Genomic DNA, 57,671 nt, shown 5'->3' with positions numbered 1-57,671 from the left:
GGAGCAGCATTTCCTCGTACGGCATTAACCGTAAGCTCCTTCTTCGCAAAGAAGCCGCCATGAAGGGTGAAGATGGAGCCCACCCCGTAGAGCTCCGCGCTTTCATCCGTATAGAAGAACGCATTCAGCTCCTGGGCCGTATTCTGAAATGCATCAAAGCGGTTAATCAGAATCGAGCCTTTGGACAGCACAACACCCAGACCATCAATAGATGCATCTTCCACGAGTGCGGCATACGAACCTTCCCCGAGCCCGGTGCCTAATACGAATATCGTGGAGTTCAGCTGCACCTTACCCCTTATCTCCAATGATCCGGTAATCAGCATGTTCGCCGAGATTACGATGGGTTCATCGGTGTAGTTATCGATCTTTACATTCCCGTCCACGACATACCAGGAACCCGGCTGCGTTCGGATTCCTTTCAATTCCGCTCCGTCAACATCCAGGTCTCCTTTGAATACAAAGGAACGCTGCGGCTCCGTAAATCTGCGGATCAGCTCCCGATACTCTTCCCACAGACGTTTGCGTTCTTCCCATTCAGCCCGCCGCTGCTCCTGCTGAAGTCTCCATTCCTCCTGCTCTTCCGGGCTCAAATCCTCGGGAATGGCAGCATCGTCCAGAGCCTCCCCTTCTACATCAGGTACATCCGGTTTCACCGGCTGATCTGGAGCATCGTACTGGGCAGGGTAGCCCCGCAGGAATGCTCCCAAATTTCCGCCTTTCAGGCTGTTTCGAATAGAGTTCCGCAGGCTCCCTCCACTCTGGAAGTTCAGTGATTCCTCCACCTTATCGATGAAAGACTCCGTCACATTCACTTGAACAAATTTCTTCTGATTCTTGATTTTAATGCGGTTCAGTGGAATCATATTGTTCCAACTCCGCTGCTGTTCATCCAGCTTCCCCGCCGTTTCGGACTGTCCATTCTGGGTGTATATGACTCCATCCAATGACTGTACATGGGCTTCTCCCGTCAGCTCAAACGGCTCAGACCGCATTATCCTCTCCGATGCTTGATAACGGTATTCTGCCATATCCTGAATGTACAGCTTGTTACCAGCATAAATATTCCCTGTGATTTGAGGCGATCCATTCAAATAGACATTGCCTTCCGATCCGAGTGTATACTTCAGGAAATCCGGGAAGGTATCAAATACAATTTCCTGCTCCAGTTCACGCTGTACCCCGTTCACCTCCGCCTCAGCGGTCAGCATGACCTTGTAGTTGACCAGTTGTCCGTTCTCCATCACCCGATCATAGTCCACATCCAGAATCCGGCCATCTGCCTCTGACAAATTCGTGTTGACCGGGAGAAGCTCATCTGGATTGTTCTTCAAGGCAGCCAGATAGGCATCAATCCTGTTATCCAGCTCCTGACGGCCGAAGTCCCGACTCTCCATCACCTTCTCTTCCAGCTTGGCTGTCATCGTGGCCACGGTCTTCTCCAGGGTCTTCTCGGCCAGATGAAGGGTCTGAACATCGAACTTGCGTGTTTCAGCCCGCTGAGCTCCACCTACTGCTGCGCTGAGCACAGTGACCCCCAGCAGCGTAAATAATAGTGCGATGAACATCACCAGCACTAAAGCAGAGCCCTGCTCATGGGAGAATATGAATATACCTTGGTTATTCTGTTTCCGCCTGCCGGCTGCTGCTTTCAGCCGCTGGAGACGGCTGCTTATCCTATGCATAACTGACAACGGTCTGTTGTTCAGATCGGGCATACTCTTCATTTGCCTCCTAAAATCCGAATTTGCTTTCCAGCTCCATGCCATGATTCTCCTGCTGAGCGGTACGTGTCAGCTTCAGGCGGATATCGATCAGCCCGCTGGCACAAGGAGCACTGCTGCGGCAGGCTCGTCCATCCGCGGTTTGAGCCTGGATGAGCGAGCCCGTCAGATCGGCATCAATCTCATACGGACTCCCCGTTTCCAGATCAGCCGCCTCCAAAGAAGCCTGCCCCATGACCAGAGTACCGTTCACAATCTCAATTCGGCGCTTCTCGGCAGTGTCCCCTTCCCCTTTCTGCAGGATGATTCCACTGCTGCCTTCCACATTCATAATATAGTCCGGGGCGAAAGTATAGAGCTCTGTCATAACGGATGACATGGCTATATCTCCTTCTTCCCGAAGCGAATTCTCCAAGGTAATCCGGTTATACTGACGGAAGCCGAAAATCGTCACCGCGGAGATGAGTCCGGCAATCAGCGAGAATACAGCAAGCGCGGCAATCAGCTCGATCAGCGTAAACCCGTCCTGCCGATGAAGCTGGATTCGATTAACGAATTTTTTCATCCGATATATATCCCTCCACCACCGTTTCCACTGTCTTCCCCCGCGGGCCTCCTGGTCCGGTCACTTTTACGCTTAGGGGAATCAGATAATCAGCCATCTGCTTCTCGCCGCTGCCAGCTATAGCTTCAGCACCCCGCGTCTCCGTCTTCATGTTATCATGCAGCCCCTCTTGGTAAGCAATCTCCAGCTCGAACTGCACATTATTAATGACCGGATTCAGAACATCCGGCAGAACCTCAGCGTTCTTGAACAGGCTGCTGTAAGCACAAGCCCCTGCACTGCTGCAGCGGCGGCCCTGAATCGAAGGAGGCTGACCAGCCTCTCTCTTTTCAAACAGCTCCTTGATCTTGTCGTAGTCCTGCTTTTCCATATAAAAGAGCGCATTTCTCGCCAGATTGACCATCACCGTCTTGTTCTGATTGTATTTAGAGTAAGATAGAGCATTGGAGAAATAAGACGTTAGAACTAATGACACAATCGACAGTATAACAATAGCAGCCAATACCTCCAGTAAGGTGAAGCCCTGCTCTTTCAAAAAAGTCTTATTCACTGCACTCTTTCGCCCCTCCCAAGACTTCCTTACATATTTACACCAAAGATGATTTACTATGATCTATTATTCCTATCTATTATATTCCTTGATTTGGAAGGCGACAAGAAGAAAACACTTTAGCAAAGGAAGAATGCGCCTTTGTACATTCCGCAATCCTCCTTCAAGCTATAACTGAAATAAGATACTTTCTCCTGCTAAATACGGGCGGATATGACGACTTTATAGAAGGAGCATACGCTCTTTCATCCAGTCATAAGCCTGCTCGTGATGGATCTGGAAAGCATAATACCCTAACACCGCCGTCAGCATAAACCCTTCAAGCAGCCGCCCGTCTTTCTCAGGAAAGTCTCCACCATAATAGCCCTCTAAATAATGTCCTCTGAAATCTCCCGGGACACACAGTGCTCCCATGCCGATATCGAGGAGCTCATATCCTGAACCAAAAAAGCCATAATCAATAATGCTTAACGTTCCATCCTCTCGCAGCAGAATGTTGCTCGTGCCTATATCTCCGTGTACCCGCTCCGGGGAGTCTTCTCCCGGAAACCTTGTTTCGATGGCACTGTTAATGAAATGCACAGCCTCATCTACAGTCTCTAAATCTTCGTGTGTGAATAGTCCCTTAGATTCTCCCAGGCGGATCTTTCGAGCTACCTCCAAATGGTTTGATCTGCCCTGGTTGGGCCGCTCAGAGCGCGGAAAGCCGGCATACTGGCGGTAAATCTGATGAAGACCTGCCACTTGGCGGCCCAGCAGGCTGGCCAGAGCTGGATCCTTTAGGTCTTTACCGCGTACAGCCCTTCCCTCCAGCCATGTCAGAAGCGAGCAGGGAATCTCTCTATTATCGATAGAGATATAAGAGATCCATTCTCCTTCGCGGGTGCGTATCGGCTTCTGAACAGATTGGCCAGCCTGCCCTGAAAGATGGTTCAGCATCCGGAGTTCATGCAGCAGACCTTCAGGTTCATGTTGAAGTCCCTTCATGCTTGCCTCCACCGGCTGATGGATGCGGAAGAGATATCGCTGTCCTCCCTGCTCAATTCGGTATGTTCGGTTTTCGCTATGCCTGATAAAAGTAATCACAGGATCGCTGATTCCATACTGCAGCAGCACTTCTTGAATTTCTTGTTTCAATATCATGTTCTCCTTCCTCTTCTGGATGTGCTATGATCAGGAAATAATACCATATGAAAACCCTTTAAATACTCAAACAATGCTCTGTATCTAAGAAAGGAGATTCTTCTCATGGCTCTAATGCAGTGTCACTTTTACTCTGAAGTCCTGGGTCTCAGCACCACGATGACCGCCATTATACCGCAAAATACCACCACCCAGATCGGTATGGACAACCGTGCCGGCTCGCACCGCCATCCCACCCTTTACCTCCTTCACGGGTTATCGGATGACGATTCTATCTGGCTCCGCCGGACCTCCATCGAGCGTTATGTTGCTTCGATGGGCATCGCTGTCATCATGCCCCAGGTTCATCGCAGCTTCTATACGGATATGGAATACGGCGGTAAGTATTGGACATATATCAGCGAGGAGCTACCTGCACTGGCCCGTTCGTTCTTCCCGCTGTCAGACCGCCGCGAAGATAATTTTGTCGCCGGCCTGTCGATGGGCGGCTATGGCGCCTTCAAGCTCGGCCTTCGCAGACCGGATCTGTTCGCGGCCGCCGCCAGCCTGTCCGGAGCGCTGGACATCACCGGTCGCTTTGTGAGAGAGGACATTGAACGTGATAACCAGCTGATCTTCGGAGACCGTCCGATTAGCGGCAGCGATGATGACCTGCTGGCTCTGCTGAGCAAGCTGGATGCCGCTGAAGGCCCGAAGCCGAAGCTGTACCAGTGCTGCGGTACAGAAGATTTCTTGTATGAAGGAAATCAGAAGTTCCTTGCAGCCAGCCGTCAAACCTCGCTGGATCTGACGTATGAAGAGGGTCCCGGCGACCACAGCTGGGGGTATTGGGACGAGCGCATTCAGGATGTGCTGAACTGGCTGCCATTGCAGAAGTAGAGACGGTATGAGGCACCGCGGACAGGCGATTGTGGCGTTTAGTATGCGGATCATCGCAGTGCTTGGCACGCGAAACGGCTGGGCTGTGCGGCGTTGAGCGCACGACATGGCGGGTCGGGGTGTGCGAAATGGTAGGGCCTGACAGCGCTTCGGTGTACATAACGGCAGGATCCGCCGCGCCCCAGCAAGCAAAACGGCCTCCGATGAAGCATTGCGCTTCAATCGGAGGCCGTTTTTGTTTTGATGCGGTTAATCCTTGTTTACTCTTTTTCCGAACCAACATGACCTTGAATCCACTGTGCCGAGACAGACAGGGTTTCTTCTGCACGCCCAATGGCTGCCTGAACCTGTACGGAGGCGGTTCCACCATAGACGTTCCGTGCATCCACCACGGTCTCCGGTTTCAGCACCTCATAGATGCTGTCATCGAACAGCGGCGAGAACTGCTGGAACTCCTCCAGCTTCAGGTCGAGCAGGAACTTGCCATTTTGGATACAGTACAGGACCGTTTTACCGATGACTTCATGTGCCTGCCGGAAAGGCAAGCCTTTACCAACGAGGAAATCAGCAATGTCAGTCGCATTAGAGAAGTCGGTGTTGACCGCTTCCCGCATGCGCCCCTTGTTGACCTTCATGGTCGCGATCATCGGTGCGAACAGCTGCAGTGCGCCTTCCAACGTAGCGACAGTATCAAACATGCCTTCCTTGTCTTCCTGCATGTCCTTGTTGTAGGCCAGCGGCAGCGACTTCAGCACGGTCAGCAGTCCCATCAGATTACCGTAGACGCGTCCGGTTTTACCGCGAACCAGTTCTGGTACGTCCGGGTTTTTCTTTTGCGGCATAATGCTGCTGCCTGTACAGAAGGCATCATCGAGCTCCACGAAGTTAAACTCGGTGCTGCTCCACAGCACCAGCTCTTCGCTGAGACGGGAAAGGTGCATCATGATGATGGAGGCATCTGAGAGGAACTCCAGAATGAAATCACGGTCGCTGACTGCGTCGAGACTGTTCTCGTATACGCCGTCAAAACCCAGCTGTTCAGCTACAAAATGACGGTCGATCGGGAATGTCGTACCAGCTAATGCTCCAGCTCCCAGCGGCAGTACGTTGATGCGCTTGTAGCTGTCGATCAGGCGGTCGATGTCCCGCTGGAACATGGACACATAAGCCATCAGATGATGAGCAAACAGAATTGGCTGTGCCCGCTGCAGATGTGTGTACCCTGGAATAATGGTGTCCAGATTGTCCTTCGCCTGCCCGATCAGGGATGTCTGCAGCTCATGCAGCATGCCCGTCAAAGCGATGACCCGGTTGCGCAAATAAAGATGCATATCGGTCGCTACCTGGTCATTCCGGCTTCGTCCGGTATGCAGCTTGCCTCCAACCGCGCCGATTTCCTGAATGAGGTTTTTTTCAATATTCATATGGATGTCTTCATCGGAAACGGAGTACTCTACTTCACCTGCGCGGATTTTCTCCAGCACCCGGTTCAGCCCATCCTTGATGGTCTCTACATCTTCCTGCGGGACAATCCCGCATTTGTCCAGCATGGTGACATGCGCCAGGCTTCCCTGAATATCTTCTTCTGCCAGCTGCTGGTCAAACCCGATGGACGCCGTATACTGCTCCACCAGAGCATTCGTTTGCTTCGTAAAGCGTCCTCCCCATAACTTGCTCACAATGATGCCCCTTTCTGGTTTAAGGCAGAGGGCCGCCTCCCGCCGCAGTATTCTCCTCGCTCCTTTGCAGAGATTAGAGCCTGACTGCCTGGCTTGAAACGGCCTTCGCCTGGTTTGTTATATTTGGTCTTTTATTGTTAATGGACCTTTTATCGTGATTAACGTTTTGAGGCCAATTGTCCTTCTGCTTCGCTGTTTGCGTTCTGATTCACTCCAGTAGCTACTTTTAGACGCAGTGCATTCAGACGGATAAATCCGGTCGCATCGCCTTGATCATAGGCTTGTGTTGGATCAGCTTCCATCGTCGCAATATCCGGGTTATACAGGCTGACCGGACTCTTCACGCCAGCACCGATGATGTTGCCTTTGTACAGCTTGACGCGGACCGTACCGGTTACGTTTTTCTGGCTTTCGGTTACGAGTGCCTGAAGCGCTTCGCGCTCTGGTGCAAACCAGAAGCCGTTATACACGAGTGTGCTGTAGCGCGTAATCAAGCTGTCGCGCAGATTCATCACTTCGCGGTCCATCGTGATGGACTCTATTTTGCGGTGAGCGGTGAACAAAATGCTGCCGCCCGGCGTCTCATACACACCGCGGCTCTTCATGCCGACAAAACGGTTCTCGACCATGTCCACACGGCCGATGCCGTGCTTGCCGCCGAGTTCGTTCAGCTTCTCCATCACCTGAAGCGGGCTGAGGGTTTCGCCGTTCAACGCCACACAGTTTCCTTGTTCAAATTCCAGTTCCAGATATTCGGCCTCGTCTGGAGCATCCTCCGGAGAAACGCTCAGCAGGTACATATCCTTGCTCTCATCGGCACTGGCATCGAACCAAGGATCTTCGAGCACACCGCTCTCATAGCTGATATGCAGCAGGTTGCGGTCCATGGAGTAGGATTTTGCAGCAGAAGCCGTTACTGGAATGCCATGTTCTTCTGCATAAGCAATCATTTCGGCACGTCCCGGGAACTGGTTGCGGAACTCTTCAATCCGCCAAGGCGCGATCACTTGAATATCCGGTGCCAGTCCGGCAACGCCGAGTTCAAAACGAACCTGGTCGTTTCCTTTGCCTGTCGCGCCGTGAGCGATGGCCGTTGCGCCTTCTGCACGGGCGATATCCACCATGCGCTTTGCGATCAGCGGACGCGCAATACTGGTGCCCAGCAGGTACTGTCCTTCATATAATGCGCCGGACTGGAACATCGGATAGATAAAGTCTTGAGCAAATTCATCGCGCAGATCATCGATATACACTTTGGAGGCTCCGGTAGCGAGCGCTTTTTCCTCCAGGCCGTCGAGCTCTTCCTTTTGTCCGATATCTGCGGTGAACGCGATAATTTCTGCATCATAGGTTTCCTTCAGCCATTTCAGGATGACGGAAGTATCCAGACCGCCTGAGTAGGCGAGTACAATTTTTTCTTTAGCCATATGGTCTCTAGCTTCCTCTCTTGTCGGGTGGTTTGGTTTGTGTTGTGTTGGACACACCCGTTTATATACTCGATGTATGTTATAAATGCGATAATTATAGATGCCCTCGCACGCTAACGGACACTGAGTCCGTTAGCGTGCGTTTTGGGCTGCTTCTGCAGGTTTAACGGACACTCAGTCCGTTAGAGCAGCAATTTACTGCTGCAGGCGGGCCTTTTGGCCTTCTAACGGACTGGATGTCCGTTAGAGCACGTCCGAGAGCAACAAGGCGTGCACCTTTCGGGACGCCATCGCACGTCCGCGCACGTCATGGCGTGCACCTTTCAGGGCGCCAGCGCCAGGCGCCTCATGCCAACCGACTCCAGCTAACGCTGGCTGCTAGTCTGCCATCAGCGCAACCATCAGCGCATTCTGTGCGTGCAGGCGGTTCTCCGCCTGGTCAAAGATGACGGAGTTCGCGCCGTCAATAACACCCTCGCTCACTTCTTCGCCGCGGTGGGCCGGCAGACAGTGCAGGAACAGATAGTCCTTCTTCGCGGCCTGCACCAGCTCCTCGTTTACCTGGAAGTCTGCAAAAGCCTGCTCGCGCTGCTTCTGTTCTTCCTCAAAGCCCATGCTCGCCCACACATCTGTGTAGATAACGTCCGCGTCACGCGCTGCTTCTACAGGATCCTGCGTCACCGTAATCTCTGCACCGGTCTCCCGCGCGATCTCGCGGCTCAGCTGTACGATCCGCTCATCCGGCTCATAGCCCTCTGGACTCGCTACAGCTACATGCATGCCCATCTTGGCACCGCCAATGAGCAGCGAGTTCGCCATGTTGTTGCCGTCTCCGATAAAGGCCATCTTCAGGCCTTTCAGCTTGCCTTTATGCTCCAGAACGGTCTGGAGGTCCGCCAGCACCTGACACGGATGCGCCATGTCGCTCAGGCCATTGATCACCGGAATGGACGCATAACGCGCCAGATTGATGACATTGTCATGGCCGAACGTACGAATCATGATGCCGTCCAGATAACGGGACATGACCTGTGCCGTATCACTGATCGGCTCGCCGCGTCCGAGCTGGATGTCATTTTTGCTCAGGAAGAGCGCATGCCCCCCCAATTGAAACATCCCGGCTTCAAAAGAAACCCGCGTCCGTGTCGATGATTTTTCAAAAATCAATCCGATCGTCTTCCCTTTCAGCGGCTGATACAATTCACCGTTCTTCTTCTTGCGCTTGATCTCGATCGCCGAGTCCAGCAGGTACTGAATTTCTTCCGGTGTGTAGTCATCCAGCTCAATCATATCGCGTCCCTTGAACGTCATGGCCTGGATCTGTCCGTTAGCGCTCATAATAGCTGCATCCTCCTTCTCCCTCTATGCTTCATATATCCATTAACCCATTTACCCATTGTAGCACGGCAAGTCCATACGCAGGACCCCTTTTACAGAGGTTTTACTGCGGTATGCTCCTGAATCAGTTCAGCAATCAGGCTGACAGCCTGATCCATCTCTTCCTTCGTAACCAGTAGGTTTGGCAGCAGACGAATCACGTTCGGTCCCGCTGTGACGAACAACAGACCCCTGCGCTGTCCTTCCAGCACAATATCGCCGACAGCTTCTGCACATTCAATGCCGATCAGCAGTCCTTTGCCGCGGATGCCTTTGACAAAAGGATTTCCGCCCAGCTCTTCGTTCAGGCGCTTCACCAGATACTCCCCGCTCTCGGCGGCGCGCTCCGGCGCTTGCTCTTCCAGAATGGTCTCGATCGTCGCGTTCACGACGGCCATGGACAGCGGCGTTCCCCCAAACGTGGAACCGTGGCTTCCTGCAGAGAATGCTTCGCGCAAATACCCTTTGCCCAGCATTGCACCTACCGGAAAGCCGGAACCGAGACCTTTGGCAGATGTGAAGATATCCGGCTCAATGCCGTAATGCTCATACGCGAACAGCTTGCCCGTACGTCCCATGCCGGTCTGCACCTCATCCACGATGAGCAGCAGTCCATGCTGGCGGCAGAGCTCGCTGACTGCTTCCACAAATTCCGGCTCTACCGGATACACGCCGCCTTCAGCCTGGACCATCTCGATCATGATCGCTGCTGTAGTCGAAGTGATGGCGTTTTTCAGTGCTTCGAGGTCATGCAGCGGCACGGTTTTGAAGCCTGCCGGCAGTGGAAGGAAGCCCTCCTTCACCTTGTCCTGACCTGTCGCTGTCAATGTCGCCAGCGTTCTGCCATGAAAAGACTGTGTGAATGTAATAATCTCAAAACGTCCGCTGCCCAGCACCTTCTGGTGATAACGGCGGGCCAGCTTGATCGCTGCTTCATTCGCTTCGGCTCCGCTGTTGCAGAAAAAAACCGCATCTGCACATGTATGCTCGGTCAGCAGCGCTGCTGCTTTTTCCTGTCCCGGAATGTGAAACAGGTTGGAGACATGCCAGAGCTCATCCAGCTGGGCCTTCAGCTTCTCCTTCACCTTCACTGGCGCATGTCCGAGGTTGGTTACCGCGAGACCACACATGAAATCCAGGTATTTATTGCCTTTGTCATCCCACAGCCAGCTGCCTTCCCCTTTAACCAGACTGATCGGATACCGTGCATATGTCGGAAAAAGAGAACTCTCCTCACCTTGCTGTGCGCCCTGCGCTGCGCTGTTCTGCTGTTCCTGTCCAGTGCCCATTCCTGCCACACTCCTGTTCTTCTTAAATTAGTTCTTTACAATACGTGTGCCGATTTCTTCACCCGAAAGCACGCGGCTCAGGATGCCCGGCTCACTGCCGTCTACGATGACGACCTCACGGACCTTCCCCTGAATGCAGCCCACCGCTGCCTTTACTTTAGGAATCATACCGCCGTAAATATCGCCCGAAGATATCATGTCATCAATCTCCTGCACGGTGACGGAAGGCAGTACCTTCTTCCCGCTGCCGCTGTCCTTCATGATGCCCGGCACGTCGGTCACGACAATCATCCGGTCTACACCCAGATGCGATGCTGCCGCTCCTGCAGCCGTATCGGCATTAATGTTATATCGCTGTCCGGATGCATCGACGCCAATTGGTGCGATGACCGGCATATAACCCATATCCAGCACTCCGGCAATGATCGAAGATTTCACCTCTGTCACATCACCGACAAAACCGACCTCGGCGCTGTTGCTCACAGGTTGTGCCTGGATCAAACCGCCGTCTGAACCCGAGAGTCCCAAGGCCCGGCCGCCTGCAGCTTGAATGCGCCTGACAATCAGCTTGTTAATGCTGCCGGCGAGCACCATCTCCACGACATCCAGCACCTCTTCTGTCGTTTTGCGAAGGCCGTTCACAAACTCTGTCTGTATACCGAGCTTCTCAAGATTCTCCGAAATAGCGGGTCCGCCGCCATGTACGATAACAGGATGAGTCCCCTGCTCCTGCAGCAGCTTCAGATCCTCGAAGAACTGATCCGGCAGCGCAGCCAGCGTACTTCCGCCGCATTTCATCACAAAGCTGGTGGCCTTGCTCTCCTGGCGCTGACCGAGCTGCACCTCCATTTCACTTCTCATGTGGGTTCCTCCTTTATACAAACGCTATAGCTCTATATAGATTGTAGTTAATAGTTACCTTTCGCAGTAGCTGCGATGGCAAGTGTTCTTACGACCGCTGTTGTCTCCAAAATGCTTGAATTCATTATTCACAAGTGGCATTTCGGAGACAAAGCTTATGCTTCCGATGCTAGCTTTCCTTCGGAAAGCTTTTAGGCGGACGCGGGCGCTGCCGCTTCTTCAGAATCACTCGTCACCTCCGCTTTTGAAAGGTAGTATCTTAACTTCATTCTATCTATCATCTAGGTTTCTATTAAACGATTATATTAAACTATTAAGTCCGGTAGGCGGCGTTGATCCGCACATAGTCGTACGTAAGGTCGCAGCCCCAGGCTACGGCAGAGCCGCTGGCGATATGCAGATCCACATCAATGTGAATCGTATCGCCCTGCAGATATGCAAGAGCTGCCTCCTCGTCAAAAGGAAGCGGTCTGGACTGCTCCAGCACGGCAATCGGTCCGATCGCGATATCCACTGTTTCCGGATTCACGGGACGTCCTGCACGGCCGACGGCGGCGATAATCCGCCCCCAGTTGGCATCTGCACCGAACATCGCGGATTTCACGAGGCTGGAGCCGATAATCGTCTTCGCAATCGCCTGCGCGTCGCTATCGCATTCTGCACCGGTTACGGTTACCTCGATCAGGCGTTTGGCTCCCTCTCCGTCACGGGCAATGGCTTTCGCCAGCACACGGCATACATAGCTGAACCCTTCGGCAAAAGCGTCCCAATCCTTGTGCTCCGGAGTCAGTACCTGATGATCTGCTAGTCCGCTCGCCATAGCAAGCAGCATATCATTTGTACTGGTGTCACCATCGACGGTAATCATATTGAACGTCAGATCCGTCGCGCTTCGCAGCAGCTGCTGCAGCGCATCATGGGAAATGACCGCATCGGTCGTCATAAAGCCCAGCATGGTCGCCATATTGGGATGAATCATACCGGAACCTTTTGCAGCTCCAGCAATCGTAACCGGATTGCCATCTACCGTGACGGTGACGCAGGCTTCTTTTTTCACAAGATCTGTGGTCAGAATCGCCTGGTTAAACGCCTCCGCACTCTCCGGCTTCCCGCCGATCTGTCCCGGCAGATTTGCAATTCCGGAGTCTACGCGGTCCATCTTCAACAGCTCGCCAATGACGCCTGTGGAGGCCACCGCGATGTCCTCAGCCGACAAACCGAACTGTGCTGCCGTCAGGGAACGCATGGTGTATGCGTCCTCTTCCCCCTGCTTGCCTGTGCAGGCATTCGCATTGCCGCTGTTGACGACAACTGCCCGAAGCGTGCCATTCTGCAGGCTATCCCGGGTTACCTTCAGCGGGGCTGCCTGGATCGCGTTGGTCGTATATACCGCTGCTGCAACCGCCGGTACGTCACACAGGACGAGACCGAGATCATTGCGGTCGGTTTTTTTCAGTCCGCAGTGCAGACCTCCTGCCTGAAAACCTTTTGGAGATACAATGTTTCCATGTTCCACTATGGTGTACTTATTCTGTCCCATATGCGCGCGCCTCTCTTTACGGATACACAGGTGTAAACGCAAGTCCGAGGCTTTCCTCCCATCCCATCATCAAGTTCAGGTTCTGGATGGCCTGGCCTGCCGCACCCTTCACCACATTGTCAATTACCGACACGATTGTCACTCTTCCTGTCCGGGAATCCACGGCAAAACCGATATCGCAGAAGTTAGAACCGCTCACTTCCTTGGTTGCCGGCCAGATGCCCTTGTCTCTCACACGCACAAATTTGCGGCCTTCATAATACTCCCGATACAGCTTCACAAAATCTTCCTCAGTGTATGCGTCCAGAACCGGGGCGTACATTGTACTCATAATTCCGCGCGTCATCGGCACCAGGTGGGTTGTCAAGGTCACCGTGACCTCCTTGCCCGAGACGTCAGTCAGCACCTGCTCGATCTCCGGAACATGCTGATGTTTGTTGACTTTGTAAGCTTTAAAATTTTCATTAATCTCCGCATAATGCGTCATCAGACTGGTACCCCGCCCCGCGCCCGATACGCCGGATTTGGCATCAATGATGATGCCGGACGGATCTATCCATCCTGCTTTCAGGGCCGGAATCAGACCCAGCAGCGTGGCGGTCGGATAGCAGCCCGGGTTGGATATGAAATCCACATCCTTCACCTGTTCGCCGTAGATTTCGCATAACCCGTACACAGCCGAAGCAAGCACATCCGGATCAGGCGCATCATGCTTATACCATTCTTCATACACCTGACCGTCCTTGATCCGAAAATCGCCGGAGAGGTCAATTACCTTCAAGCCTGCCTCTAACAGCTGCGGCACCAGCTTGCTGCTTACACCCGATGGCGTAGCAGTAAACACCAGATCTGCGGCTTTTGCCATTTCGGAAGGATCCACGCCGTCGAGATTCCGATGGATCACATTCGTTAAATGCGGAAAGCCATCCGAGATCGGCACCCCGGAGCTGGACGAAGAGATTACCGACGTAATCTCCACATGCGGATGATGCTGAAGCAGCCGGATCAGCTCTACACCTCCGTATCCGGTTGAACCGACAATAGCGACTTTTACTGTATTTGGTTGCTGCCCTGTCATATACATACCCTCTTTCCCGTTTCGTACGCTTTTGTAATCACGATGTTGGTGCGTTCACGTTCATCACGTCTCATAAATATGTATTATTATACGACCGTATTCATATTAATACAACCGGTAAGTTGTGACCAGTTTTCGCTCCGCCCCTTCCAATTATCCCCTTGACGACGCTCTCACGCAATCATTAATTCTAGAATCCACGCATCAAAAAAAAGGCAAAGCACGGTGACCATCACCACGACTTTGCCTTTCTATTATGAATAATTCGTAATCTCCTTCGCTTTGGCTGCCGCCTCGTTCATATCCTGTGCGATAATCTCACTGTCATCCCTCAGCGTTTCAATGGAAGCACTCATCTCTTCCAGGCTGGCCGAAGCCTGCTCAATAATGGAAGCTAACTCACCGGTGGCACCCTCAATCTCGCTGGACTGTCCCATGACCTGCTCAGACAGTGACGCGAAGTGCAGCAGATTGTCATCCAGGCGGGTAAGCGTCATCGCTACCTTTTCAACATAACTGGATACTTCCTCGGTAGTGAAGACACTCTCTCCAATCTTTTGCTGGCAGTCCATCATGCTCTGATACGTCCAGTCGCTGCCCTGGTTGAGCGCCGACAGATTGGCTGTAATCTGCTCCGTGGTCTGTGCGGTCAATGTCGCCAGCTTGCGGATCTCTCCGGCCACGACACCAAAACCGTTCCCGGCATCCCCTGCTCTTGCCGCCTCAATGGACGCATTCAGGGCCAGCAGATTGGTCTGCTCGGTAATGCCTTTGATCACTTCGGTCATGTCGGTCGTTTCCTTCAATACGGTCGCGAGCCCTGTATAAGATTGACTTAATTGAGCCATCACTTCTTTCATGGCATGCATGTCGGTCAGCAGGCGGCTCATTTTGTCCCGGCCTTCGCCAGCTTCCACCCGGACTTCTTCGGATTCCACCTTCAGTTCATTCGATGCATCCCGCAAGGACTCCATGCCCTCCTTGGACTGTGAGGCATTGCTCGCAATGCTTGTGATCTGCTCCGACTGGGTTTGTCCGCCCTTGGCCAATTCGTCGACGGCTGCGGCCATCTCACGCTGGGACGTGATATGCTCCTGCACCCGGTCGTTCATGCTTTGGATTCGGTCTGTGATGAAGGAAACCCGTTCTTCCAGCAGCTTTTTTTCGCCGGATTTCGCCTCAGCATCCTGTGCTGCCTGGAGCTGAAGCTCCCGGACCTGCTGAAACTGCCGATCTGTCATTCGGATCAAGACATAGAACAATACCCCCATTAACAGGTACAGCAGAATAGCAAAACCGAACGCGTTTCTCAGCGTTTCATCGGTTGAGGAGGAGTTGTTCATAATGAGCACTAAAACCCCGTACACATAACCTACAAGAAACCACTTCAGATTCAGCTGCAGTGATGAGAACACCAACAGGAAAAATACAATCAGCAGGGCCTCTACAGACCCGCCAATCAACTCATTGCCAAGGATGGCGAAGGAATATACGCCGAGAATGGCTGCGAGCGGAAACCACATCGGTTTTTTAAGCCACACGTTAAGAATGATATATGAGCATGCCAATAGGGCAAATGATCCCCCGAATACGGACATCCCCTCTTTACTCCCTTCAATCATGGAGTATATAAATACGACGGCCAGTGTAATTCCCATGGTGATGAACATCAGGGTGTTTTTTCTGGAGGTGTCCTTTAACCTCATAAAGTCAAATGAATCCATGGCGGCTACCCTCTTTCTGAAATAATCTTACCCCCTATTTATCGTCAATTGAGCAAGAAATGAACAGAGATTTTTCAAAAAAAGAACACACAACAGGCGCAAAAAAAAGCAAAGCATGGTGGACTTCCCACGGCTTTGCCTTACTGTTATCGATCAAATAAACCTAATACATCATAATTGAAATATTCGACATTTCTCTTTTGCGAAGGATCTTTGAACAAGAGTTCTTTTTCAGCCAGAGCATTCAGTGTTCTTCTAGCTGTAGAAGGTGCAATCCGGGCATGTTCTGCCGCCTGCACTGCAGTGATGTTTGGATATCTAAATGTCATGAGATACACGATCTCTTCTGTATAACCATCACATTTTTCTTTCCCTGCTTTTGCGATTTGATCTGCTTGATCCAATAACACATTCAGTTTCTCAGCCATCCGCCCTGCGGCATCTAGGAAAAAGTTCAACCAGTTATGCCATTTCGGGTTACTCCCACGCGTTTCATTCAACAAATGATAGTATTTGGCTCGCTGCTTCTCCAATTCTTCACTCACAAAAAAAATCGGGCTGGACAATTGCTCAGACTGCATCATATACAGAGCAATCATGATTCTGCCTAGACGTCCATTCCCATCTAAAAATGGGTGTATCGATTCAAATTGTGCATGTAGAATTGCCACCTTTAGCAGCGGATGTGTGTTTTCATCTAAAATAAACTCTCCCTTAGGCAAGTGACCTACATCCAATTTCCCGCCATAAGGGTGTTTATTCAAATATGTCTCCCAATTCATCAGATAATCTTCAATTTCGCCTGCGTCTACCGGTATATATACTGCATCTTCAAAACGCTTTGTAGGTCCAATCCAATTCGGTACCTTTCTAAACTCACCGCGGTTACTGTTAGCTCCCCGTGCGCCTTCCATCAATACATGGTGCAGCTCCATGATCAGGCGAGTCGTTAACGGATAGCCATTATTAATTCTTTCCTGTCCTATAGCTAACGCATTTCGATAGTTTAAAACTTCGATATGTTCCTGCTTTTGTTCTGTTTTGTGTATGTCATTAACCATATCTGTAAAAGTAACCTGCGTACCCTCGATTCTTGTGGATTGCACAGATTCTTTTAATGCTAATGTATTTATCAAATCACTTCTGACAACAGAGTGTCTGAATTTCTCGTCCAGTCGGCTAATGGCCGATGAAATAACAGCCAGCTTCATGAATAATTCAGCTGCCTGCTCCATCTTAATACTAACCGGCAATTTTTTAACACCTTTTATGGGAGCCAAGTCCTCTCACCCCGTTACGATCATTTTTTTTATTTTTGAACTTAGTATATTCATTATACATCTTTTAGCACCAATATAATCAAATTTTTCACTTAATCATTTAGCATAATTCTAATTTCGACGTAAAGACAGCAGGATTCTCTCGAATCATAGCGGATCCGGTGGCTTCATTCTAAAGATGGCGATAGATGGTGCTTCACGGTCGAGCGGAAGTCCACATTGATAGCGAAACCGAAGATCGGTGTCCAGTCGATGATTTAGGCCAGTAAAGGTCTGAATACGTTCAAGAGAAGCAGCCAAAAGTGCACGCAGAATGCTCTCTCTGCAATGGCCGCCAACCCCTCGAGGTGAACGACTTCTCAGTTCTTTCGCGTACGTACGAAGATCCAAGGCACTAGAAAAGATAGGCAATTGGTCTTCTTTTTTATATTTAAATTTACATAATTGGAAATTTAGTATGTATTTTCGGCGACTAGTGAAGCCTATTAACATAAACACTTCTTTGAAAGCCTGCAAAATTATACATTAAATTAAACTTATGATAATTTGATAGGAGAGATTGGCTTGAAGTTTAAAAAATTGTTATTGACGCTTCTCACACTAGCATTGCTTATTGTGTTAGCACTTCCTTCCTCCTTAGTAACCGCCCAAGAGTCACATTTATATCCAGAAAGTACTCTAACAACTACAGAAGATGATGTTAGTTACGAACCTATTGCCGAAGAAGAAATTCTCGCTCCAGAAGGACAAAATGCAGCAGAGGTCAGTATCAGTCACGAACAAATTGCTCATTCACTAGGCATAAAGGCTGGGAACTATGACGAATTACAGTCAGATCCTAATGCCGAAAGGAAAACGTATTATTATATCGAATATACGACAGTTGATTCATCTGATAAGAGCACAAATTCCACAGCCTTAAGTGAGTCCACAGTAACAGTTGTTCCACCCGAACAGTTTTCCCAATTCATTGAAAACAAAGAAAGAGATTATGAATTATCAAAAAACAATACAACAGTCATCAATCCTCTTAGTAAGGGGGATTCTGGTGGAATAGCAGTATCAGTCACACTCCGATCAAATGCAAAGCCGACTATCGAGTCTACTGCTGAAGTTGTTGCTATTGTGGGTGACAAGCCTAAAATGATTCAATTTTTTACTACTTTTTATAAAGGAGACACCAGAAAGCATAGCGGAAGTTCTGTGAGCACTGCTTTTAAAAAAGAGTATCAGAAATCAAATGTTAGAGTAGGAGCTAGTGCTACGCACTTTCACACAGTTTCTAAAACTGGTTTCTATTATTCTACGGTAAAACTCAAAGTTTTCGATGGGTTCATTGTTGTATCACCTGTTGGCGAGAAGGACTTCTTGAGCAATATAATTCTACTCAATAAAAACGGCATCCCTTATCCTTTTTACTATTGATTTTAATGCAAAGCGTGTAATGCATGAACCCTCATCTGCTACACTACCTAAAGGATATAACCCAAATCTAAAATGGGGCGATAAAGAGAGAAACGATTTCAAGACTGCTTATAACAAGGCATATCCAAATAACAACATAAACTGGAGTGGAGAGTTCACAGCAGTCCATCACATAAAACCACGAAATCGATATGGCGATAACAGTTTTAGTAACTTGATGCCGTTACCTAAGTCGTTCCATAGACAAACTGTAAACCCTTGGTGGACAGCATATTAAATAACATGCAATAATTGGTAAATAATGAATCTGAAGGGTGAGTGAGTATGATTTTAGAAAAGACGATAAACTCTTTACGTGCACTATACGTGGACGGTACTCGTAAAATTCAAGGCGATGAGGGCTATTTATATAATAGCGAACTCATATTTTATGAACCATCCTCTGATATCGACATAGCTCGGCTACTGGATTCATACTCACCTTTGCCTGATGATTATTTAAGCTTCTTATCTATAACTAATGGATTTAGACCGTTTTCGAATGTTGAACTATCCGGTGAAATTGAAATATTTTCAATAAACGAGGTCTTCAATTCAAACGAGTCTCTGAGCGATCCAACCAAAGTTATAGTCGCATGTGTGTATGATGATTATTTTATAATCGATACAAATGCTGTAGCACAAGGCAATAAAGAATACATGTATCTTCTAGAAGGCATTAGCGATTTTGATGATGCGCGCTCTTTATATTGTGATTTCCAAACATGGCTCGATCGTTTTGTTATGGCTCAAGGAAATAAGTATTGGACCTGGCGAGTAGAAGATCGTAAATTTTAAAAGAAATAAAGTAATAAGCCTGTTCGTTCTGGACAGGCATTTTCATTTTTTCTGTATACTGCGTATCCACAGCCAAGTGGAGCTTGTAACCGAACCAAGTGACCTTGTTGCCAAAGGAGTCGAACTTCGCTTCCCAGTTGGCATTGCCCGTTTGCTCGCTCTTTCTTTCGGGCTTCTTTTCTTCGTAAGCACGGATCGCAGCGCTGTCGATCGCGACGTGACTGCCGTCGATGACGCCTTCTTGTCTACAGCGTTTTACCAAGTCGTCGAACAGCTGTTTAGCCAGGTTTTTCTTTGTCAGATCTGCAAAAACTCGGCTTAGTGTGGCGATAGATGGTGCTTCACGGTCGAGCGGAAGTCCACATTGATAGCGAAACCGAAGATCGGTGTCCAGTCGATGATGCAGGCCACTAAAGGTCTGAATACGTTCAAGAGGAGCAGCCAAAAGTGCACGCAGACAATCGATCTTTCGAATGAATTTTCATCAGATCTTCAAAGGAAAACAGACATTCTTGGAGAATATATAAAGTGGCTTCACTCCTTATGGTGTTTTCTTGTTTGGTCACTTGAAAACTTCTCCATTTTGGAGTGAAGTCCCTTTTTTATATCTGGAAATCCTTTTGTATCAAGGGCTCAGATTAATGCAAAATGCTAACTTAACAACGTATATTCAAGCAAATAAAAAAAGGACGAATAATCGCCCTTTACTTATGGTCCGCATTTAGATATTCTTCTGAAACCCCTCACCCAGCACCTCGTGTGCATTGCTGATGATGACAAAGGCATCCGGGTCCACGGCCTGAACGACCGTCTTCAATCTCGGGATCTCATTCTGGCCCACAACCACCATGAGCACGGTGCGATGGTGGCCCGTATAGCCGCCTTCTGCGGTCAGTTTGGTCAACCCGCGGTCCAGGTCCTGCAAAATGGCTTTCGTAATGGAGTCGGTATGCTCCGAGATAATATAAGCCACCTTCGTAAAGCTGAAGCCCATCTCCATGGCATCTATGACCTTACCGGTCACATACAGCCCGATCAGCGCATACAGCGCCTGCTCCAGCGACAGCACCCAGGCCGCAGACAGAATGACAATCCCGTCCAGCAGCACCACGCAAAAGGAAAAGCTGAGGCCGCTGTATTTCTGCAGCAGCTGGGCGAGGATCGTCAGTCCGCCGGTAGAGCCTCGTCCCCGGTACACCAATCCGAGACCGATTCCGACGCCGATGCCGCCATAGATCGAAGCCAGAAGCGGGTTAGCGGTAGGAGCTGCCCAGTCCTGGGTCACATACACGAACAGCGGTAAAATCACGCTCCCGAGCAGGGAACGCAGCCCATACTCACGTCCCAGCATCAGAAAACCCAAGGCAAACAGCGGGATGTTAATCGCCCACTGTGTGTAGGCCGGCTGAATGCCAAACATCGCTTCCGCCAGGATGGACAGACCCGCTACCCCGCCGGAAGCAATGCCGTTTGTCAGATAAAACAAATTGAACGACAGGGCCATCACAAATGACCCTGCCGTAATAAATAAAAGATCAGCCAAGCGGCGGAGCGGCCCATTCACCGGAATGATGGGCTCTCGGCGCCGCGGCCGTGGAGATTGTGTCATGAATAAGGCTCCTCTTACTCTACGTCCTGTTTAATCTGGCTGCGCAAATATCCGTCAATGAAGACATTCAGGTCACCGTCCATGACGGCACCCACATTGCCTGTCTCCACCTGGGTACGGTGATCCTTCACCATGCTGTACGGATGGAACACATAGGAGCGGATCTGGCTGCCCCAGGCAATATCAGACTGCTCGCCGCGGATCTCCGCTAGCTGCTGCTGCTGCTCTTCAATCTTACGCTCATAGAGCTTCGAGCGGAGCATCGTCATGGCCTGTTCGCGGTTCTTGATCTGGGAGCGCTCGTTCTGGCAGGTCACGACCACCCCTGTCGGCAAGTGCGTGATCCGAACCGCGGAGTCGGTAGTATTAATATGCTGACCGCCCGCGCCGCTGGCACGGTACGTGTCGATCTTGAGATCCTCGGTCCGAATGTCCACTTCCACATCATCGGTAATCTCCGGCACAACATCACAGGAGACAAAAGAGGTGTGGCGGCGGCCAGAGGAGTCAAACGGCGAGATGCGGACGAGACGGTGAACGCCTTTTTCCGCTTTCAGATAGCCGTAAGCGTTAAAGCCTTTAATGAGCAGTGTGACACTCTTGATGCCTGCTTCGTCTCCTGCCAGATAATCCAGCGTCTCGACCTTGAAGCCGCTCTTCTCGGCCCAGCGGGTATACATCCGCAGCAGCATTTGGCCCCAATCCTGGGACTCGGTGCCGCCGGCGCCGGGATGCAGCTCAAGTATGGCGTTCAGTTTATCATACGGCTGGTTCAGCAGCAGCTGCAGTTCGAACTCTTCCAGGCGGCCCGCCAAAGCCTTCACGGACTGACCCAGCTCAGCGGCGAGCTCTTCATCGCCTTCTTCATCAGCCAGTTCGATCATGACGACCACATCATCATATTCCTGCTGCAGCTTCTCATATTTATCCACAAACGATTTCACCGCATTCATCTCGGCGATGACGCTCTGGGCCTTTTCGTTATCGTCCCAGAAGTCAGGTGCGGCCATTTTTTCTTCAAAATTCTCGATCTGTTCGTGCTTCAGATCTAAGTCAAAGAGACCCCCTAAGGTTGGTAAGTTTCTTGCTGATCTCGCGAAGGTCCTGCTTGATGGTTGGATCGATCATGACATTCGTCCTTTCTGTGGTTAGCCCTTATTCTTCATTATACCCCGACTTGCAGGGAAAACGTTCCTATCACATCATAAACTCCCTCAAGCCGGAAACATGAAGCAACCCGGCAGATGGTTCATAGCCGTTTTGGGTGCTCCACGCTTAAGCTCAAGGGAGTTTAAAGGGCGGGAGGCTGACATGCCACCCGGTTATTAGGAATTATGCGTTCTGTCCGTGACAGTTCTTGTACTTCTTGCCGCTGCCGCATGGACAAGGCTCGTTCCGGCCTGCTTCGTCCTTCACTTGCACTGGACGCTTCTCCACAGGCTCGCTGCTGTTCGTAGAAACTTTGCTCTCTTCCACAACCGCTTGGCGCTCCTGATTGGATTGGATCTGTGCCTTCATCACATAAGTGGCCACTTCTTCCTGAATCGTGGCGATCATCGTGTGGAACATTTCAAAGCCTTCGAACTGATACTCACGCAGCGGATCTGTACCGCCGTATGCACGCAGGTGGATACCTTGACGAAGCTGATCCATCGCATCGATGTGGTCCATCCATTTGCTGTCTACAGCACGCAGTACGATAACCTTCTCGAACTCACGCACCAGCTCTGCGCCGATGGTTTCTTCGCGGTCGGTGTATTTCTTCATGACACGTTCAAAGAGGTACTCGGAAATTTCATTCACTTCCTTGCCCCACAGATCGTCACGGGTCACTGCACCTTCGTCCAGCAGCTTGCTGTTGACGTATTCTGCCACATCCTGCAGATCCCAGTTCTCCGGAATATCATCACCGCAGTGTGCTTCTACCACACGGTCGATGACCGGCTTGATCATGTCGAGCACGACCTGCTTGATATCCTCGGACTCCAGAATTTCACGGCGCTGCTTGTAGATGATCTCGCGCTGCTGGTTCATAACATCATCATACTGCAGTACGACTTTACGCAGGTCAAAGTTATTGCCTTCTACCCGCTTCTGGGCGGATTCCACCGCACGGGTAATCATTTTGCTCTCAATCGGCTGATCTTCCTCAAAACCGAGGCGTTCCATCATATTGAGTACATTGTCGGTACCAAAACGCTTCATCAGCTCGTCGCCCAGCGACAGATAGAACTGGGTCGAACCCGGGTCACCCTGACGTCCGGCACGGCCGCGAAGCTGGTTATCGATCCGGCGTGATTCATGGCGCTCTGTACCAATGATATGGAGACCGCCGACATCCTGCACACCATCGCCCAGCAGAATATCCGTACCGCGTCCTGCCATGTTGGTTGCAATGGTCACAGCACCCGCCTGACCGGCACGGGAAATAATCTCGGCTTCTTCCGCATGGTATTTCGCATTCAATACTTTATGGGATACACCTTTACGCTTCAGCAGCTCGGACAGGCGTTCGGAGTTCTCGATGGACACCGTCCCAACCAGAATCGGCTGGTTTTTCTGATGGCGTTCCACGATCTCTTCCACTACAGCCTTGAACTTACCTTCCACGCTCTTGTATACGACGTCCGGCTTGTCCTGACGCTGGTTCGGCCGGTTGGTAGGAACCTGAAGCACTTCAAGACCATAAATCTTCTTGAATTCCTCTTCCTCCGTCTTCGCCGTACCCGTCATGCCTGCCAGCTTGCGGTACATCCGGAAATAGTTCTGGAATGTAATTGTAGCGAGTGTCATGCTCTCGTTCTGGACCTCGATGCCTTCCTTGGCTTCAATCGCCTGGTGAAGACCATCGCTGTAACGGCGTCCTGCCATCAGGCGGCCGGTGAATTCATCTACAATGACGACTTCATCTTCGGTTACCACATAATCCACGTCACGGCGCATGATTACATTCGCTTTCAACGCTTGTACAATATGGTGATTCAATGTCACATGGCTGTGATCATACAGGTTATCGATGCCAAAGGCACGTTCCGTCTTGGCCACACCTTTTTCCGTAAGGGACACGGCTTTGACCTTGATATCCACTGTAAAATCTTCTTCTGCTTCCAAACGCTTCACAAAACGGTCAGCCGCATAGTAAAGTTCGGTCGATTTCTGGGCCTGTCCTGAAATGATCAGCGGCGTCCGGGCTTCATCGACCAGAATGGAGTCCACTTCGTCAATGATACAAAAATGCAGCGGACGCTGTACCATCTGTTCCTTATACAGCACCATATTATCGCGCAGGTAGTCAAAACCGAACTCATTGTTTGTACCGTACGTAATATCGCAGGCATAAGCCTCCTGCTTCTGAGGATGCTCCATCCCGCTCAGGTTCACCCCGACTGTCATGCCGAGGTAATTATATATTTGCGCCATTTCTTCGCTGTCCCGGGTCGCCAGATAATCATTGACGGTTACCACATGGACACCTTTGCCTGTCAGCGCGTTTAAATAAACCGGAAGGGTACCGACCAATGTCTTGCCTTCCCCGGTTTTCATCTCTGCAATTCTTCCTTCATGGAGGGCCATACCTCCGACCAGCTGCACATCATAGTGGCGTTTACCCAGTGTACGTCTGGATGCTTCACGGACTGTGGCAAAAGCTTCAGGGAGCAGCTCGTCCAGCTCGGCACCCTTCTCCAGCCGTTCACGAAACTCGGCGGTTTTGGCTTTCAGCTGTTCGTCCGAGAGCGCCTGAAATTCAGGTTCCATTTTGTTAATTACATCGACCGTCTTCATGAGACGTTTGACATCACGCTCGTTGGTGTCGCCGAAGATCTTCTTGACAAGTCCTAGCATGGTTAACCCCTTTCGTGCAAACAAATAGAATAGAACCGATTTCATGTTCACGATCAAAGGGCTGCTGGATGAAATCGATTAGTGAATGCATAAATAAAAAATGACAATCCTGTCAGCCAGGGTCAAACCCCGTCCGCAGGATACACGTTAGTTAAATTGTAACAGTTTGTAAAGGATGCCGCAACACATAAGGTTAAAGGAGTATACGCCAAGTTACATTAAAGAGCCCCACTGCCATAAAGGCAAGTAGGGCTCATCATACATTATATTAGGTTGGTGAGCGTCATCTAATCCCGCTCGATTAAGCCGTACTTCCCGTCGTCACGCTTGTATACGACGTTCACTTCTTGTGACTCAATGTTGGTGAATACAAAGAAATCATGACCAATCATGTTCATCTGGAGGATCGCTTCCTCCACGTCCATCGGCTTCATCGTAAACCGCTTGGTACGTACTACTTCCAATTCATCGTCATCTGTCTCTTCTTCGTGATCCAGTGCAACAACACCGGCTGCCGATCCATTCTCCACGAACAGCGTCTTCAGACTGCCTTCCTGGCGGAACTTGCGGTTCAGCTTCGTCTTGTGCTTACGGATCTGGCGTTCCAACTTGTCCACAACAGCGTCAATGGAAGCATACATATCGTCGCTTCGATCTTCTGCCCGGAGCATAACGCCCGGCAGTGGAATCGTAACCTCCACTGTGTGCAATCCTCGGATAACATTAAGCGTTACATATCCTTCCGAGGTGGGGGGTGCATCGAAATACTTTTCGAGTCTGCTGAGCTTCTTGTCAACGTAGTCCTTCAACGCGTCGGTCACATCAATTTGTTGACCTCGAATACTGAATTGCATTGGGCACTCCTCCTTTGCCCCTCCATTATAACACTTTGTTAAGGGGATGTAAAAACCGTTGTATGTTGAACATTACCCAAAGAACAGAAAAAAGACTCTGGTTCTCACCAGAGTCTTTTCGCTACGAATCTTCAGTTGTTAACCATCAATACCGTGCTATGTAGGTCGGCTAAAGCCGGATGATTATAATCTGATTACGTTAGCTGCTTGCGGTCCGCGTGCGCCTTCAACAAAACCATCAAACCCGCTCCTAAGATCGCTCCTATAGTATCTACAATTACATCTTGCAGTAACGGAGTACGGTCTGGGGTCAGGCTCTGATGAAATTCGTCCGAACATGCATACAGAAAAGAGATCAGAACCGCGGAACTATATCCCCGCCACGGCCTTTTGGCATTGAACGCATAGACCAGCGCGAACCCGAGCAGGGCGTAAATGGATAAATGCGCTCCCTTTCGAATCAGAAACTCAAGTACCCCCGCATTTCCCAGTGCGCTCGCGCTTATCTCACTCCCTGCATACTGAAAGTGAATCCCGGACAAGCTCCTCGCCAAGGAGTCTGTTACGAAACTCCCCTTCAGACTGGGCCTCAGATCCTGTTCATGATAAGGCTGGGAGGAGAACAGAAATATGATGACCATTACCAGCACTGCAGGAAGCCATCTGAAGAGTTTTGGCATTATTCTACCTCTCTTGGTATGACATGAAATTAGAACTGTAAACGCAAACAGACGTAACCCGCAAGGAGCCAGCAGGCTGCAAACGCTAACGGATACCAGAAAGCGAGCTTTATCGGCTTCAGAGACTTGGCTTCAAACCAGCATGTTTGTAAGATCAAGCCCGAGGTCCATGCGATCCCCACAGACAGGAGGCTGTGCGTATAGCTGTAAACGACAAAAGCGCATGCCCCAAATACGAGATTGGTCACAAGAGTGATCAGCCATAAAGACTTATATTCTCCCCTGGCCTGTAAATACTCGTAGCTCAAATTGCTCTGAGCCGCCAGCAGCACCGAAATTAACATGAACAGATACAGCAGAAAGTCGGATCTTCCTTGCAGCAGCCCATGCAGCATATATTGGTTAACATAAGGAAATAAACATATAAATACAAGGAGAAGCACCGAGTAAAATCCCCAGCTGATCAGCGTGTATTTCCGGTAATTCGCCGTCTTTACCGAACCCCCTGCAAAGTATGGAAAGACGACCATCCCCAAGCCGTTGGAGAAGAACCAGATTTTCGAAAGCACATCATAAGTACTTCTGAATAATCCCAGCCCCGCTACACCGAACCAATGCGAAACCATCAACGCCATCATTCCGCTCAGATTAATCTGCAGCGCCTGGGTGACGGAAAGAAAAAAGGATTCCTTATAATAGCGAAATACCTGGCGAAGATTATCCCGGTTCACCTGCCCCAGATCAAAGATGCGGATATGACCCTCCCGAATCATCCTTCTGGACAAACGGATATCGAAAATTCTGCGCAGCGTCAGGAGAAGCAGGACGATAAATATATGCTGGGTAACAACAGCCCCGATGATGAGAAGCATGTAACGGATTAGTCCGGAGACTAGATTAAAGGCGCTGATTCTTTCAAATTTCTTGTTAGCTGCGGCGTATGCTATGTGTATTTTCGAAGGCATATACAAAACATATTCAATAGGCACCATTACACCAAGCAGAAGGGCGTACTTCCATGGCACTCCAAAACCCGCCTGGATGATCGGCACGATGAAAGGGATCGATAGAATGATCATCGCAACCGTGAAATAATAGAAGCAGCTGATTACCTTTTGGAGCTCTGCGTTATTGTTCTGAGACAGCAGCTTCGTGAAATGCTTTATAATGCCAAGCTCAAACAAAGTGTAGTAGGAAAACAGGGTCAGATAGATCCCGTAATATCCATATCCTTCAATCCCCATATGTGCAAGGAGCACGGGAACGGTAATAAACCCCAGAATTCCGAGCAGCATATTGCTGGCGTAAACGGAGAACAGCTTTTTGATCATGTTTACCTCTAAAATGGTCTAGTATTTCCAGAATGGGATATATGGCTTTGGTGTCAATCTGCCCAAGAACACATTTAGCACAAAATAGGCCAGGCAGATTGTCAAAATGGACAAATAAAGCAGTCCCTTTTTTCTTGGTTCGGTGCGGGCAATTAACAGCGGGATAATAATCAGATAGCTGACCATAAAGTATCCCCCGATTCTGTTCAGGATCAGCATGCTGGTTACACTTAACGTGCTGAACAAGAAACTGATCAGGCCCATATGAATCATCGCGCTGCTGACCACGGACATCCGATTCTCTTTATTTTTTATATACTCAATATAGTAGAAACAGCATAGCAGTATGAATAGTAGAGCGGGTAATAAAGCATTCAGCATATTGGCTTCCTGTACGCCATAGCTGCCTTCCATATATTCATCGGAATACACAAACTTCTGGATCCAGGGGAGCACTGCGCCAAAGCCTGCATTCAAAAATGCAATGCCGATCATATATTTCAAGATGGTCTGTCCGGAAATGTTAATGAGAACTAGAAAATACAGCGGGATCATCACGATAGCACTGGTATGAAAGGTCATCGCAATCAGAATGATGATCATATAACGTATCATTTTTCGGGATAGAAGAAACGGAATAGCGTATAAACAAATCGAAATCGCAATATACTGCCTCGTTATATTATGAGCGACAAAATACTGCCCCAGCGTCACAAACAGCAGCACACTTAAATAGGGATTTGCGGAGTATCTGTAGATGAATATAAAGAATGATAGGATAATCCAGGCGCTGCTGATTATAAAATACCATTGGGGATCCTCGGTGAACAGCGAGATGAGCTTTCGAAACAGCATATGTCCATATTCATCATAGCTCCAAAATATCTCTTTAAAGCTCATGCTGCTGGCCTTGATAAACCCCACATAATTCGCATAAAAATCACCGCCCGTTTCAAACCGAAAACCGGACAGCAGGGCAAGCATGGTGCCGGATATAAACAGGAACAGCCGCTGAATTGAAGATTCTTGCCTGGATAGCGTCTGCAAAATGGAGATCCAGATCAGCAGCAGGAAAACCAAGGCGATATATATCATTTACTTTCTTCCCATTTTGTAGGTTAGATAGCTCAAGACTAAGGCCGGCGGAAGAGCCAAAGCTGTCAGTATTCTAGAAGGGGCTTTCCTTATGGCCCCCTTCTCCCCGCTCAGCAGACAACCGATAATATAACGGATAGAGTACAGATACCTGTTCTTCAGTGTCCGTGAATGCTCGGCCCCCTGCCTGTTCAGAAGCATATATCCCTTGGGGTTGTTCTGAATCAATCTTCTGACATTTCTAGTATATCCATCCTCAAGATATCTGCATATATATATAATTTCATCTAATATATATAATGAGTAGTGCTGGTCGATTTGGAGATATACATAGCTTTCGCCGATAAACTTCTCGCCTTCAAATACATAAAAGGGAAACTCCTTCAAAATCTCGGTTCTGAACAGCAGTGCCGTATCCCCGCGAAAGCCATGTACATGATACAAATCGCTTAAACGGGAGGCTTGAATGTGCCGGGGCATGGCGGTGCCGATTGGTGTATGCCTGTCCGTTCCCCTCAGGGCTGCAATTCCGCTGATTTCCCGCTTGCTGCCGATCCGGTCCCATACACGGATCAGGGTATCGACCGCATCCTCGGTCAAATAATCGTCCGAATCAACACAGATGAACAGCTCTGTATCGCACAGCTGCACCCCCTTATTATGCGCCCGCTGCTTTCCACCATTCTCCTGTTTATAGTACTGAATTTCGATCAGGTTCTCCGCTATCCAGCCCTGCACTAGCTCTTCGGTATCATCTGTTGACCCGTCATCCACGATCAGCCACAGGAAGGAAGGGTGAATCTGCTTCTTCAAGCTCTCGTATAATGTTCCCAAAATATAAGCGCGGTTATAGCATGGAGTAAACACTGTGATTCTCTTCATTTTAAGGATCCGCCCCATCGGTTTCTTCATTGTGGACTGCCTGCTTTTGACAGATAAAAGTCCTCGAGCCATCGGGCCGTATCTGCGATGTCAAACCCGTTTCTTTTTATCTCGTTCCATGTGCTCTCTCGTTCATATCCGCCGGCATACTGTACAATTGCCTCTGCCCAGGCATCTGGCGGTTCATCCAGCGAAATGGCTTGTATGTTCTTCGTAATAAAAGCTTCAGCCGGGATCGAATCCGAGACAATGCACGGTAATCCGGCTGCCTGCGCTTCAATCGTGACAATGCCCAGGCCCTCATGCAGGGAAGGAAACACAAATACATCCATTGCCTGCATCAGCTCTGCGATATCTGCTCGTCCACCGGTAAACATAACACGTTCCGTGAGGCCAGCCTGTTCAACCTCCTGCTCGATCATGCCGCGCAGCTCGCCCTCACCGACAAGCATTAATACCGCATTTGACTGGCGGAGGCACATCGACTTAAAGATCTGAATGAGTCTCTTGTGATTCTTGGGGGCGGTAAACCGGCCAACATGACCGATGACAAATTTCCCTTCCACCTCTAACTGGCCGCGCATCTCATACCGCAGCTCCCGGGAATATTGGAACCGCTCGGCAAATATCGCATTATTCAGTACCTTGAATTGATCGGATGCTGCTGCTTTCACACCAAATCGGTCTACTCCGGCTGCCCTCGAGCATCCAAAGAAGTAATGAGCGGCAGATCGGGTCGGATAAGCCAACAGCGGAATAAGCAATCTTCTCATCCTGCCGCCGCCTTTCTTCATGCCATGACTGTGAGCGATTGTGAATCTTCCGCGGGCTTTGGCCAGCCTCAAGTAAATGGCTGCAGACCTTCCTATATGCCCGTGTACCACGGCATGTTCCGGATGATCTGCTAAAAAGCTTCTCCAGGCCCGGCAGTAGGAGAGATGATTAATCCCTTCATACATGGGCATCCGGTATAATCGGCCGCCCAGCTGCAGAATTTCCTCATCGTAGTCCCCCTGCTTATGGGTGTGTATCATAAAATCAAACTGGATTCGGCTCCGGTCCATCTGACGGTAAAGGTTCATCAGCATGGTTTCGGTTCCCGCACGATTCATCGTGCCAACGACATGCAATATGCGAAACGGCTGTTTCATGGTATGTATCTCCTTGTGCACGCTGCGGGAAATTGGCTTCCTGCAACAGCTTTCCTTACAAATTCTCCTTGTACCATTCGAGTGCTAGAGCGATGCCGGTATGAAAGTTAATGTCCGGATTGTATCCCAGCCGTTCTCTTGCCTTGGCGATATCCGCATTGCTGTGTCTAATATCAGCGGCCCGCTCCGGTCCGAAAACAGGCTCGATGTGTTTGTTCAGCGCACTGCACAGATCATCATAAATATCGATCAGGTACTCGCGTCCACCGAAAGCGATGTTATACACCTCGCCTGCGGCATCATGGGGAGCAAGGCAAGCCCTCAAATTGGCCTGTATGACATTGTCGATGTACGTAAAGTCCCGGCTCTGTTTTCCGTCTCCGTTAATGACCGGCCGCTCATCATTCAGCAGCTGCTTGATAAATTTGGGGATTACGGCAGCATAGGCACCGTTTGGATTTTGTCTTCTGCCGAACACGTTATAGTACCTTAAGCCATAGGTATCCAGCTGATAGAGCTGGGTATACAGCCGGCCGTATTCTTCTCCGACCTTCTTGGTCAGTGCATAAGGGGAGAGAACCCGACCTTCTCTGCCTTCTCTCTTGGGCAGGGTCGGCTCATCGCCATATACGGAAGAGCTTGAGGCGTATACAAATTTTTGAACTCCGCTGTGCCTGGCGGCTTCCATCATGTTCAGCGTACCCTTGATGTTAACCTCTTCGTACAGCCGAGGCATTTCGATGCTTCTCGGAACACTGCCCCAGGCAGCCTGATGAAGAACATAGTGTGCTCCTCGGCAGGCCGCGAGGCAGGTATCATAGTCGCGGATATCACCATGAATAAAGGTGTAGCCGGGATGGGCCGCCAGGAAATCGACGTTTTCCGGTTTGCCGTTCGACAGATCATCCAGACAGCGCACCTCATAGCCCAGGCCCAGGATGGCCTCGCACAGATTGGAGCCGATAAATCCGGCGCCGCCGGTAACGAGAAACACCGCATCCTTTTCAAATTTCCATTCACGGGAGCCGAACGCCCGCTGTCCCGTTCTACTCTTCTGTATGTTCTCCCCCATAGGTTACAGCCTCCAGTACGTATAACCCAGCATCTCGTATTCTTTGCGGTTCAGCATCCCCTTCAGATCAAGCAATACGGGATTAGCGCTGGTGTCATGTCTATAAAACGTGTTGATGATGTCCGGGGTTAAGCGCCGGAATTCATCATGAGCCACGGCGAGAATAACCGCGTCCATGCCCGATATCCCCTCCCAGGAAGCCAGCTCCAGACCATACTCCTTCCGGACTTCCGCCTCCTCAGCAGCCGGATCGGCGATCTGCGGCTGAATGCCATACTCGGCAAGCTCCTGGACGATGTCGATGACTCGGGTGTTGCGGGTGTCCGGGCAGTTTTCTTTAAATGTAAATCCGAGAATGCCGACTTTGGCTGTTTTTACCGGGACATCGGCCTGAATCAGCAGCTTGATCAGATTTTCAGCTACATACTTTCCCATCGAGTCGTTAATCCGTCTGCCTGACAATATGATCTGGGAATGATAGCCCAGCTGTTCGGCCTTGTAGGTCAAATAATAGGGATCCACTCCAATACAGTGCCCGCCGACAAGCCCCGGACGAAAACCAAGAAAGTTCCACTTCGTGCCTGCTGCCTCCAGCACCGCGTTGGTATCGATGCCCATCTTGTTAAAAATCATCGACAGCTCATTCATAAACGCGATATTGATGTCACGCTGCGAGTTCTCAATGACCTTGGCCGCTTCCGCGACCTTGATGGATTCGGCGCGGTAAACGCCGGCCTCTACGACAAGCTCGTACACCCGGGCGATCACATCCAGCGTCTCCTCATCCATGCCGGCGACCACTTTAACAATCGTCTCCAGTCGGTGCTCCTGGTCTCCGGGATTGATGCGTTCCGGGGAGTAGCCGACTTTAAAGCCGGTCCCGTACTGAAGCCCTGACGCCTCTTCCAGAATAGGGACACATAGATCCTCGGTGACCCCTGGATACACCGTGGATTCAAACACCACGATGGAGCCTTCAGCAAGATGTCTGCCCAGTGTACGGCTTGCCGCCATCAGCGGACCCAAATCCGGAGTACAATCCGGTTTAATGGGAGTGGGAACAGCTACAATATGGAACTCCGCCTCCCTCAGCCTGGTTTCATCAGAAGTAAATTCCACCGAGCATCCCGCGATTGCCTCATCGCCGACCTCCCGTGTAGGATCAATTCCGCTCTGGTAAAGGTCGATTTTGGCTTGATTCATGTCAAACCCAATGACCTGCACTTGTCTGGAGAATGAAACAGCAATCGGCATACCTACATATCCCAGCCCGATTAAAGAAATTTTCGCTTCCTTGTTAACTAATCTCTCGTACACGTTCATCCGAGTTGTCTGCATCAGGCCCATTCGAATTCCCCTTTACCGATTGATCTTGTCCAATTCCTCCAGATAAGCGCCGACAACCCGTTTACGGTCATATTCACTCAGCATCTTCGCTCTCCCTGCTGCTCCCATCGCCTGCTTCTTTTCATGAGGCAGATTAGCAAAATGAAGAATCGTCTCTGCCAGGCTGTCCGCATCCTTGACCTCAAAGCCCAGCCCGCTGATCCCTTCATCAAATGTCTCGACGCATCCGGCAACACGCGAAGCCAGCACCGGGCGTCCTGCCGCCGCAGATTCCAGCAGAACATTGGCCGTGCCCTCATGATAGGAGGGCAGGATCGCGACGTGGGATTTTCTGATAAAAGATTTAACATCCGTTTGAACGCCACGATATGTAATCAAGCCCCGATTCTCGTAATCCGCCAGCTTGTCCTCATAGTGCTCTTCGCACCCTCCCACAAGATCAAACCGGATATGAGGGTATCGGACCTTTACTTTGCCAGCAGCCTCAAGCAGCTCATCAATCCCTTTGGCCTTCATGATCCGGCCGATAAACAGGCAGTTCAGTGTTTCACCGGCAGGCGGATATTCTTCATAGGAATGCTCTGTAACATTCACCCCGGAACCGGGGATCAGACGAGCAGCTTCCTTTTTGATCAAGCGATGCCCGGTAAAGAACTGCTTATTCTGTACGTTCTGAAAGAACACACACCTTGCTTTTTTCAGCCCGAGCCTGTACAGAGTCTTGGTGATGTTCTGCATCATTCCCTTGTTTACCATCGCAGTGCCTAGTCCCGTTATATTCGCAATATAGGGAGTGCCTGTCCATCGGCAGGCCACACCACCGAAGGTGCTGGGCTTTATCGTGTAGGTAAGCGCAATATCCGGCCGGATCTTCCTCATTAGCCGAATGTAAAACATCAGCAGCCCCAGATCCCTGATTGGATGCGTGCCCCTTCGGTCAACAGAGGTCTCCACAAACCGGCAGCCCAGATCTTCAAGCTTCGAGGTATATTCATCTCTGGGCAAGGAGATGTAGACTTCGTGATTTTGCTGAATGAATTCCTGCAGGAGCTCTTTCCGGAATTTATACAATCCCATTCCATAGTTGGCCAGTATGAGAATTTTCATCTTCTATAATCTCCTTACCGGGACGCCCACGTAAGTTCCAGCCTCAGTTAAGTCCCTGATGACTGCGCTTCCTGCTCCCACCATACAGTTGGCGGCAATCGTAATATTATGGATCACGGCACTTCCGATCCCCATCCAGGTATGATCTCCAACCGAGACGTTACCTGCCAGACACACGCCCGGAGAGATATGGACATAGTCCCCGATCGTATTATCATGATCTATCGCTGCACGGGTATTAATAATGCAGCCTTTGCCTATGGCTGTAGAGCACTGAATCACAGCCCCTGCCATGACTACCGTTCCCCTGCCCAGCAACACTTCGCTTCCAATGATCGCAGACGGATGAATGATCGTTGCGAGACCCGCCCCACGGGATTCCAGCGACACTTGTATATTCCTTCTGATCCGGCCGCTGCCTACCGCAACTATATAATCTGAGCGGTCAATATAGGCGAAGGCCTGCTCTACGGTTCCAATGACTTCGTGTCCGGCTGTATTAGACAAGTCAGGACGATCATCGGCAAAGAAGACCCGGTCCCACAATCCCATTTGAACAGCCGCATCCGCTGTAACTCGACCATGACCACCGGCGCCAATAATGATGAGGCTTTTGCCCATGTCCTCAGCTTCCTCTCTTTTCGTCCCGCTCCTTCGTGCCAACGAAGACATCCATGGTGGAAGACTCCGGAGCATGAATCCCTTCTCGGCACACCGTTTTAACGATGGTGGCCCCGATAATACGCAGATCTTCCATGAAGGTGATGCGTTCCACGTAATCGATATCCAGCTTGAATTTTTGTTCCCAGCTGATGGCATTCCGTCCATTAATCTGTGCGAGCCCGGATAAACCGGGCCTAACTTCGTGGCGGCGCCGCTGAACTTCGTTATAGAGCGGTAAATACTGCACCAACAGTGGCCTTGGCCCTACCATCGACATATCCCCTTTAAGGATGTTGAACAGCTCAGGCAGTTCATCCAGGCTGGTGGATCTCAGCCATTGGCCAAACCGGGTCAATCTCAGCTCATCCGGGAGCGGATTCCCCTGCTCATCCCTCTGATCTCTCATTGTTCGGAACTTATACAGCATAAAGAGCTTCTCTTGAAGTCCCGGGCGCTGCTGCATGAAGATGACAGGCGATCCCAGCTTCACTTTCACCAGCAGAGCTGTTATGAGCAGAACCGGCGATAACATAATGATGGCGAGAAGGGAGGCTGTAATGTCTAACGGTCTTTTCATAAATTTAGAATAAAAGCCTTCGGTACGCATTCTCTGCCTCTACTCCCACAGCTTATTTATGATGGATACAATTCTGTGCAGATCCTCGATGTCCATATGGGTATCACTCGGCAGACATATGCCATTTAGAAACAATTGTTCCGAGACGCCCTCCCCGATGAAATCATAGGATTCGAATACAGGCTGCATATGCATCGGCTTCCAGAGGGGTCTGGCTTCAATATTGTTTCTTTCCAAGGCCAGCAAAATATCCAGCGGACGCACCGCGCCATGCAGGGTGATGCAGGACAGCCAGCAGTTCGGTTCATTCCACTCCCGGATTGGCATCATCTCCACCCCGTCCAGCCCGCCAAGCTCCCGGGTATAATATTGAAAAATCTCGCGTTTCTTCCGGATCCTCTGATCCAAAACCTTCAGCTGTCCCCTTCCGATACCTGCCAGGACATTACTCAGTCTGTAATTGTAACCCAGCTCGCTGTGCTGATAATGCCTTGCTTCATCCCGGCTCTGGGTGGCCCAGAACCTTACCTTGGCCGCTTGTTCTTCATCCCCGGTAACAAACATGCCTCCGCCTGAAGTGGTTATAATCTTGTTTCCGTTAAAAGAGTAAATCCCGTAATCGCCAATGGTCCCTGTATATTTCCCCTTATAGGTGGTGCCCAGCGATTCTGCCGCATCTTCGATCAGAGGAACATCATAGGTTCTGCAAATGTCTGAAATGCGGTCCAGATCGGCAGACAAGCCGTAAATATGAACCACCAGCACCGCCTTAGGCTTCAATCCAAGCTTGAGGTATTTCTCAAAAGCTCTTTCCAGCGCCGCAGAGCACAAATTCCACGTTTCAGCATCACTATCAATAAATACCGGGACGGCGTTCAGATAAAGGATCGGGTTCACCGTGGCGGAAAACGTAAGGGTAGAGCAGAATACCAGGTCTCCTTCCCGGACTCCAGCCGCCTTTAGAGCCATATGGATCGCTGCTGTTCCGGAGGAAAGCGCAGCTGCCGCCTTGGTGCCAACCTTATTCGCGAGTTCACATTCAAACTCGTCTACATTCCTGCCCAGGGGTGCGATCCAGTTGGTGTCAAAAGCCTCCCTGATATATTCCATCTCATATCCCTCATCGCTCATATGCGGTGAAGCGAGATAAATTTTGTCATCCATCCCGAAGCCTTCCTTCCTAACCTGTAGGTACTGCCTCATATTTCGGAACAAGGTGCTTGAGTGTTTCCTGAACCGAGGTGGTATCATCCTCTGTGATCTTCCGCAGCCTGGCGAGCTCCAGCTCCATCTGATGGATGCTGAGATCACCTGATCTGCCCACGAATATCCGGTTATGACAGGTGGCCGTCGTATGCTCCTCATCGGTCAGAAGCTCCTCATACATCTTCTCCCCATCGCGAATTCCCGTGAAAGCAATATCGATCTCACTGTATGGATCATATCCCGACAATCGGATTAAATCTTCTGCAAGCGTCACAATCTTGACCGGCTCCCCCATATCCAGCACGAAAATCTCTCCTCCCTTGAGAAATGAACCTGCCTGCAGTACCAGCTGCACAGCCTCAGGGATCGTCATGAAATAACGCACCATCTCCGGATGCGTAACAGTGACCGGGCCGCCTTCTAGGATCTGCTGCTTAAATACCGGAATCACACTGCCGCGGCTCCCCAGTACATTGCCAAAGCGCACGGCTGCAAATTTAGTCTGGCTGGAGGCGCTCAAGCTCTGGATGTACATTTCGGCAATCCGCTTGGTCGTTCCCATAACACTGGTCGGATTCACCGCCTTATCTGTCGAGATCAGAACAAAGCGGTCCACACCGTAACGGCTGGAGCAATCTGCCACGTTTTTGGTGCCAAATACATTGTTCTTCACGGCCTCGGCCGGATTCCGCTCCATGATCGGCACATGCTTGTGGGCAGCAGCGTGAAATACAACCTGGGGCCGGTGCACCCGAAAAATCTGGTCGATCCGCTTCTCGTCCTGGATATCAGCAATAATCAATTCACAGCTGAGTTCCGGATAATCCTTCTTCAGTTCTCTCCCGATCTGGTAGATACTGTTCTCTCCGTGTCCCAGGAGCAGCAGCTTCCCCGGATGATAGCCAGCCAGCTGCCGGGACAGCTCCGAACCGATCGATCCGCCAGCACCGGTGATCAGCACTGTTTGATGCTTTACATAATTCATAATCCCGGCCAGATCTGTCTGAACAGGTTCTCTGCCAAGCAAATCCTCCACACTGACTTCTCTCACGGTGCTCAGTGACACCTTGCCCGAAATCAGATCATCGATACGGGGTATCATTTTCAACGCTGCACCTGTATTTTTACAAATTCTAGCAATCTGGGAGATGTCATCCTTCGTAGCGGATGGAATCGCAATAATAATTTCTTTGATCTTATATCGCTCTACAATCTCGGGAATCCTGTCCCGGTTCCCCAGAACCGGCAGTCCATACACCTGCAGATTGGATTTACCGGAGTCATCATCGATAAAACCGACCGGTTTCATGGCACGCCTGGAGCTTTTCAGTTCCTTGACAATCATGACGCCGCACGCCCCCGCCCCCACGATCAGCACATGGGTGAACCCCTCCGGCGGGATTTCCTTCGTGACCTTCGGACTCATCAATCTCCAAACAAACCGGCTTCCGCAGACAAGCAGCAGAATATTCTCGATGGAGTGGACGAATACCGATAACGGAACAGGCTCGGAAAACAGCAGCCATGAGCATATATGGGATACTACCCCTCCTACCAAAACTCCCTTGCCAATGGCTAAAAGCTCATCGATACTAGCATATCGCCAGGCTCTATGATACAAGCGGAAATAGTACAGACAAAAACCGAGACAAATGGTATTTAACACACACAGACGGTACATTTGTAACTGGTACTCAATCGGAAAGTCATAGTAGAACCTAAACCAATAGGAACCTATAACACTAACCCATATAATGGCAGCGTCCTGCAGGATCAGCAGTGCAGAGTCTCTTCCAAATTTCACATTTGTCCGCCTCCACGGATGAGAACAACCCGGATATGTATGCTGCGAAAAGAGTTCTGGATATCAGCATGTTAGTTCCCATAATAATAGTAGTATTTCTCACTTGTTTTCCGCTTGACCTTATTGAGCACAACTCCGAGCAATCTGGCATTCACTCTCTGCAAATTTTCTTTAGCCTTGACCGCAATTTCCTTCCTGACCTTGCCGGCATGCATGACCAATAGCACTCCATCACTCTGGGAAGCCAGGAGCTGTGCATCCGTTACAGCCAGCAGCGGCGGAGTATCAATCAGGATGATATCGAACTGCGTTCGAAGCTGCTCCAGTAACTCTTTCATTTTCTCCGAACCTAAAAGTTCAGCCGGGTTAGGGGGTATGGGACCTGAAGTCATCACATATAAATGGGGAATCCCCGTTTCCTGTACGGCATCCTCCAAGTCGATCTGATGGGACAACAATGACGAAAGGCCTGCCGGACTGGATACTTGAAACATCCGATGAACCGCCGGCTTTCGGAGAACGGCATCGATCAACAGCACTCTCCGTTCATTTTGCGCGTAGACTACTGCCAAATTTCCCGCGACCGTAGATTTCCCTTCCTCCCGGCCTGCGGACGTAATCATAATAATCTGGGCGGGATTATCTACGACTGAATATTCAATATGAGTCCGCAGCGCACGATAAGCTTCCGAAACAGGGGAATGTGAGTTCATCAGTGTGACCAAATGGCGCTTCTCATTTCGAGTGCGTGACACCGTTACTCCCCCCTCTCTTTGGCAAAGGTAGATCATGCAAACGGTCTTCTTTATGAAGCAGGTCCTCTTGGCTGGTCTTTGTAATCATAGCCAGTGTAGGCAGACCGAGATAATCACTGACATCCTCTTCCGTCTTGATCGTATCGTCCAGGTATTCCAGCAGCAGGGAAAGACCGACTCCCAACATCAGCGACAGTACAAAGGCCATGCCGATATTCAGCTTAACATTAGGTTCGACAGAGCTCGGTGCCACAGGTGGATCCAGCTTTGCCATATTTAGAATAGTGACATTCTCAACCTTAAATATTTTTGAAATTTCTCTTCCGAACACCTCTGTAACCGCATTCACGATTTTGGCTGCTCTGACATAGGTGGTGTCGCGTACGATCACGGTCATAACCTGTGTGTTATTCACAGAGGTGACATTAATCATGCCTGAGAGCTGCTCCGCGTTCAGTTGAAACATCGGGTAACTGGCTACCACCTCATCCAGAATGGCAGGTGTCTTGATGACTTCCTTGTATGTATTGATCAGTTGAATGTTCGCATTGATTTGATTAATATCGATTTGATTAATGGTCACTTGGCTGGGCATCTGGTTCACGACAATTTTGGTAGAAGCTTCATACATCGGCTTTTTGATAAACATGCTGTACATGGCAGTAAGCGAACATATAAGGATAACCATAAGGGCAATCAGCCAGATTCTTTTCTGTATAATTCGAAAATAGTCCCTTAGATCTAATTCACGCGACAAAGATTATGCCTCCCAACATCTTCATTAGCCGTTTCCCTTCATATTCTTTAACAGCTTCTAACAACCTATATTAAAGTCTTAGATCAGCCTTTATCTACCTTATAGTCGTCACTTCCGCAAATCATCCCGCCTCGTAATATGTAGATTTTTGTAAATATATTGTAAGTATCATCCATTTAATAGTACCAGAAGTCTAGGACTCATAACAGGAAATAGACTCTTATTAATGTAAATATATTCTACAAATTATAGGACTTTATTATTAAAAAACCTAAATTACTATATAAACAAATCTTGGAGTATGATTTATACTCCAGTGTGAATTTCATAATTGCACACGGCAATATGCATGTAAGTGTGACCCGCAGTATATTCATGTAAATATAATGGTAGCAATACCATAGGGCAGCACAAATAAAGACCTTGGGTAATCCCAAGGTCTTTATTTGTGCTAAGCGATTCTTCAGTTGTTAACCATCAATACCGTGCTATGTAGGTCGGCTAGAGCCGGATGATTATAATCTGATTACGTTAGCTGCTTGCGGTCCGCGTGCGCCTTCAACGATTTCAAACTCAACGTCTTGTCCTTCTTCAAGGGTCTTGAAACCTTCGGACTGGATTGCGGAGAAATGTACGAATACGTCGCCGCCATCTTCTGTTTCGATGAAACCATAACCCTTCTCAGCGTTGAACCATTTAACTTTACCTTGCATGCACTAACATTCCCTTCATCATCAAATAAAGTGTGACAACACTGTCCACATTTCCGACTATATCACCCAGAGATATCCATTGTCAATCTGGACAAATGCAGGGAGAGCGTCAGAAATGAAAAGGCTGTCATTGGGTACTTACCCAGAAGGGGAGGGGGTGAAACAGGGGTGAAGAAGATTAACTGTAATTTGAAAAAATCGCCCAGCAGCTCTATTTTTTATAAAAAGCTGCCGGGCGATGATTTTAGTTCATATTATTCAATCTCGTTATCTACTACGTCTGTCTCAAAAATACTGGTCCACGTAAGTGGAGTCGAGCTTGTACCATCAGTAAATGTCTCGTTCAGCACTCCCGCTGTATTTACAATGGAGATGATCTGATTCCCGCGCAGAATTTCGACTTTGACACCTGTCGGTTTGTCATCAGCTGTAATCAACGGTTGCTTCCATACGGTCGTCCAGCTGCCAGATGGGTACACTTGATTTGGTGCAAACAGTGTCGAACCGTAACCGCCTACGCCATCAAATATATTCATGAACTTCCCTCTGATATCTTCTGCCATCGAAGCTTTCAGGGTGCTAGTCGCCAGTACCTCGCCATCCTTCATGAGGGATACCATAACTTTATCGTTGTCCTGGATTTTGACTTTCTCTTCCTCACTCAGGATCATCCGTACTTGAACACCTTTATATATGCTTTCTTCCTTAGTTACGGTATAGGTTACATAGTCAGCAATTTCTGGCTTCGGTGTCTGTTCTTCTATAATCCTGTCCCATGTAAACGCCGACTGACTTGTACCATCAGTGAATGTCTCGTTCAGCGCTCCCGTTGTATTTACAATGGAGATGACTTTCCCACCGCGCAGAATTTCGACTTTCGCACCTGTCGGTTTGTCCTCAGCTGTAATCAACGGTTTATTCCATGCGGTCGTCCAGCTGTCAGATGGGTACACTTGATTTGGTGCAAACAGCGTTGAGCCGTATCCGCCCTCGCCGGCAAACTCATTTTCAAACTTCTTTCTGATATCTGCTGCCGTCGAAGCATTCAGGGTGCTGGTCGCCAGCACTTCGTCATCTTTCAAGAGAGAAACGACAACTTTGTCGTCTTTCTGAATCTTGGCCTTTTCTTCATCGCTTAGAATCATCCGCACTTGGACACCCTTGTATATGCCTTCTTCCTTAGCTACGGCATATGTTACATAGTCAGCAATGACTGGTTTTAGGCTAAAGACTTCATCAATAATACTGTCCCATGTAAAAGAAGTCGAGCTTAAATCGTCGGTGAATGTATCGTTTAACGCTTCATCTCGGGTTACGCTAGAAATGGCTATTTCCCCGCGCAAAATTTCGACTTTGACACCTGTCGGTTTGTCATTAGCTGTAATCAATGACTTTGTCCATTCAGTCGTCCAGCTGCCAGATGGGTATACTTGATTTGGTGCAAACAGTGTTGAACCATATCCTCCCTCGCCGGCATACTCGTTTTCAAACTTCTCTCTGATACCATCTGCCTTTTCCGCATTCAATGTGCTGGTCGCCAGCACTTCGTCATCTTTCATGAGCGACACCACAACTTTGTCATTGTCCCGAAGTTTGTCCTTCTCCTCGTCACTCAAGATCATCCGTACTTGGACACCCTTGTATATGCCTTCTTCCTTAGTTACGGCATACGTCACATAATCTTTAATCATTGGTTTTGGTGTCTGTTCTTCTATGATGCTGCCCCACGTAAACGCCGACTGACTTGTACCATCTGTAAATGTCTCGTTCAGCGCTTCCGTTGTATTTACAATGGAGATGACTTTCCCACCGCGCAGAATTTCGACTTTCGCACCTGTCGGTTTGTCCTCAGCTGTAATCAACGGCTTATTCCATTCGGTCGTCCAGCTGCCAGATGGGTATACTTGATTTGGTGCAAACAGCGTCGAGCCATAACCGCCCACCTCGTCAAATGTATTCCCGAACTTCCCTTTAATTTCTTCTGCCGTTGATGCATTCAGGGTGCTGGTCGCCAACTCCTCTTGATCCTTCATCAACGTCACTCGTACTACATCGTTGTCCTGGATCTTCGCTTTCTCTTCATCACTCAGGATCATCCGTACTTGGACACCCTTATAGGTGGTTCCACTTTTCTCTACCTGATAGGTTACATAGTCATCAATTACTAGTTTTGGCGTCTGCTGTTCTTCCAAATCTGCTTTTAACTCTGCAATTTTAGCTACTGATTGACTTAGTTTCGATTTGTTTACACCACTAATCAGATTCTGTTGCGCAGTGGTCAACGCATCAAATGCACCCTTAGCATCATTAACTCTAGCTTCATCAGCTAGCGTCAGATTGTCTACAGCAGGCAGCGCAGCAATTTTATTTGTCACGCTATTGGCCGCTACTTGATCGGCGGATGGTGGAGTTGGTGTTTCACCGGACCCTCCTCCAGAGGATCCTCCGCTGCCGCCACCGGTTGATACAGGAGGTGCTGCAGGCGGAACCTTCACAGCGTCCTTTTGTGGGCCTTCAAGGTTGTTTGGAGCTTTGGCAAATTCGGAATCTTGTGCTCCATCATTCACCACTGCAGTGGAAATAGTACCAGTTCCCAGCAGCTTAGCTACGGCATCCAGCACAAGCTTAATTACATTCGAACCACTGGACAATGTAACCGAAGTGCCGCCAGCAGATTCTTGAACGTTCAGGGTGCTAATCGCACCGCGTTCCAGCTGTACCGAGATCGATGCGGCTGCAATGTCGACATCATCAAAGGTACCATTTAGCACAACTTGGGCGTTCACTGACAGCTCTTTGGCCAATTGAACATCTGTAAATCCGACACCGGTAGCATCGATCTCTTCAAGCTTCACCGCGGATTGTACGATGACATTGTCCGCTTGCGTAGATCCTTGAGCAACGATACGCACACTTCCGTCTTTCTTGTTTACAATGACATTCACGAGCACGGAGTCCACCAGGTGAATCGAGTTAGCGCCCCCGCCTTGCACATTAGTATCTCCGTGGACTTTTACATTTTGAATTGTGACATCGCCTTCACCGATTCCCTCAGCAAGGGTAAGACTGCCTTTGATTTCGACGTTCTTTAAGATCACGCCAGCTGTTGAGATAATCACGTTCCCTTCAATAACATCTTGGCCCTCTTCAGGACCGAAGGTTCCAGCAGTATCATATGTAACTGTTTTCAGTTCGTCATATTTAAACTTAGCAGTATCGATCAGCATGACTGCCTCTGCTCGTGTGAGCAATTTTTTAGGTGCAAATGTTCGATTCGGATACCCCTGCATTACGTTGTTCTCAATCACGGATGTAACGGCGGTTTTGCTCCAAGATGCAACTTGACCTGCATCAGAGAACTGACCTAATATACCGTTATCCACCGGGTTAACTCCCAGTATGTTCGCTACGATAACAGCAGCTTCTTGCCGTGTTACGGGAGAGTTAGGACGAATTGTATTATTTTCATATCCTTGAACGTATCCTGCTTGTACAGCAGCTGCAATATCTTTGTAAGCCCAGTTCTGTTTCGCAAGATCCTTATAGCTGATCTCCGCTTGTTCGCTGTATCCGAAGAGACGGTTAATCATTGCTACAAATTCTGCGCGTGTGACTGTTTGATTGGGTTTGAAGCTTCCGTCCTGATAACCGGTCAAATATTCAGCATCCAGCCATTTCTGGATTTTCTGTTCAGCCCAATGTCCTGAGATGTCTTTAGCATATTGTGCTTGAACACCTCCAATATTCCCCAGCATCATACTTAATCCCAACAGTCCTGCTACTGTACCATGAGTTTTCTTTCCCATGTTAGCCTCCTCGAGTGCTTCTCTAATTGTTATAGGAATCCAAGTCTACAAGTTCTTCGATAAAATGATATCTCTCGACAATAACTAGTCTTTCAGACCTGGTTCTACCGACTCATTCTACCATATATTGCTATGGTTAATCCAGGAAAAGTTTAATTGAATTTTGAAATTAAAATAAAAGCTATCACTCTTACATGTCGAGTGACAGCTTTATTCAATGTATCTATTCTATTTCTTACGATCCATAAGAATGCTGTCCGTAACCCCGTATCCCTCATAGGCACTGCGCTGAGCTTTAGCCTGGTTCCGTTGACGGATCCAGTCCTGGGCTTCCAAGCAGAGAGCATTCATGCGGGCTCGGATGGCAGCATCATGCTGGAGAATCTGCTGGACTTGACTTTGCTGCTCAGTATTTGGCGGGGTCTGAGCCGCTAACTCCCCAAGCTGTTTCACCAGCTGCTCTCTGTGCTCCACAAACACTTCCAATTCCTCATACGACATTGCAGCCAATCCGCTTATGACCCGCTCCGTCTCCTGCTTCAGCTCCGAGATGCACATATCCAGTTCATGGATCGTCATGCTACCGCTATCCATGGATGGCTTCACCAGAGCCGATCGAAGCTGTCTTCTGTGCTTGAGATCCTGCAATCTTGGAGGCTTCTACCCAGGTCTCCCGCAGTTCTACCAGATATCCCAGTGCTTCCTCTGCCTTAGCTTTGTCTTTCTTGATATTCGCTTCGATCAGCAGAAAATTAGTATATTCGTAGAGTACGTAGAGATTTTTGGATACATCATAGGATTGGTCCAGCGTGGACATCAACTCACTGATGATAGTCTGGGCTTTGCCAAAATGAAGATTGGATTTCGTGACATCGCTCGACTCCAAACCTTGCATAGCGGTTCGTATAAATCGAATGGCACCATCATATAGCATCACAACCAGATGCTCGGGTGCAGCAGTCTTTACAGAAGATTGACGGTATTTATCATAGGGTGAAGTTATCATTCAGGATCCCATCCTTCACTTATTTTTGGAAATAGTTCGCTAGGCTGGACGACTGGGATTCAAATCTGCTCATAGCGGTTTCCATCGCTGTGAATTGACGATAATATGCAGTTTCCATGCGTGTAAGGCGAGCAGACATATCAAAAATGCGTTTATCAAAATCCTTCAACTGCTTACCCATCATACTTTCAGGTCTGAATAAACTGTTTGCATCTGCTGAGAACTTACTAGTTCCTGCTTTTTCTACTAATTTATCCAAAGTTCTATTCATCTCTGCAGCAAGTTTGTCTAGAATTCCTGTAGTTGGCGCACTGGACGGTCCCTGGAATACATCTATGATCCGCTGCGGATTTTCTGCGATGGCGGATTTAAGTTTCGTTTCATCCAGCTTCAGCTTTCCGTTCTCAAAATATTGACCGGTTGTAATTCCGTAAGACGACAAATCTCCAAGAGCTGATGTAATTGTGAACCTCATGGATGTCAATGCACTGCGCAATATCTCGTCATTCTTATGAAGACCGCTCTTCGCTTTCCCTTCCCAAAGCTTGATATCACTTTCGCTCATTTCCTTGCGCTGCTCGTCCGTGAGCGGCTGAAAGTTACGATACTTCTCTTCTCCGACCTTGTTATTAAATAACTCTAGCATGGAATTATAGTCATCGATAAAGGCCTTGATCGTGTCTACAGCTTTTTGTGAATCGGTCTCGGTGGTAATAGTTGCAGGTTTATCCGATGTACGAATGATGTTCTCGGGACTCGTTCCTTCAGCGGGTGGATCCATGGTAAGGGCTAGGGCTGTGATTCTCATACCGTTCACTAATACCGTGTTGTCTTTAGTATCGTAATATTTTTCTTCTCCCGTACTTGTATTCTTTACAAAGATACCGCCCTGTTTGGCAGTCTGAATATCGTCACCGTTCAAACCAATCAGACTAAGAAATGACTGTGCTTTTCCTTCTGCAAGCTTTAGGTCAGTGCCGTACTCTTTCGCAGTTATGGTGAATTTGCCGCTCAATTCATCAAACACAGCCTTGACGTTAGCAGTCTTATCATTGTTAATTTTGCCGATTACGGTACTAATGGAATCATTCTTACTGAAAGTGATCTTGGTGTTGTTTATATTCATCTCGAACTCATCCGGCGCATCTGTCCCATAAAATGCACTTAGCGTGGTTGTGAGACTGGCCGGCTTGGCAGGAACTTCAGCCGTAGATCCATCTGCCGGAATTACGGCTGTCTGCAATGGGGCACTTTGCATTCTGGACTTCTCGGCCAGTCTGGCAACCGACACAGACATAGGCACTCCGTTAGCATCCACTGTAGCGTCCACTCTCACAGCCTCTGTATTGCCTGACAATACTGCCTTTTGTGTGTTCATCTCGGCGGAGGTTCCATATTTTAAAAGTTTATTGTTTCGAAAATCAATGATCTTGCTGTTCATTTCTCGGTAGCTATCACGAGTCCATTGGAGCAGTTGTTTCTGCTGGTTCAGCTTGTCCAGCGGTACACGCTTGGCTGTCATTAATGACCTGACCATGCTGTCAATGTCCATACCTGAAAAGCCTGTAATCCGCATGCATTTCCCTCCTTCAGTTATGCCTTTTCATCGATCAAGATTCCCGCGATCTCCATCATACTAGCGACTAGATCCAGTGTTCGCTCTGGCGGAACTTCCCGAATAACCTCGCCGGTATCTTTGTTTAACACCTTGACCATAATCTCATGGGTCTTCTCATGTATGCTGATATCTAGCGTCGTCTCGGGTCCTTGTAACGATTTGAGAGCCCGATCTATTGTTTTGATGAGGTGTTCTTCACCTACCGATAGTTTAACGCCTTGCTGCTGTTTGTCAGCGGCATCCTGTGCATTCTTAATCGTTGAAGCTAAATGTTGAGCAGTGCTCTCTCCAATCGAAGCCCCCTGAGACTGACCCGGTGATGATGACAATGTGCTGGAAGAAACCGAAAACTTGATCTCCATTCCTTCTACCTCCAACGGACATATTCAATGTATACCTATATATCGGCTGTCTTCTGTCTTTTGTTTAGGATCTGCATAAAGATAAATAGAAAAAGCCCCAGGCAAAATGCCCAGGACTTCTATTAGATAAGATAATATTAACGAAGCAGCTGAAGTACGCCTTGTGGCTGTTGGTTTGCTTGAGCCAGCATCGCTTGAGCAGCTTGAGCCAAGATGTTGTTCTTGGTTTGCTCCATCATTTCTTTCGCCATGTCCACATCACGGATACGGGACTCAGCAGCTGTCAGGTTCTCGGAAGCAGTACCCAGGTTGTTGATGGTATGCTCCAGACGGTTTTGTACAGCACCCAGTTTAGCACGTTCGCTGGAAACGAGGGACGTTGCTTTATCCAGAACATCGATTGCTTTGGAAGCATCTTCACGTGTCGAGATGTTCAGAGCAGCTTCTGCTTTAATGTCGTTAGTTCCGTTGGTTACACTGTTTTCTTTCGTGAAACCAGCTTGACCAGCATTACCCGTAATACCCAGTGCAGCAGAACGAACATCGTTGATGTTCAGGGACATGGATTGGCCAGTGTTAGCGCCGATTTGGAACTTAGTGGAGAAACCAGTTCCTTGAGCGCCAGCGCCTACTACTTGCTCAACGTTTTTCACAGCTGTCAAGTCAGCAGTTGCAAATCCAATTCCAGTTAGGGGCGTTCCTGTTCCATCAGTTAATTCAAGGTCTTTACCTGTTTCAGAAATAAACTGAATTTCATTATCAGCAGAAAGCGATGCTGTAACTTTTCCATCTAGTCCAGCTTTTTGAAGAGCAGCATTTAAATCTTTAACTAGATCAGCTCTCGCAGCATTTGCTACATTATCATCAGTGTTATCGATGTCATATGTCTTTGCATCCGGTCCTAAGTCAATTTTTACTGCACTCTCAGTTCCCACCTTAATTTCAAAAGTCGAGTTCGCAGCTAGTGTAACGTCAGATGAAAGATCATTCGCAGCTTGAAGACCAGCTCGTTCAATTGTGGCGGGAGTTCCAATCACTACACCGTCACCTGAACCAGTTGTGTTAAGGTTAGCAGCTGAGTCTACCGAGAACATATTAGCAACTGCATCTGCATCTGTACCTGTCCCAGCATCAATAGAAATTTTGCTGTTAGCTCCCTCAGACTTAGCTGTGATTTTTAAATCTCCTGCAGCATTTTTATCAATGTTTACTACATCAGATAATTTGACTCCACCCGATGTAACATTCTTAAGTTCATTGATAAAATCGTCTATATCGCCGGCACCACCAGAAGCTTTGTAATCACTAGCCCATTCTTGTTCAAACACAGACTGAAGGTTAAATGTTCTACCATCTACTGTGATTTTTGCATCAGCAGCGTCTGCGATATCCGCAACTGCAAATGCATTGTAATTGGTTGCAGTTGTTGCTACTTCAAACGATGCACTAGCAGCCTTTGTCATCTTACTACTTTCACTAGATCCAATACCACCATTCAGCAGCTTCTGAGTATTAAACTCAGTAGTGTTACCAATACGGTTGATCTCGGAAGTCAGCTGGTTCATTTCGTCTTGCAGAGCTTGACGATCGGAATCGGTGTTCGTTCCGTTAGCAGATTGGTTGGAGATTTCACGCATACGCTGCAGGATGCTGTGCGTTTCGTTCAGTGCACCTTCAGCGGTTTGGATCAAAGAGATACCATCTTGAGCGTTACGGGAAGCTTGGTCGAGACCACGGATCTGACCGCGCATTTTTTCGGAGATTGCCAGACCTGCAGCATCGTCACCAGCACGGTTGATGCGAAGACCGGAAGACAGCTTCTCAATATTCTTGTTTGTGTTTGCAGTGTTTGCAGACAGTTGGCGGTGAGTGTTCAGCGCCGCAATGTTATGATTGATAATCATTAGGTGTTTCCTCCCTGAAATAAGTTAATATCCACGTCCATGTGGTAAACGCTGAACCATTAAAGGTCGGCCGCCCTGCCGGATCAGCGTCTGATATATATATCGACCATTGGGAGGATTCATTTAATAGATGATGCGGATTTTTTCATATATTTTTTCAGGTTCTTGATTCCCAAGTGAAAAAATGAGCAACTGCAGCATAAATGGATTGAATTAATCCCCATAATGAAGGTATCAGATCAAGGAATGTAGCGATCGGATGGGCCACTAACCCAATCAAAGCACCTATAGGCAGCATAACTAGAGCTAGCAGCAAACCAACCAGTGCCGTTATCACGTCGTATACAACCAACATCCACTTCATCGCCTGTGTCATCATGGAACCTTTCAACTCATCTTCTGTCAGTGTAAAATCATACGAGATATTCTTATACAGCTTGACCGGCAGGTTAAATAAATACGATAGATTATATGCCACGCTTTCGGAACCATTTAAAATATCACCCGTCGGCTTGAAGAAATACTTCAAATACCGTTCCGCCATAAAGAATACATCGCGATTCAGGCCCTTCACCATGTCCTGCTCTATAACTTCGTGAAATTCTTCCTCGGTCGGCCCGAACGCCACGACAAGCATCTTCATCTTGTGCAATGACTCTGCATTATCCTTGGCTTCGCATCCTCCAAGCACAGCTATAATGAACAGCAAACCTAACATAAAAAGTATTCTTCTGAACATTCAGACCCGATCCCCCTGGTTCCAGCTAAAACTATATTCTAAGCATGAACACACTACTTCCCTCGAAGCCGCTCTATCAGCGCATTCAGATTGGATGGCGTTGAAGCTGCAGATTCACGGTTTGCCTCCTGAATGGCTGCATATACCTCCTGCCGAAAAATATCAACATGAGATGGTGCAGATATACCGACTTTGACGTTATCTCCATCTATACCTAGAATGGTTACTTCGATGTGATCCTGAATCACGATCGACTCCCCTTTTTTGCGGGAAAGTACAAGCATTTCACTCACTCCCCTCTACATCTATAGATTGCGACCAAAGCGGATGACGTGTCTGGTAAGGAGACTTGTGCAGTACAATCTGCTTACCCATGTGTTGATCTGGATTCATTACCAGGGGAGCAAGGAGATTGATACTGGATTGCTCCACCTGATCTTTGAGGGTAAGCACACAGCGAATAACCACATTGCCATCAATCTGAAGCTCATTCGCCTCTTCTTCCGGCAGCTCAAATTCGTAATTCGGATAGAACTGGAACGGATCTGCCAGCAAAAACGCAAGGTCTTTATTTTTCAGAGACTGCAAGTAAGAAAAAGGTTCATCTGCGAATGGGATTAGCACAAATTCCGTTTCCTGTTCAAATCCCGGCATTCCCTTATTAAACTGATATTTCTGCGACTCATCTACCTCTAAAGATCCCCATGCCATTGTTTGAATCATCATATCGTGTATCACTCCTTATTAAACCTATATTACAGACTAAAATAGCATAAAAGCTTTAGACGGCGTGCCACAGCTCATCTAAAGCTTTAATAATATTACATATAAGTATCCAGATCAGGCGGCGTATATTGAACAGCCGGATATTGCTTCATATAAATATCCAGCTTCCCGCGGGTATATTGAATCTCCGGCCTATGCGTCTCCACTTGCAGATTCACTTCGGCAGGCTGGAAGGAAATCTCCGGGGGCCGGGTCTGGATCGTAATATCTACATTATCCATGGATGCGGGTCCACGAAACTCCGGAAATGAATTCGCCTTGGTATCACTACCATATACTTCGGCAATGGTATTCCCCGGTTTGAAGAATTCAGCCATCCGGTTCCCCTGCTCCACTCGTCTGGCAATAGCCTGGAGGAATATCTGCTCAATTCCAGAGTAGATCATGCTGTTCATATCGATCATATTGCCGCCATGATAGGCAGCAAACGCTTTGGACTGATCGATCCTCATTTCCGGACGGAAGTAGCGTATACTCCATTGTGCAGGCTCCGTACGCTGGGAAATGTCAGCTTTGGGCTGACGGATGGAGAAGGTTCCGGGATCGGCGTCAATATGAATCCTCCCCGGAGTTTGACGAATCTGCAGTATAGGCTGAGCCAACATTCCCACCCTCTATCTCAGAAAATCAACAAGGGAAGACGAAATAATCTTGGCCCCTACAGAGAGCGAAGCATTATAGATATTCTCCTGAATTTTGGAAGTCATGATCAGCTTCTCGTAATCGGCATCTTCCGTCTTCGACTGCAGATCGGTCAGATTGAGCTCCAAATCACTTAGGCGGCCCTGCATCAGCTCCACCCGATTCGTCTTTGCCCCAATCTCGGAGCGTACTGACAATATCTTCTCCATGCGGGTATCAATATGATCCAGTTGAGCAGATACAGCATCTGTATTGCCATCTTTTAAGGCCTGAGATAAAGCATTAATAATCGTGAAGAGATTATCATGCTCATCTTTAGGTTCATTGCTGCCAAACACCTCGTTGCCGGATACATTGATCTTCAGCTTCACACTCTCTCCGACAATGTAATCGATGGACCCCGGGTCTGTGAGACGCGAGGCAGCTGCTGTAGTATCGTATGTCCCGTCCGACCCAACCTCAAACTCGTAAGGTTTCTCGTTATATTTCTGCCCGTTAAAAATATACTTCCCGTTGAGCTTGCTGTTGGCGATGTCCACCACTTGTTCTTTCAGCTGGGCAATCTCTTCGTTAATGCTGTCCAGAGCCGACTGCGGGTTGCTTCCTGTCGATGCTTGTACCGTTAACTCGCGAAGACGCTGCACCACACTCCCTGCTTGTCCGAGTACGGTATCATTAAAATCCAGCCATGATATCGAACTATCTACATTCTTCATGTACTGTTCATTCTCTGCTAACTCCGAACGATAACGAAGCGAATAGGTCATCCCTACAGGATCATCAGATGGTTTGTTCAGCTTGCGTCCTGTAGATAATTGAATCTGAGTCTCATTCATGGAACGTGCATTACGGTTCAAGTTCAGCAGCAGCTGGGAATTCATCATATTGGATGTAACTCTAAGCATGGGTTAACCTCCTTCCTTAACGGCCGACCGTACCGGTCGAGTTAATCAATTTATCCAGCAGTTGATCAAATGTGGTCATAAACCGGGCAGCAGCACTATAAGCATGCTGGAACTTGATCATGTTAGCCATCTCTTCATCGAGCGACACGCCGCTTACCGATTGGCGCCGACCTTCGACCTGTGTGACTAACACATGGGCATTATTGGTCTGCCGATTCGCTTCCTGAGCCTGCACACCCAATTGTCCTACGGTTGAACTATAGAAAGAGGCGATTGTACCTTTGGTTCCATCAGCAGCGGTAAACGGAGCTATATTCAAACCTGCAATCAGCAAGGCAAGTGTATTATTACCTTTAATCACCTGCTCATCATCTCCACTGCCTTGCGTACGCATGGAAGTCGCAATCTTGCTGGGGTCGGATGCAATGACGCCATTCAGACTGATGTTACCAGCCGTGATCGTCCCACCGTTATCCGAAGCCACGAAAAAAGGGAGTCCATTTCCTGCGGTCCCATCCATGGTATATCCCAATTGATGCAGACCATTAAGTCCTTTAACTGTAACTGAAGCATCCTTTGCCAGAACGGCTCCTGCAGGAACCTGTTGGCCTGCAACTACTGTGCTCAATGTGCCGTTAACAGATACTTCAACATCAGTATCGAACACTGAGCCATCCGGCACCCGTGATCCCGCCGGAAGTTTAACAGGAACGTCTCCATTCACAATCGTATTCGCCAAATTATCGAGCTGCCGCTGGTAATCGGTGACAATGTGATCTTTGGAAACAATCATTCCGTGTACTTCACCGCTGCTCAGGTCTCCTGAAGCAAATGCATTCTCCAGAAATGCAGAATCCACTGTCACTGAGACAGCTGGGCCCTCGATCAGAGCCTGACCCCCTACCGAAATATTATATCCGGCATCTCCCTGAGTGACAGTAATATTGAGGATTTTGGACAACTTGTCTGTAAGCAGATCCCGTTGATCACGAAGATCGTTAGCATGATCACCCATACCTTCGATTCTTGTGATTGAACGGTTGAGATCGGCAATAGATGTCAGATAGGTCTGTATCTCGGTACCCTTCACAGCAACGTTCTTACCCAGATCCGAATTCAGATTATCCAGCTGCTTACTCATATGATTCAGTGCATCCGTAAATGATTGGGCGGTCTGAACCACGATCTTGCGTGCGGTCGGATCTTCCGGATTTTTACTTAGGTCGGACCATGAAGTAAAGAACTTGTCCATGACCGTTCTTATCCCCGTATCGGACGGCTCTGTAAAGATAGCCTGCAGCTTATCCAGGGTATCCGCCTGAATATTCCAGCTGCCAAACGAACTATTCTCTCCCCGGAATTGATCATCTAAGAACATTTCACGGATTCGTTCAATGGATGTGAACTCAACACCAGTCCCCATCTGTCCCGGTGCTGTCGACTTCGTCAATCCGTAAGGTTCTAAAGGACGGGCGGCGGTCATCTTGACCGTCTGCCGAGAATACCCCTCTGTGTTCGCGTTCGCTATATTATGTCCGGTCGTTCCGAGCGCAGCTGTTTGTGTGAACAGGCTTCGTTTGGCCGTCTCTATGGAATGAAAAGTTGATCGCATCTAAATTCCCCCTGTTTATGCGCGTGTATCAAAAAGCCCTGTACGACCTGTATTACTGCTGCGCTCACCCGGATGCTGATAGGTGATATCCTGAGACGGTTTTCCTGTCAGTAAATCTAATGAGAGGTCGATAAAATCAAGGGATTGTTTGATTAACTGCTGGTTCAGGTCGTTCTTCTCCTTTAACCTCAACAGGGTACCAGACAATGTAGATTGAATGTTCAAAAGCCTCTCTCTTTCCTCCAGATCGAATACCAGCTTTGACAGTTCAGTTACATTTAGTTCAAGCTGTGACTTAATCCCTCTAGAATGAAGGAACAATTGCGTAACTTCTGCACGTTTATGCTCCAACTGCTCGACGAGTTTAACGGATTTGGATTCCTGATTCATAATCTGTACTACGGTATCAACCTGGTTCTCTTTAATGGCGTTCGTTTTACTGTCTGCAAGTGTCAGCATGTTACTATATACGGTGTTTAGCTGCTCTAAGACTTTAATCAATTGGTCTACTGCCATGTTCAGCCCGCCTATTTCTCAGTAAACTGCTTGAAGTGCGGAAGCAGTCTCTCTGCTAATTTCTCTGCGTCCACCGTATAGGTTCCGGCAGCAACTTGGGATTTAAGATCCTGAATTCTTTGGGCACGATCTGTGTCCTGAGTCTTCTCCTGCGCCTGCAGCATCTCCATCGCTTCGGTGGATATGGATACCTCATCCTTGCGCCGGGTCTTCTTGGCATCTTCCTGGCGATGAGATTCCACGTTTCTCTGATAGTGCTGAACGCCTGTTACTCGTCCACTCTCATTAATCTTCAATGCACTCACCCTCCTATTCATTACTATAAAATAAATCAGCCGATAACCTTATACTAAGATTATCGGCCGGGGTTGAATCATTCTTAATAGTACTATGGTATGGATTTCACATTACCGGAACTTGTCTAAAGCCCTATAAGCTCCATCTCCACTGCGTTCTTGCTTGTCAGTGCTTGTCGAATCCGTCACGACCTGTCTGATCTCCTTCGTTAGGCGGGATCTGCAAGATTCACACATATTGCTCTCCCGGATCAGAATCCCGCACACTTCACAAGGATAATTCATATTGGGAGCCTCTACCGTGGATATACGCCCCTCACGTACAAACCGTGTAATCTGCTGGATGGAAACTCCCGTGGCTTCCGATACTTCATGAATGGTCGCTCCGCGTTCCTTCCGAAGATATTCTACACAACGCTCATACTCCTGCTCAATCTCTTTTTGACAGTTAATACACATGTCTCTCAGGTTTAATGCATACAATTTACCGCAGCGAGGACAATTTCCAACGTTCATAGCAGCCTCCCGTAAACTAACTTTGAAGTGAACTGTTTCATTCATCCTCATATTACCATTAAGCTCTGTTCTAGTAAATTATGTACTTATCATTGATACTAGGATCTCGCCCAGGTCAGACCGTATACGTCTACCTGAACACATGCAGCTGTTGCAGCTTTTTGCAAAACCCGGCTGCATGCATTCAATGTACTGCCTGTCGTATATATATCATCGATCAACAGAATGGATATCGGCCTGGCGGACTCTCCTAAAGTGGTATATGTATGATTGAGCCATGACTGAAACTCCTGAACTTTGACACCAAATAGATCGTGCATGCTGGCAAGACGCTGCGCTCTGGTTTTATAGCTTTGTTTTTCCGAATCGTAATTTCTCTTCAACAAGTCTCTTACCGGTACATCCCGGGATGCCCCAACCTTGGACGCTATGGCTCTGGCCTGGTTAAACCCGCGTTCTACCAACCTCTGTTCACTAACAGGAACGAATGTAATGACATCCGGTTTCCACATGTGCTGCGGTTCTCTGCCTTGCTGAAAGGGGGTCTTCGCCACTGTATGCCTTTGAGCCAGCTTCTCTTTCATATACCAGCCCCTGGACGTGATCTCCTGCACAAGAGAATCATAGGCTTGCTGCAGCATACCGGATATTAACCCTTCGTATCTTTCGTCGCCCCTATACTTGTACTGGGACAGCCATTCTTTCATTAAAGAATTGTAATATACCGCACTTCGGTTCATTGTAAAATAAAACGGCTCCACATCACGGCGGCTGCAATCCGGGCAGCCTATTGATCTGCCGCATCGCAAACATCGAGGTTTAAGGATCCAGGGAATACTCTTGTAGCAGGCACTGCATATTCCATAATGCGAGGGCAGCAATATGGTTTTACGGGTACAGGTGATACACGCTTTGCCTGTTGGTGCGAGCAGGTGATGGATCTTCTCCAAGAGATGGTTAAGCGCTGTGGTTATCATGGTCTCACAATCACTGCCTTTCATGAAAAATATATATATCCAGTGTACTCAGAAAGAACTCCGTAAATAGCCGCCTTTCTGGGCAATGCGGTTCATCTGCTTAATCTGGCGTATGGCCAGGCGCTGCGAACGCGTCCAGTGCGGACTCCCGAAAACAACACTTCCAGCGGGGTCGTCCTTCGAGCGGCCAGCCCGGCCAGCCATCTGAATCAAAGCAGCCTCGTCAAACATCTCGCTGTCTGCATCCAGGATAAACACATCGCTCATGGGTACGGTCACACCCCGTTCCAGGATGGTGGTCGTGACGAGCAGACGAATATCCCGCTCACGAAAGGACATGACTTTATTCGCTCTGTCCGCATCCACAGAAGATGTCCCTTGGATCACAATATCCCGGGGCAGAGAGGCAGACAACAGCTGGACGAATGGCTCAATATGCCGAATGCGGGACACAAACAGAAAGACCTGTGCTCCTCTGGCAAGAGACCTCTGCAGCCTCCGAATCAAGGATGCCGGAAGTTGACCTTGAGCAAGACACTGCTGAACCGATGGTACTCGAAGACCAGATGGTACGGGCAGCGGATGTCCGTGAAACCTCGCCGGGACTTTGGCATGACGCAATCGGCCGGAGGCCGCTTCCCGCTGCAGCTTGTCCGGCGGTGTGGCAGACAAGTAGATGTACTTGCCGCCCGGCTTGCATGCCCCTTTTGCCGCAAAATCCAGCATGGGGTCGTTATGATAAGGAAAAGCATCAATCTCGTCAATCACGACCAGATCAAAAGCATGCCTGAATCGCAGCAGCTGATGTGTGGTCGCCAGCGTAATCCCGCCCCGCTTCCAGCGGTCCGGGCTGCCTCCGTACAGCGTGATGACCGACTGATCCGGGAAGGCGGCGGCGAGCCGTGGTGCAAGCTCCAGCACCACATCCCTTCGAGGTGCCGCCACCAGCACCCGCCCGCGGGCTTCCAGGACGGACTGCAGCAGCGGGAAGATCATTTCGGTCTTCCCGGCACCCGTCACCGCCCAGATCAGGAAGCGGGCGGCCGCGGAGCCTGGCACGGCCGGCTCCGCCAGAAACCGCAGCGCAGCGCCGGCGGCGGCGCCCTGCGCTGCGCTGAGCCCCCACCGGCCCAGGGCCGCGGTGGGGGAACCCCCGGCCGTG

General features: G+C 48.9%; 52 protein-coding genes and 2 pseudogenes (1 of these 54 running past the window's edge). 3 read left to right on the top strand and 51 right to left on the bottom strand.

The features are described 5' to 3' along the window. The 4 genes from HII30_RS12860 to HII30_RS12845 form a co-directional block, all read right to left on the bottom strand. On the bottom strand, nucleotides 1-1,727 hold the 5' portion of the coding sequence (locus tag HII30_RS12860) for a hypothetical protein (RefSeq protein WP_169505450.1). It extends 148 nt beyond the left edge of the window; 1,727 of the gene's 1,875 nt are visible here — the first part of the coding sequence; its start codon is at nucleotides 1,725-1,727; its stop codon lies off the left edge, out of view. Nucleotides 1,728-1,734: 7 nt separating this feature from the next. Then, nucleotides 1,735-2,289: a PulJ/GspJ family protein gene (locus tag HII30_RS12855; protein WP_169505449.1), complete on the bottom strand. Its 555-nt coding sequence runs from the start codon at nucleotides 2,287-2,289 to the stop codon at nucleotides 1,735-1,737. Then, complete coding sequence (locus HII30_RS12850) at nucleotides 2,273-2,839, bottom strand: prepilin-type N-terminal cleavage/methylation domain-containing protein (RefSeq protein WP_169505448.1); 567 nt, start codon at nucleotides 2,837-2,839, stop codon at nucleotides 2,273-2,275. Before HII30_RS12850 ends, HII30_RS12855 begins: the two co-directional genes overlap by 17 nt. 222 nt (nucleotides 2,840-3,061) lie before the next feature. Further along, the gene (locus HII30_RS12845) at nucleotides 3,062-3,982 is read right to left on the bottom strand and encodes a phosphotransferase enzyme family protein (RefSeq protein ID WP_169505447.1); all 921 of its coding nucleotides are present in this window, start codon (nucleotides 3,980-3,982) and stop codon (nucleotides 3,062-3,064) included. A gap of 105 nt (nucleotides 3,983-4,087) precedes the next feature. Here HII30_RS12845 and HII30_RS12840 point away from each other — a divergent pair, with 105 nt between their 5' ends. Continuing rightward, nucleotides 4,088-4,861, top strand: a complete 774-nt coding sequence (locus HII30_RS12840) for an alpha/beta hydrolase (protein WP_169505446.1) — start codon at nucleotides 4,088-4,090, stop codon at nucleotides 4,859-4,861. A gap of 260 nt (nucleotides 4,862-5,121) precedes the next feature. Here the strand turns inward: HII30_RS12840 and argH are convergent, their stop codons facing one another. The 10 genes and pseudogenes from argH to HII30_RS12790 all read right to left on the bottom strand — a co-directional run. Next, entirely contained in the window at nucleotides 5,122-6,540 is a 1,419-nt protein-coding gene (gene argH / locus HII30_RS12835; RefSeq protein ID WP_169505445.1) for an argininosuccinate lyase, read from the bottom strand. 158 nt (nucleotides 6,541-6,698) lie between these two features. After that, nucleotides 6,699-7,967, bottom strand: coding sequence for an argininosuccinate synthase (locus tag HII30_RS12830; RefSeq protein ID WP_169505444.1), 1,269 nt, complete (start codon nucleotides 7,965-7,967; stop codon nucleotides 6,699-6,701). 378 nt (nucleotides 7,968-8,345) lie between these two features. Continuing rightward, nucleotides 8,346-9,305 (bottom strand): ornithine carbamoyltransferase, encoded by a 960-nt coding sequence (argF, locus tag HII30_RS12825; protein WP_169505443.1) that lies wholly within the window; start codon nucleotides 9,303-9,305, stop codon nucleotides 8,346-8,348. Between the two features lie 92 nt (nucleotides 9,306-9,397). Then, a complete protein-coding gene (gene argD / locus HII30_RS12820; RefSeq protein ID WP_169505442.1) occupies nucleotides 9,398-10,633 on the bottom strand; it encodes an acetylornithine transaminase in 1,236 nt (411 codons plus the stop codon). Between the two features lie 27 nt (nucleotides 10,634-10,660). Then, nucleotides 10,661-11,494, bottom strand: a complete 834-nt coding sequence (gene argB, locus HII30_RS12815; protein WP_169505441.1) for an acetylglutamate kinase — start codon at nucleotides 11,492-11,494, stop codon at nucleotides 10,661-10,663. A gap of 313 nt (nucleotides 11,495-11,807) precedes the next feature. Then, nucleotides 11,808-13,034, bottom strand: coding sequence for a bifunctional glutamate N-acetyltransferase/amino-acid acetyltransferase ArgJ (argJ, locus tag HII30_RS12810; protein WP_169505440.1), 1,227 nt, complete (start codon nucleotides 13,032-13,034; stop codon nucleotides 11,808-11,810). Between the two features lie 16 nt (nucleotides 13,035-13,050). After that, nucleotides 13,051-14,112 (bottom strand): N-acetyl-gamma-glutamyl-phosphate reductase, encoded by a 1,062-nt coding sequence (gene argC / locus HII30_RS12805; protein WP_169505439.1) that lies wholly within the window; start codon nucleotides 14,110-14,112, stop codon nucleotides 13,051-13,053. A gap of 254 nt (nucleotides 14,113-14,366) precedes the next feature. After that, the gene (locus tag HII30_RS12800; RefSeq protein WP_169505438.1) at nucleotides 14,367-15,836 is read right to left on the bottom strand and encodes a methyl-accepting chemotaxis protein; all 1,470 of its coding nucleotides are present in this window, start codon (nucleotides 15,834-15,836) and stop codon (nucleotides 14,367-14,369) included. A gap of 146 nt (nucleotides 15,837-15,982) precedes the next feature. Beyond that, nucleotides 15,983-17,047, bottom strand: coding sequence for a Fic family protein (locus HII30_RS12795; RefSeq protein ID WP_246246364.1), 1,065 nt, complete (start codon nucleotides 17,045-17,047; stop codon nucleotides 15,983-15,985). A 249-nt stretch (nucleotides 17,048-17,296) separates the two neighbouring features. Beyond that, a pseudogene (locus HII30_RS12790) lies at nucleotides 17,297-17,608 on the bottom strand (transposase); the annotation flags it as partial. Nucleotides 17,609-17,680: 72 nt separating this feature from the next. On the opposite strand from HII30_RS12790, the gene HII30_RS12785 reads away from it, so the two are divergent. Both HII30_RS12785 and HII30_RS12780 read left to right on the top strand, forming a co-directional pair. Then, the gene (locus HII30_RS12785) at nucleotides 17,681-18,541 is read left to right on the top strand and encodes a hypothetical protein (protein WP_169505437.1); all 861 of its coding nucleotides are present in this window, start codon (nucleotides 17,681-17,683) and stop codon (nucleotides 18,539-18,541) included. 324 nt (nucleotides 18,542-18,865) lie between these two features. Further along, nucleotides 18,866-19,378 carry an SMI1/KNR4 family protein gene (locus tag HII30_RS12780; RefSeq protein ID WP_169505436.1) on the top strand — a complete coding sequence of 171 codons (513 nt, stop codon included), beginning with the start codon at nucleotides 18,866-18,868 and terminating at the stop codon, nucleotides 19,376-19,378. Between the two features lie 58 nt (nucleotides 19,379-19,436). Here HII30_RS12780 and HII30_RS12775 read toward each other — a convergent pair. The 37 genes and pseudogenes from HII30_RS12775 to HII30_RS12595 form a co-directional block, all read right to left on the bottom strand. Continuing rightward, nucleotides 19,437-19,863 (bottom strand): annotated as a pseudogene (locus HII30_RS12775) (transposase); the annotation flags it as partial. 236 nt (nucleotides 19,864-20,099) lie between these two features. Next, nucleotides 20,100-20,987: a YitT family protein gene (locus tag HII30_RS12770; protein WP_169505435.1), complete on the bottom strand. Its 888-nt coding sequence runs from the start codon at nucleotides 20,985-20,987 to the stop codon at nucleotides 20,100-20,102. Between the two features lie 14 nt (nucleotides 20,988-21,001). Continuing rightward, nucleotides 21,002-22,115 (bottom strand): peptide chain release factor 2 gene (prfB, locus tag HII30_RS12765; RefSeq protein WP_169505434.1). Its coding sequence is split into 2 segments (ribosomal slippage): nucleotides 21,002-22,042 and nucleotides 22,044-22,115, totalling 1,113 coding nucleotides; the frame shifts between segments, so codons are not numbered across the junction. A gap of 204 nt (nucleotides 22,116-22,319) precedes the next feature. Then, entirely contained in the window at nucleotides 22,320-24,830 is a 2,511-nt protein-coding gene (secA, locus tag HII30_RS12760) for a preprotein translocase subunit SecA (protein ID WP_169505433.1), read from the bottom strand. A 287-nt stretch (nucleotides 24,831-25,117) separates the two neighbouring features. Continuing rightward, on the bottom strand, nucleotides 25,118-25,684 hold the full coding sequence (gene hpf, locus HII30_RS12755; RefSeq protein ID WP_169505432.1) for a ribosome hibernation-promoting factor, HPF/YfiA family: 567 nt from the start codon (nucleotides 25,682-25,684) through the stop codon (nucleotides 25,118-25,120). A gap of 194 nt (nucleotides 25,685-25,878) precedes the next feature. Then, nucleotides 25,879-26,364, bottom strand: coding sequence for a VanZ family protein (locus tag HII30_RS12750; protein ID WP_169505431.1), 486 nt, complete (start codon nucleotides 26,362-26,364; stop codon nucleotides 25,879-25,881). 29 nt (nucleotides 26,365-26,393) lie between these two features. Next, complete coding sequence (locus HII30_RS12745; protein WP_169505430.1) at nucleotides 26,394-27,695, bottom strand: lipopolysaccharide biosynthesis protein; 1,302 nt, start codon at nucleotides 27,693-27,695, stop codon at nucleotides 26,394-26,396. 18 nt (nucleotides 27,696-27,713) lie between these two features. Then, nucleotides 27,714-28,790, bottom strand: coding sequence for an EpsG family protein (locus tag HII30_RS12740; RefSeq protein WP_169505429.1), 1,077 nt, complete (start codon nucleotides 28,788-28,790; stop codon nucleotides 27,714-27,716). Next, entirely contained in the window at nucleotides 28,791-29,672 is an 882-nt protein-coding gene (locus HII30_RS12735; protein ID WP_169505428.1) for a glycosyltransferase family 2 protein, read from the bottom strand. 26 nt (nucleotides 29,673-29,698) lie between these two features. Next, nucleotides 29,699-30,823, bottom strand: a complete 1,125-nt coding sequence (locus HII30_RS12730) for a glycosyltransferase family 1 protein (RefSeq protein ID WP_169505427.1) — start codon at nucleotides 30,821-30,823, stop codon at nucleotides 29,699-29,701. A 55-nt stretch (nucleotides 30,824-30,878) separates the two neighbouring features. Then, nucleotides 30,879-31,895, bottom strand: a complete 1,017-nt coding sequence (locus HII30_RS12725; RefSeq protein ID WP_169505426.1) for an SDR family oxidoreductase — start codon at nucleotides 31,893-31,895, stop codon at nucleotides 30,879-30,881. 3 nt (nucleotides 31,896-31,898) lie between these two features. Further along, entirely contained in the window at nucleotides 31,899-33,218 is a 1,320-nt protein-coding gene (locus HII30_RS12720) for a nucleotide sugar dehydrogenase (protein ID WP_169505517.1), read from the bottom strand. A gap of 36 nt (nucleotides 33,219-33,254) precedes the next feature. Next, nucleotides 33,255-34,349 (bottom strand): glycosyltransferase family 4 protein, encoded by a 1,095-nt coding sequence (locus HII30_RS12715; RefSeq protein ID WP_169505425.1) that lies wholly within the window; start codon nucleotides 34,347-34,349, stop codon nucleotides 33,255-33,257. 3 nt (nucleotides 34,350-34,352) lie between these two features. Next, nucleotides 34,353-34,970, bottom strand: coding sequence for an acetyltransferase (locus HII30_RS12710; protein WP_169505424.1), 618 nt, complete (start codon nucleotides 34,968-34,970; stop codon nucleotides 34,353-34,355). Between the two features lie 4 nt (nucleotides 34,971-34,974). Continuing rightward, a complete protein-coding gene (locus HII30_RS12705; protein ID WP_246246357.1) occupies nucleotides 34,975-35,589 on the bottom strand; it encodes a sugar transferase in 615 nt (204 codons plus the stop codon). Between the two features lie 39 nt (nucleotides 35,590-35,628). Continuing rightward, entirely contained in the window at nucleotides 35,629-36,753 is a 1,125-nt protein-coding gene (locus HII30_RS12700) for a DegT/DnrJ/EryC1/StrS family aminotransferase (RefSeq protein WP_169505422.1), read from the bottom strand. Nucleotides 36,754-36,769: 16 nt separating this feature from the next. Then, the gene (locus HII30_RS12695) at nucleotides 36,770-38,599 is read right to left on the bottom strand and encodes a polysaccharide biosynthesis protein (protein ID WP_343045106.1); all 1,830 of its coding nucleotides are present in this window, start codon (nucleotides 38,597-38,599) and stop codon (nucleotides 36,770-36,772) included. A gap of 71 nt (nucleotides 38,600-38,670) precedes the next feature. Then, nucleotides 38,671-39,354: a CpsD/CapB family tyrosine-protein kinase gene (locus HII30_RS12690; RefSeq protein WP_343045105.1), complete on the bottom strand. Its 684-nt coding sequence runs from the start codon at nucleotides 39,352-39,354 to the stop codon at nucleotides 38,671-38,673. After that, nucleotides 39,335-40,111 (bottom strand): YveK family protein, encoded by a 777-nt coding sequence (locus HII30_RS12685; protein ID WP_169505420.1) that lies wholly within the window; start codon nucleotides 40,109-40,111, stop codon nucleotides 39,335-39,337. The genes HII30_RS12690 and HII30_RS12685 overlap by 20 nt, the downstream gene beginning before the upstream one ends. Before the next feature lie 515 nt (nucleotides 40,112-40,626). Then, nucleotides 40,627-40,824: a cold shock domain-containing protein gene (locus HII30_RS12680; RefSeq protein WP_169505419.1), complete on the bottom strand. Its 198-nt coding sequence runs from the start codon at nucleotides 40,822-40,824 to the stop codon at nucleotides 40,627-40,629. Nucleotides 40,825-41,078: 254 nt separating this feature from the next. Beyond that, nucleotides 41,079-44,630, bottom strand: a complete 3,552-nt coding sequence (locus tag HII30_RS12675) for an S-layer homology domain-containing protein (protein WP_169505418.1) — start codon at nucleotides 44,628-44,630, stop codon at nucleotides 41,079-41,081. Nucleotides 44,631-44,858: 228 nt separating this feature from the next. Next, nucleotides 44,859-45,224, bottom strand: a complete 366-nt coding sequence (gene fliT, locus HII30_RS12670) for a flagellar protein FliT (protein ID WP_169505417.1) — start codon at nucleotides 45,222-45,224, stop codon at nucleotides 44,859-44,861. Next, entirely contained in the window at nucleotides 45,217-45,636 is a 420-nt protein-coding gene (gene fliS / locus HII30_RS12665) for a flagellar export chaperone FliS (protein ID WP_169505416.1), read from the bottom strand. Before fliS ends, fliT begins: the two co-directional genes overlap by 8 nt. A gap of 19 nt (nucleotides 45,637-45,655) precedes the next feature. Continuing rightward, nucleotides 45,656-47,212: a flagellar filament capping protein FliD gene (fliD, locus tag HII30_RS12660; RefSeq protein WP_169505415.1), complete on the bottom strand. Its 1,557-nt coding sequence runs from the start codon at nucleotides 47,210-47,212 to the stop codon at nucleotides 45,656-45,658. A 17-nt stretch (nucleotides 47,213-47,229) separates the two neighbouring features. Further along, on the bottom strand, nucleotides 47,230-47,616 hold the full coding sequence (locus HII30_RS12655) for a flagellar protein FlaG (protein ID WP_169505414.1): 387 nt from the start codon (nucleotides 47,614-47,616) through the stop codon (nucleotides 47,230-47,232). A gap of 137 nt (nucleotides 47,617-47,753) precedes the next feature. After that, the gene (locus HII30_RS21850; RefSeq protein WP_169505413.1) at nucleotides 47,754-49,520 is read right to left on the bottom strand and encodes a flagellin N-terminal helical domain-containing protein; all 1,767 of its coding nucleotides are present in this window, start codon (nucleotides 49,518-49,520) and stop codon (nucleotides 47,754-47,756) included. A 157-nt stretch (nucleotides 49,521-49,677) separates the two neighbouring features. Further along, on the bottom strand, nucleotides 49,678-50,259 hold the full coding sequence (locus tag HII30_RS12645) for a hypothetical protein (protein ID WP_169505412.1): 582 nt from the start codon (nucleotides 50,257-50,259) through the stop codon (nucleotides 49,678-49,680). 53 nt (nucleotides 50,260-50,312) lie between these two features. Further along, entirely contained in the window at nucleotides 50,313-50,543 is a 231-nt protein-coding gene (csrA, locus tag HII30_RS12640) for a carbon storage regulator CsrA (RefSeq protein ID WP_169505411.1), read from the bottom strand. A 1-nt stretch (nucleotide 50,544) separates the two neighbouring features. After that, complete coding sequence (gene fliW / locus HII30_RS12635; protein ID WP_169505410.1) at nucleotides 50,545-50,985, bottom strand: flagellar assembly protein FliW; 441 nt, start codon at nucleotides 50,983-50,985, stop codon at nucleotides 50,545-50,547. 95 nt (nucleotides 50,986-51,080) lie between these two features. Beyond that, entirely contained in the window at nucleotides 51,081-51,650 is a 570-nt protein-coding gene (locus HII30_RS12630; protein WP_169505409.1) for a DUF6470 family protein, read from the bottom strand. Between the two features lie 9 nt (nucleotides 51,651-51,659). Then, nucleotides 51,660-52,592, bottom strand: coding sequence for a flagellar hook-associated protein FlgL (flgL, locus tag HII30_RS12625; protein ID WP_169505408.1), 933 nt, complete (start codon nucleotides 52,590-52,592; stop codon nucleotides 51,660-51,662). Between the two features lie 16 nt (nucleotides 52,593-52,608). Continuing rightward, the gene (gene flgK, locus HII30_RS12620; protein WP_169505407.1) at nucleotides 52,609-54,204 is read right to left on the bottom strand and encodes a flagellar hook-associated protein FlgK; all 1,596 of its coding nucleotides are present in this window, start codon (nucleotides 54,202-54,204) and stop codon (nucleotides 52,609-52,611) included. 15 nt (nucleotides 54,205-54,219) lie between these two features. Next, nucleotides 54,220-54,720 carry a flagellar protein FlgN gene (locus HII30_RS12615; protein WP_169505406.1) on the bottom strand — a complete coding sequence of 167 codons (501 nt, stop codon included), beginning with the start codon at nucleotides 54,718-54,720 and terminating at the stop codon, nucleotides 54,220-54,222. Nucleotides 54,721-54,731: 11 nt separating this feature from the next. Then, nucleotides 54,732-55,016: a flagellar biosynthesis anti-sigma factor FlgM gene (gene flgM, locus HII30_RS12610; RefSeq protein ID WP_169505405.1), complete on the bottom strand. Its 285-nt coding sequence runs from the start codon at nucleotides 55,014-55,016 to the stop codon at nucleotides 54,732-54,734. A 111-nt stretch (nucleotides 55,017-55,127) separates the two neighbouring features. Continuing rightward, nucleotides 55,128-55,532, bottom strand: coding sequence for a flagellar protein (locus HII30_RS12605; protein WP_169505404.1), 405 nt, complete (start codon nucleotides 55,530-55,532; stop codon nucleotides 55,128-55,130). A 98-nt stretch (nucleotides 55,533-55,630) separates the two neighbouring features. Beyond that, nucleotides 55,631-56,272: a ComF family protein gene (locus tag HII30_RS12600; protein ID WP_169505403.1), complete on the bottom strand. Its 642-nt coding sequence runs from the start codon at nucleotides 56,270-56,272 to the stop codon at nucleotides 55,631-55,633. Between the two features lie 285 nt (nucleotides 56,273-56,557). Next, nucleotides 56,558-57,671 (bottom strand): helicase-related protein (locus tag HII30_RS12595; RefSeq protein WP_169505402.1); only part of this gene is annotated, 1,114 nt, incomplete at its 5' end.

Source organism: Paenibacillus lemnae (assembly GCF_012933385.1).
In the GTDB taxonomy this organism is placed as follows: Bacteria; Bacillota; Bacilli; order Paenibacillales; family Paenibacillaceae; genus Paenibacillus_AQ; species Paenibacillus_AQ lemnae.
Note: the sequence above shows the minus strand (reverse complement) of the source record. Positions and strands in the feature narration are given on the sequence as shown.

Coding starts and splice junctions, on each gene's coding strand:
- HII30_RS12855 (WP_169505449.1), bottom strand. CDS start 2,289: ATGAAAAAATTCGTTAATCGAATCCAGCTTCATCGGCAGGACGGGTTT.
- HII30_RS12675 (WP_169505418.1), bottom strand. CDS start 44,630: ATGGGAAAGAAAACTCATGGTACAGTAGCAGGACTGTTGGGATTAAGT.
- HII30_RS12725 (WP_169505426.1), bottom strand. CDS start 31,895: ATGGGGGAGAACATACAGAAGAGTAGAACGGGACAGCGGGCGTTCGGC.
- HII30_RS12845 (WP_169505447.1), bottom strand. CDS start 3,982: ATGATATTGAAACAAGAAATTCAAGAAGTGCTGCTGCAGTATGGAATC.
- csrA (WP_169505411.1), bottom strand. CDS start 50,543: ATGCTTGTACTTTCCCGCAAAAAAGGGGAGTCGATCGTGATTCAGGAT.
- HII30_RS12740 (WP_169505429.1), bottom strand. CDS start 28,790: ATGATATATATCGCCTTGGTTTTCCTGCTGCTGATCTGGATCTCCATT.
- HII30_RS12735 (WP_169505428.1), bottom strand. CDS start 29,672: ATGAAGAGAATCACAGTGTTTACTCCATGCTATAACCGCGCTTATATT.
- flgK (WP_169505407.1), bottom strand. CDS start 54,204: ATGCGATCAACTTTTCATTCCATAGAGACGGCCAAACGAAGCCTGTTC.
- HII30_RS12840 (WP_169505446.1), top strand. CDS start 4,088: ATGGCTCTAATGCAGTGTCACTTTTACTCTGAAGTCCTGGGTCTCAGC.
- HII30_RS12715 (WP_169505425.1), bottom strand. CDS start 34,349: ATGAAAATTCTCATACTGGCCAACTATGGAATGGGATTGTATAAATTC.
- fliD (WP_169505415.1), bottom strand. CDS start 47,212: ATGCGGATTACAGGCTTTTCAGGTATGGACATTGACAGCATGGTCAGG.
- HII30_RS12630 (WP_169505409.1), bottom strand. CDS start 51,650: ATGTTGGCTCAGCCTATACTGCAGATTCGTCAAACTCCGGGGAGGATT.
- argD (WP_169505442.1), bottom strand. CDS start 10,633: ATGGGCACTGGACAGGAACAGCAGAACAGCGCAGCGCAGGGCGCACAG.
- HII30_RS12645 (WP_169505412.1), bottom strand. CDS start 50,259: ATGTTCAGAAGAATACTTTTTATGTTAGGTTTGCTGTTCATTATAGCT.
- HII30_RS12745 (WP_169505430.1), bottom strand. CDS start 27,695: ATGATCAAAAAGCTGTTCTCCGTTTACGCCAGCAATATGCTGCTCGGA.
- hpf (WP_169505432.1), bottom strand. CDS start 25,684: ATGCAATTCAGTATTCGAGGTCAACAAATTGATGTGACCGACGCGTTG.
- flgL (WP_169505408.1), bottom strand. CDS start 52,592: ATGCTTAGAGTTACATCCAATATGATGAATTCCCAGCTGCTGCTGAAC.
- HII30_RS12705 (WP_246246357.1), bottom strand. CDS start 35,589: ATGAAAAGACCGTTAGACATTACAGCCTCCCTTCTCGCCATCATTATG.
- HII30_RS12600 (WP_169505403.1), bottom strand. CDS start 56,272: ATGAACCGAAGTGCGGTATATTACAATTCTTTAATGAAAGAATGGCTG.
- HII30_RS21850 (WP_169505413.1), bottom strand. CDS start 49,520: ATGATTATCAATCATAACATTGCGGCGCTGAACACTCACCGCCAACTG.
- fliT (WP_169505417.1), bottom strand. CDS start 45,224: ATGGATAGCGGTAGCATGACGATCCATGAACTGGATATGTGCATCTCG.
- HII30_RS12605 (WP_169505404.1), bottom strand. CDS start 55,532: ATGAACGTTGGAAATTGTCCTCGCTGCGGTAAATTGTATGCATTAAAC.
- argF (WP_169505443.1), bottom strand. CDS start 9,305: ATGAGCGCTAACGGACAGATCCAGGCCATGACGTTCAAGGGACGCGAT.
- argJ (WP_169505440.1), bottom strand. CDS start 13,034: ATGGGACAGAATAAGTACACCATAGTGGAACATGGAAACATTGTATCT.
- HII30_RS12680 (WP_169505419.1), bottom strand. CDS start 40,824: ATGCAAGGTAAAGTTAAATGGTTCAACGCTGAGAAGGGTTATGGTTTC.
- HII30_RS12655 (WP_169505414.1), bottom strand. CDS start 47,616: ATGGAGATCAAGTTTTCGGTTTCTTCCAGCACATTGTCATCATCACCG.
- argC (WP_169505439.1), bottom strand. CDS start 14,112: ATGACAGGGCAGCAACCAAATACAGTAAAAGTCGCTATTGTCGGTTCA.
- HII30_RS12710 (WP_169505424.1), bottom strand. CDS start 34,970: ATGGGCAAAAGCCTCATCATTATTGGCGCCGGTGGTCATGGTCGAGTT.
- secA (WP_169505433.1), bottom strand. CDS start 24,830: ATGCTAGGACTTGTCAAGAAGATCTTCGGCGACACCAACGAGCGTGAT.
- fliW (WP_169505410.1), bottom strand. CDS start 50,985: ATGATGATTCAAACAATGGCATGGGGATCTTTAGAGGTAGATGAGTCG.
- HII30_RS12830 (WP_169505444.1), bottom strand. CDS start 7,967: ATGGCTAAAGAAAAAATTGTACTCGCCTACTCAGGCGGTCTGGATACT.
- HII30_RS12795 (WP_246246364.1), bottom strand. CDS start 17,047: ATGAAGCTGGCTGTTATTTCATCGGCCATTAGCCGACTGGACGAGAAA.
- HII30_RS12770 (WP_169505435.1), bottom strand. CDS start 20,987: ATGACACAATCTCCACGGCCGCGGCGCCGAGAGCCCATCATTCCGGTG.
- fliS (WP_169505416.1), bottom strand. CDS start 45,636: ATGATAACTTCACCCTATGATAAATACCGTCAATCTTCTGTAAAGACT.
- HII30_RS12615 (WP_169505406.1), bottom strand. CDS start 54,720: ATGGCAGTAGACCAATTGATTAAAGTCTTAGAGCAGCTAAACACCGTA.
- HII30_RS12800 (WP_169505438.1), bottom strand. CDS start 15,836: ATGGATTCATTTGACTTTATGAGGTTAAAGGACACCTCCAGAAAAAAC.
- HII30_RS12780 (WP_169505436.1), top strand. CDS start 18,866: ATGATTTTAGAAAAGACGATAAACTCTTTACGTGCACTATACGTGGAC.
- argB (WP_169505441.1), bottom strand. CDS start 11,494: ATGAGAAGTGAAATGGAGGTGCAGCTCGGTCAGCGCCAGGAGAGCAAG.
- HII30_RS12730 (WP_169505427.1), bottom strand. CDS start 30,823: ATGAAACAGCCGTTTCGCATATTGCATGTCGTTGGCACGATGAATCGT.
- HII30_RS12720 (WP_169505517.1), bottom strand. CDS start 33,218: ATGAACGTGTACGAGAGATTAGTTAACAAGGAAGCGAAAATTTCTTTA.
- HII30_RS12700 (WP_169505422.1), bottom strand. CDS start 36,753: ATGGATGACAAAATTTATCTCGCTTCACCGCATATGAGCGATGAGGGA.
- HII30_RS12750 (WP_169505431.1), bottom strand. CDS start 26,364: ATGCCAAAACTCTTCAGATGGCTTCCTGCAGTGCTGGTAATGGTCATC.